The 57671-nt window shown below is 45.2% G+C and carries 52 protein-coding genes (1 of these 52 running past the window's edge); 46 read left to right on the top strand and 6 right to left on the bottom strand.

The window, feature by feature from the left end:
- The 14 genes from NFR62_RS09375 to NFR62_RS09310 all read left to right on the top strand — a co-directional run.
- A protein-coding gene (locus NFR62_RS09375; RefSeq protein ID WP_251617765.1) for a shikimate kinase crosses the window boundary here: on the top strand, positions 1 to 479 show its 3' portion. Its footprint begins 91 nt before the window's first position; 479 of the gene's 570 nt are visible here — the last part of the coding sequence; the start codon falls outside the window, past its left edge; it ends in the stop codon at positions 477 to 479.
- A gap of 29 nt (positions 480 to 508) precedes the next feature.
- Positions 509 to 2008, top strand: a complete 1500-nt coding sequence (locus NFR62_RS09370) for a phosphohexomutase domain-containing protein (RefSeq protein ID WP_251617759.1) — start codon at positions 509 to 511, stop codon at positions 2006 to 2008.
- A gap of 12 nt (positions 2009 to 2020) precedes the next feature.
- Positions 2021 to 3640, top strand: coding sequence for a leucine-rich repeat protein (locus NFR62_RS09365; RefSeq protein WP_251617756.1), 1620 nt, complete (start codon positions 2021 to 2023; stop codon positions 3638 to 3640).
- 95 nt (positions 3641 to 3735) lie between these two features.
- Complete coding sequence (tkt, locus tag NFR62_RS09360; RefSeq protein WP_251617754.1) at positions 3736 to 5760, top strand: transketolase; 2025 nt, start codon at positions 3736 to 3738, stop codon at positions 5758 to 5760.
- A gap of 8 nt (positions 5761 to 5768) precedes the next feature.
- Positions 5769 to 6347, top strand: a complete 579-nt coding sequence (gene yfbR / locus NFR62_RS09355) for a 5'-deoxynucleotidase (protein ID WP_251617752.1) — start codon at positions 5769 to 5771, stop codon at positions 6345 to 6347.
- A 249-nt stretch (positions 6348 to 6596) separates the two neighbouring features.
- Positions 6597 to 8030, top strand: a complete 1434-nt coding sequence (locus NFR62_RS09350; RefSeq protein WP_251617750.1) for an ABC transporter substrate-binding protein — start codon at positions 6597 to 6599, stop codon at positions 8028 to 8030.
- 3 nt (positions 8031 to 8033) lie between these two features.
- Positions 8034 to 8945: a carbohydrate ABC transporter permease gene (locus tag NFR62_RS09345; RefSeq protein WP_251617749.1), complete on the top strand. Its 912-nt coding sequence runs from the start codon at positions 8034 to 8036 to the stop codon at positions 8943 to 8945.
- Positions 8942 to 9793, top strand: a complete 852-nt coding sequence (locus tag NFR62_RS09340) for a carbohydrate ABC transporter permease (RefSeq protein WP_251617747.1) — start codon at positions 8942 to 8944, stop codon at positions 9791 to 9793. Before NFR62_RS09345 ends, NFR62_RS09340 begins: the two co-directional genes overlap by 4 nt.
- 49 nt (positions 9794 to 9842) lie before the next feature.
- Complete coding sequence (locus NFR62_RS09335; protein WP_251617746.1) at positions 9843 to 10673, top strand: hypothetical protein; 831 nt, start codon at positions 9843 to 9845, stop codon at positions 10671 to 10673.
- Between the two features lie 29 nt (positions 10674 to 10702).
- A complete protein-coding gene (locus tag NFR62_RS09330) occupies positions 10703 to 11749 on the top strand; it encodes a hypothetical protein (protein ID WP_251617738.1) in 1047 nt (348 codons plus the stop codon).
- Complete coding sequence (locus tag NFR62_RS09325) at positions 11746 to 12786, top strand: hypothetical protein (RefSeq protein ID WP_251617731.1); 1041 nt, start codon at positions 11746 to 11748, stop codon at positions 12784 to 12786. The genes NFR62_RS09330 and NFR62_RS09325 overlap by 4 nt, the downstream gene beginning before the upstream one ends.
- 26 nt (positions 12787 to 12812) lie before the next feature.
- On the top strand, positions 12813 to 15083 hold the full coding sequence (locus NFR62_RS09320; protein ID WP_251617729.1) for a hypothetical protein: 2271 nt from the start codon (positions 12813 to 12815) through the stop codon (positions 15081 to 15083).
- 125 nt (positions 15084 to 15208) lie between these two features.
- A complete protein-coding gene (locus NFR62_RS09315) occupies positions 15209 to 16492 on the top strand; it encodes a Gfo/Idh/MocA family protein (RefSeq protein ID WP_251617728.1) in 1284 nt (427 codons plus the stop codon).
- A 115-nt stretch (positions 16493 to 16607) separates the two neighbouring features.
- Positions 16608 to 17660 carry a hypothetical protein gene (locus NFR62_RS09310; RefSeq protein WP_251617727.1) on the top strand — a complete coding sequence of 351 codons (1053 nt, stop codon included), beginning with the start codon at positions 16608 to 16610 and terminating at the stop codon, positions 17658 to 17660.
- Between the two features lie 78 nt (positions 17661 to 17738).
- Here the strand turns inward: NFR62_RS09310 and rpsT are convergent, their stop codons facing one another.
- Positions 17739 to 18374 (bottom strand): 30S ribosomal protein S20, encoded by a 636-nt coding sequence (gene rpsT, locus NFR62_RS09305; RefSeq protein WP_251617726.1) that lies wholly within the window; start codon positions 18372 to 18374, stop codon positions 17739 to 17741.
- A 114-nt stretch (positions 18375 to 18488) separates the two neighbouring features.
- Here rpsT and gpr point away from each other — a divergent pair, with 114 nt between their 5' ends.
- The 3 genes from gpr to ku all read left to right on the top strand — a co-directional run bounded on the left by gpr (position 18489) and on the right by ku (position 20845).
- The gene (gene gpr, locus NFR62_RS09300; protein WP_251617725.1) at positions 18489 to 19295 is read left to right on the top strand and encodes a GPR endopeptidase; all 807 of its coding nucleotides are present in this window, start codon (positions 18489 to 18491) and stop codon (positions 19293 to 19295) included.
- 34 nt (positions 19296 to 19329) lie between these two features.
- Complete coding sequence (locus NFR62_RS09295) at positions 19330 to 20031, top strand: glutamate racemase (protein ID WP_251617724.1); 702 nt, start codon at positions 19330 to 19332, stop codon at positions 20029 to 20031.
- A gap of 61 nt (positions 20032 to 20092) precedes the next feature.
- Positions 20093 to 20845: a non-homologous end joining protein Ku gene (gene ku / locus NFR62_RS09290; protein WP_251617723.1), complete on the top strand. Its 753-nt coding sequence runs from the start codon at positions 20093 to 20095 to the stop codon at positions 20843 to 20845.
- A gap of 136 nt (positions 20846 to 20981) precedes the next feature.
- Here the strand turns inward: ku and NFR62_RS09285 are convergent, their stop codons facing one another.
- Both NFR62_RS09285 and NFR62_RS10230 read right to left on the bottom strand, forming a co-directional pair.
- Complete coding sequence (locus NFR62_RS09285; protein WP_251617722.1) at positions 20982 to 21173, bottom strand: helix-turn-helix domain-containing protein; 192 nt, start codon at positions 21171 to 21173, stop codon at positions 20982 to 20984.
- Positions 21174 to 21271: 98 nt separating this feature from the next.
- On the bottom strand, positions 21272 to 21481 hold the full coding sequence (locus NFR62_RS10230) for a helix-turn-helix domain-containing protein (protein ID WP_420851366.1): 210 nt from the start codon (positions 21479 to 21481) through the stop codon (positions 21272 to 21274).
- Between the two features lie 75 nt (positions 21482 to 21556).
- On the opposite strand from NFR62_RS10230, the gene NFR62_RS09280 reads away from it, so the two are divergent.
- The 3 genes from NFR62_RS09280 to NFR62_RS09270 all read left to right on the top strand — a co-directional run bounded on the left by NFR62_RS09280 (position 21557) and on the right by NFR62_RS09270 (position 24094).
- On the top strand, positions 21557 to 21850 hold the full coding sequence (locus NFR62_RS09280; RefSeq protein WP_251617721.1) for a hypothetical protein: 294 nt from the start codon (positions 21557 to 21559) through the stop codon (positions 21848 to 21850).
- An 86-nt stretch (positions 21851 to 21936) separates the two neighbouring features.
- Complete coding sequence (locus NFR62_RS09275) at positions 21937 to 23235, top strand: putative DNA modification/repair radical SAM protein (protein WP_251617720.1); 1299 nt, start codon at positions 21937 to 21939, stop codon at positions 23233 to 23235.
- Between the two features lie 52 nt (positions 23236 to 23287).
- Entirely contained in the window at positions 23288 to 24094 is an 807-nt protein-coding gene (locus NFR62_RS09270) for a TIGR03915 family putative DNA repair protein (RefSeq protein WP_251617719.1), read from the top strand.
- 52 nt (positions 24095 to 24146) lie between these two features.
- Here the strand turns inward: NFR62_RS09270 and NFR62_RS09265 are convergent, their stop codons facing one another.
- Positions 24147 to 25139, bottom strand: a complete 993-nt coding sequence (locus NFR62_RS09265) for a biotin--[acetyl-CoA-carboxylase] ligase (protein ID WP_251617718.1) — start codon at positions 25137 to 25139, stop codon at positions 24147 to 24149.
- Positions 25140 to 25280: 141 nt separating this feature from the next.
- Between NFR62_RS09265 and NFR62_RS09260 the strand changes: the two genes are divergently transcribed.
- The 4 genes from NFR62_RS09260 (at position 25281) to NFR62_RS09245 (ending at position 28830) form a co-directional block, all read left to right on the top strand.
- Complete coding sequence (locus NFR62_RS09260; protein WP_251617716.1) at positions 25281 to 25838, top strand: biotin transporter BioY; 558 nt, start codon at positions 25281 to 25283, stop codon at positions 25836 to 25838.
- Positions 25835 to 26794, top strand: coding sequence for a biotin synthase BioB (gene bioB, locus NFR62_RS09255; RefSeq protein WP_251617714.1), 960 nt, complete (start codon positions 25835 to 25837; stop codon positions 26792 to 26794). The genes NFR62_RS09260 and bioB overlap by 4 nt, the downstream gene beginning before the upstream one ends.
- A 1-nt stretch (position 26795) precedes the next feature.
- A complete protein-coding gene (gene bioD / locus NFR62_RS09250; RefSeq protein ID WP_251617712.1) occupies positions 26796 to 27470 on the top strand; it encodes a dethiobiotin synthase in 675 nt (224 codons plus the stop codon).
- Positions 27471 to 27540: 70 nt separating this feature from the next.
- Positions 27541 to 28830 (top strand): aspartate aminotransferase family protein, encoded by a 1290-nt coding sequence (locus NFR62_RS09245; protein ID WP_251617710.1) that lies wholly within the window; start codon positions 27541 to 27543, stop codon positions 28828 to 28830.
- A gap of 108 nt (positions 28831 to 28938) precedes the next feature.
- On the opposite strand, the gene NFR62_RS09240 is transcribed toward NFR62_RS09245, so the two are convergent.
- Both NFR62_RS09240 and NFR62_RS10225 read right to left on the bottom strand, forming a co-directional pair.
- A complete protein-coding gene (locus NFR62_RS09240) occupies positions 28939 to 29253 on the bottom strand; it encodes a hypothetical protein (protein ID WP_251617708.1) in 315 nt (104 codons plus the stop codon).
- A 166-nt stretch (positions 29254 to 29419) separates the two neighbouring features.
- On the bottom strand, positions 29420 to 29725 hold the full coding sequence (locus NFR62_RS10225) for a helix-turn-helix domain-containing protein (protein WP_420851367.1): 306 nt from the start codon (positions 29723 to 29725) through the stop codon (positions 29420 to 29422).
- 271 nt (positions 29726 to 29996) lie between these two features.
- Here NFR62_RS10225 and NFR62_RS09235 point away from each other — a divergent pair, with 271 nt between their 5' ends.
- The 22 genes from NFR62_RS09235 (at position 29997) to NFR62_RS09130 (ending at position 57594) form a co-directional block, all read left to right on the top strand.
- A complete protein-coding gene (locus NFR62_RS09235) occupies positions 29997 to 31256 on the top strand; it encodes a hypothetical protein (RefSeq protein ID WP_251617706.1) in 1260 nt (419 codons plus the stop codon).
- Positions 31257 to 31260: 4 nt separating this feature from the next.
- On the top strand, positions 31261 to 31782 hold the full coding sequence (locus NFR62_RS09230; RefSeq protein WP_251617704.1) for a hypothetical protein: 522 nt from the start codon (positions 31261 to 31263) through the stop codon (positions 31780 to 31782).
- The gene (tmk, locus tag NFR62_RS09225; protein WP_251617701.1) at positions 31775 to 32419 is read left to right on the top strand and encodes a dTMP kinase; all 645 of its coding nucleotides are present in this window, start codon (positions 31775 to 31777) and stop codon (positions 32417 to 32419) included. The genes NFR62_RS09230 and tmk overlap by 8 nt, the downstream gene beginning before the upstream one ends.
- Positions 32416 to 33474: a nucleotidyltransferase family protein gene (locus tag NFR62_RS09220; protein ID WP_251617699.1), complete on the top strand. Its 1059-nt coding sequence runs from the start codon at positions 32416 to 32418 to the stop codon at positions 33472 to 33474. Before tmk ends, NFR62_RS09220 begins: the two co-directional genes overlap by 4 nt.
- Positions 33475 to 33553: 79 nt before the next feature.
- A complete protein-coding gene (locus NFR62_RS09215) occupies positions 33554 to 34384 on the top strand; it encodes a hypothetical protein (protein ID WP_251617698.1) in 831 nt (276 codons plus the stop codon).
- Positions 34381 to 34611, top strand: coding sequence for an acyl carrier protein (locus tag NFR62_RS09210; protein ID WP_251617696.1), 231 nt, complete (start codon positions 34381 to 34383; stop codon positions 34609 to 34611). Before NFR62_RS09215 ends, NFR62_RS09210 begins: the two co-directional genes overlap by 4 nt.
- Positions 34608 to 35873, top strand: a complete 1266-nt coding sequence (locus NFR62_RS09205) for a class I adenylate-forming enzyme family protein (protein WP_251617694.1) — start codon at positions 34608 to 34610, stop codon at positions 35871 to 35873. Before NFR62_RS09210 ends, NFR62_RS09205 begins: the two co-directional genes overlap by 4 nt.
- On the top strand, positions 35867 to 36109 hold the full coding sequence (locus NFR62_RS09200; protein ID WP_251617692.1) for an acyl carrier protein: 243 nt from the start codon (positions 35867 to 35869) through the stop codon (positions 36107 to 36109). Before NFR62_RS09205 ends, NFR62_RS09200 begins: the two co-directional genes overlap by 7 nt.
- Positions 36082 to 37020: a BtrH N-terminal domain-containing protein gene (locus NFR62_RS09195; protein WP_251617690.1), complete on the top strand. Its 939-nt coding sequence runs from the start codon at positions 36082 to 36084 to the stop codon at positions 37018 to 37020. The genes NFR62_RS09200 and NFR62_RS09195 overlap by 28 nt, the downstream gene beginning before the upstream one ends.
- The gene (locus tag NFR62_RS09190; RefSeq protein ID WP_251617688.1) at positions 37017 to 37544 is read left to right on the top strand and encodes a hypothetical protein; all 528 of its coding nucleotides are present in this window, start codon (positions 37017 to 37019) and stop codon (positions 37542 to 37544) included. The genes NFR62_RS09195 and NFR62_RS09190 overlap by 4 nt, the downstream gene beginning before the upstream one ends.
- Before the next feature lie 15 nt (positions 37545 to 37559).
- Positions 37560 to 38069, top strand: a complete 510-nt coding sequence (locus NFR62_RS09185) for a nitroreductase family protein (RefSeq protein WP_251617686.1) — start codon at positions 37560 to 37562, stop codon at positions 38067 to 38069.
- 137 nt (positions 38070 to 38206) lie between these two features.
- Entirely contained in the window at positions 38207 to 44860 is a 6654-nt protein-coding gene (locus NFR62_RS09180) for an RHS repeat-associated core domain-containing protein (protein ID WP_251617685.1), read from the top strand.
- A gap of 13 nt (positions 44861 to 44873) precedes the next feature.
- A complete protein-coding gene (locus NFR62_RS09175; protein ID WP_251617683.1) occupies positions 44874 to 45653 on the top strand; it encodes a hypothetical protein in 780 nt (259 codons plus the stop codon).
- 135 nt (positions 45654 to 45788) lie between these two features.
- Positions 45789 to 46472, top strand: coding sequence for a hypothetical protein (locus NFR62_RS09170; RefSeq protein WP_251617681.1), 684 nt, complete (start codon positions 45789 to 45791; stop codon positions 46470 to 46472).
- An 11-nt stretch (positions 46473 to 46483) separates the two neighbouring features.
- Positions 46484 to 47002 (top strand): hypothetical protein, encoded by a 519-nt coding sequence (locus NFR62_RS09165; protein WP_251617679.1) that lies wholly within the window; start codon positions 46484 to 46486, stop codon positions 47000 to 47002.
- Positions 47003 to 47449: 447 nt separating this feature from the next.
- A complete protein-coding gene (locus tag NFR62_RS09160; protein ID WP_251617677.1) occupies positions 47450 to 53230 on the top strand; it encodes an RHS repeat domain-containing protein in 5781 nt (1926 codons plus the stop codon).
- Complete coding sequence (locus NFR62_RS09155) at positions 53227 to 53559, top strand: hypothetical protein (protein WP_251617675.1); 333 nt, start codon at positions 53227 to 53229, stop codon at positions 53557 to 53559. Before NFR62_RS09160 ends, NFR62_RS09155 begins: the two co-directional genes overlap by 4 nt.
- 67 nt (positions 53560 to 53626) lie before the next feature.
- Positions 53627 to 54493: an RHS repeat-associated core domain-containing protein gene (locus NFR62_RS09150; protein ID WP_251617673.1), complete on the top strand. Its 867-nt coding sequence runs from the start codon at positions 53627 to 53629 to the stop codon at positions 54491 to 54493.
- 15 nt (positions 54494 to 54508) lie between these two features.
- Complete coding sequence (locus NFR62_RS09145) at positions 54509 to 54967, top strand: hypothetical protein (protein ID WP_251617671.1); 459 nt, start codon at positions 54509 to 54511, stop codon at positions 54965 to 54967.
- A gap of 251 nt (positions 54968 to 55218) precedes the next feature.
- On the top strand, positions 55219 to 56085 hold the full coding sequence (locus NFR62_RS09140) for an RHS repeat-associated core domain-containing protein (protein ID WP_251617670.1): 867 nt from the start codon (positions 55219 to 55221) through the stop codon (positions 56083 to 56085).
- A gap of 8 nt (positions 56086 to 56093) precedes the next feature.
- A complete protein-coding gene (locus tag NFR62_RS09135) occupies positions 56094 to 56540 on the top strand; it encodes a hypothetical protein (protein WP_251617669.1) in 447 nt (148 codons plus the stop codon).
- A gap of 85 nt (positions 56541 to 56625) precedes the next feature.
- The gene (locus tag NFR62_RS09130) at positions 56626 to 57594 is read left to right on the top strand and encodes an RHS repeat-associated core domain-containing protein (RefSeq protein WP_251617668.1); all 969 of its coding nucleotides are present in this window, start codon (positions 56626 to 56628) and stop codon (positions 57592 to 57594) included.
- Positions 57595 to 57671: the final 77 nt, after the last annotated feature.

Genomic DNA, 57671 nt, shown 5'->3' with positions numbered 1-57671 from the left:
TAGACACCGACAAAGAAATAGAAAAGCGCGCGGGGTGTTCGGTGTCGGAAATATTCAGGCGTTTCGGAGAGCCGCATTTCAGAGCTTTGGAACGCGAAATAATGCGCAGAATGTCGCGCATACCGTTTATTGTGCTCGCGTGCGGCGGCGGCGCGGTTACCGACCCCGAAAACGTGAAAATGCTTAAAGAAAACAGTTTCGTCGTTTATTTGTCGGCAACCGCCGAAACAATCGCGTCGCACATAGGAAAGGCGGAAAGCCGACCGCTTCTTGCGGGCGACCCGCAAGAGCGAATTAAAAGACTTTTGTGTGAACGCGAGCGGCTTTACATAGACGTTGCCGACGAAATAATAGACTGCAACGGAGCGGATATGCGCTTTGTGGCAAACGAGGCGGCGGAAAGGCTGATGAATTCCGAAAACGCGAAAGCGGCGGAGTTGAAAAGATTTGTGAAAAGAATGTCGGGTTTGCGGGGATAGCTTTTTAAAAAGTTATAAGGAGAAAGAGTATGGAAATTGATTTGTTAAAGCTCAAAAGCGGAAGCGACGTGCGCGGCGTGGCAAGCGGCACCGAAGAGGAAATAGAACTCACCGACGAAGTTGTGCGCTCCATTACGAACGCTTTCGTCGTGTGGCTAAGCGAAAAAATAGGGAAGCCCGATTTGAAAATAGCGGTTGGGCACGATTCCCGAATATCCGCCGATAGAATTTGCGGCGCGGTTTGCGACGCGCTCAAAACGTCGGGCACAGACATATTGTTGTGCGGGCTTTGCTCCACTCCCGCAATGTTTATGATGACGCGGTTCGACGACACTAAGGCGGACGGCAGTATTATGATTACGGCGAGCCACATGCCGTCCAAAATGAACGGGCTCAAATTTTTTGTGCGTTCCGGCGGATTATCCGGCGACGAAATAAAAGAAATACTTGCGCTCGCAAAAGCGGGCAAAAAGCGTAAGGGCAACGTTTCGCGAAGTTATAAGCGCGATTATATGCAGCTCTACTGCGAACATCTTATAGAGTTCGTTCGCCGCAGCGCGGGAAGCGACTGGCCGCTTACGGGTTTTAAGATTGTTGTAGACGCGGGAAACGGCGCGGGGGGCTTTTATGCCGAGCGGGTGTTAAAACCGCTCGGAGCGTCAACCGCAGGCTCTCAGTTCCTTGAACCAGACGGAAGATTTCCAAATCATATTCCCAACCCCGAAGATAAAGACGCTATGAAAAGCATATCGGAATGCGTGAAGACGTCGGGCGCCGATTTGGGTATTATTTTCGATACCGACGTAGACCGCGCCGCGATAGTGAGTTCGGACGGCACGGAAATAAACCGCAATTTGCTAATCGCGCTTGCCGCCGACATTGTGCTTTCGGAATATCCCGGTTCCGCCGTTGTTACCGACAGCGTAACGAGCGACGGATTGAATAAGTTTATAACCAAACGCGGAGGAGTTCACCACCGTTTTAAGCGCGGCTACCGCAACGTTATAGACGAGGCTATGCGCCTCAACCGCGAAGGACGCAACGCGCCCCTTGCCATAGAAACGAGCGGACACGCTGCCTTTAAAGAAAACTTTTTCCTCGACGACGGCGCGTATCTTGCAACCCGCATAGTTATTAAAATGGCGCAGTTAAAGTCGCGCGGGCTCGAACTGAAAAGTTTAATATCCGACCTCGAACTTCCCAAAGAGGAAAGAGAAGTGCGCGTTAAGTTTACCGTTCAAAACTGGGCGGAATACGGAAAAATGCTTATAGACAAACTTGCCGAATTTTGCGTAGACAAAGAATCGGTGCGCCTTGCCCCCGACAACTACGAGGGAATACGCGCCAACCTCGATTATGCTTCGGGTTGGTTTTTGGTGCGCATGAGCGTGCACGACCCCGTTATGGTTATAAATATGGAGAGCGAGCGTTTTGGCGGAACTTCGCTGTTGGCGCGCTTTCTGCACGCGTTTTTGTCGGCTTTTTCGGGCGTGGATATATCTGAACTTAAAATGATTGCCGACGTTTAAGGGGATAGCGAAATGTCTTCTATGGTTGAAAATCAGTGCGCAAACTGCAAAGCGCCCTTGCGTTTGGAGCTTGCGAACAACGGCGTTATACGTTGCGAATATTGCGGCAGTGAATTTACTTTGCCGAAAGACGACACCGTTTCGGAAGCGGTTTCGGCAATAATTGCGGGAAAGCACGAACTCGACGTTTGCCGCTTTAACGACGCTTACGTTTCGTTCGAGCAGGCGATTAAAGCGGCGCCTTCAGAACCCGAAGCGTATATAGGCGCGGCGTTCGCTTCGCACAAAGTGCAATACATAAAAGACGAAGTGAACAACCGTTTGCAACCTATATGCCACGAAGTGTCGGGAAAAGTGTTTTCGCAAGATAAAAATTATCTTCGCGCTCTTTCTCTCGCAACTGCGGCTCAGCGCGCGCAATACGAAAAGCAGGCGGCGGAAATAGATTATATCGGAAATAGTTTTCGCGTTTTGCACGATTCGGGGCTACGGTACGATTGCTTTATTTGCGTAAAGGTTACCGACGACGATACAAAAGAAAAAACTTCGGACTGTTTGCTTGCCGACGATTTGTATTTTTATCTTAAAGGAAAGGGGTATAAGCCGTTTTTTTCGGAACGCGAAATGGGGAACAGGGCGGGCGCCGATTATGAAGCTCTTATTTTATACGCGTTGTATACGTCGAACTGTATGCTCGTTGTGTGTTCCGACGAAAGCTATTTAAACACCGCTTGGGTTAAAAACGAATACGGCAGATTCTTAAAACTCATCGAGGGCGAAGAAAAGGAGAGCGACGCAATAGCTTTGCTGTTCGACGGCGCCCCTATACAAAAATTGCCTGGTAAAAACGGAAAACTGCAAGGAATAAAGATGTCGGGCGACGCCTATGAAAAAGCTGTTGCGTTTGTGGAAAGACATTCGCCCGAAGCGAAAATGAGAAAGCGCGCGGAAGCCGCTCGGCTCGCCGCCGAAGAGGAAGAGCGCAAGAAAGCGCTCGCAAAACTTGCCGCTTTGGATTCTGCGGCTAAGTATTGCGCCGAGTGCGGCGCAAAAAACGCTCAAACCGCAAAATTCTGCAACGAGTGCGGCGGTAAAGAATTCGCGGAGTCGTTCGACGCTTACCGCGCGATTGTGAAAGAGAGAATTAGCGCGCAAGAGCGCACGGGAGGCGCTCAATACGGAAGCTTATCGGAAGCAATTTCGGACGCGGCTAAAAAAGTGGGAGGCGCGGTTTCCAACGCGGCGCGCGGGGTGGTGAACGAAGTGGGAGCCGCGTTCTTAAACGCGCGCGGTTTCGGAGCGAATAAGTCGCTTGTGCCGCCTTCGCGCTCGGCGGCGATTAGTTTTCCGTCCGAGTTTAAGGTAAGAGGAACTTTGCTCGTTGAATATGCGGGAAACGGCGGCAACGTAACCGTTCCGCGAGGCATAACGGGAATAGACAAAAACGCTTTTAAAAACAGCATGAGTATATTTTCGATTACTTTGCCCGACACCGTCGCATATTTAAGCGCGGAGGCGTTTTTCGGTTGCGGGAATTTAAAAACCGTGACTTTGTCTAAAAAATTGAAAAAGTTTATTAAAGCCGCGTTCGGTAACGAACGCAAGCACGTTAAATTCGTGTTCACGCGGTAAAAAAAGAGGGAAAAGACTTGCCAAAAAAACAGAAAAAATATATAATATAAACGAGAAAATCGCCGCGCTTTGCGGCTTCAAAGGAGAAAAAGTTTATGAACAAGACGACGCAAAATGCAGTCAACGCGGCAAGAGTGCTTGCGGTTGAGGCTATTCAAAAGGCGAACAGCGGGCATCCCGGACTTCCGCTCGGAGCGGCGCCCGCCGCATACGCGCTTTTTGCCCGCCAAATGAACCATTGCCCCAAAAACCCGCAGTTTTTCAACCGCGACAGATTTATTCTGAGCGCGGGGCACGGTTCCGCTTTATTATACAGCATGTTGCATTTGTGCGGCTATAACGTTACGAAAGAAGATTTAATGAGTTTCCGTTCGCTCGGCAGCAAAACGCCCGGTCATCCCGAATACGGAGTTACGCCGGGAGTGGAGACAAGCACGGGTCCGCTCGGGCAGGGCATAGCGAACGCGGTGGGCTTCGCCCTTGCGGAAGACATGCTTGCCGCGCGGTTCAATAAAGACGGGTTAAAACTTGTAGACCATTATACGTTCGCGCTTTGCGGCGACGGCTGCATGGAAGAGGGAATAGAGTACGAAGCGGCGTCGCTTGCGGGAACGTGGGGGCTCGGAAAGCTTATAGTGCTTTACGACAGCAACGATATATCCATTGAGGGCAATATAGGAATAGCGTTCCGCGACGACGTTGCGCGCCGCCACGAGGCTCAGGGGTGGCAGGTTCTCACCGTTCCAAACGGCGAAGACGTTGACGCGATAGACGCGGCTATAACGCTTGCTAAGGCGGATAAAAACCGCCCCAGCTTGATAATAGTGAAAACTACAATCGGCTACGGCTCGCCCAAAGCGGGAAGCGCCGACAGTCATGGAGCGCCGCTCGGCGAAGACAACGTTAAAGCCACCAAAAAAGCGCTCGGCTATTCGGCAAAGCCGTTCGAGGTTCCCTCCGACGTAGCCAAACATTACGCCGAAATTGTGGAAACTTTGAACAAGAGCGAATCGGAATGGAACAAAACGGTTAAAGCGTATAAAGCGGCGTACCCCGACGACTACGAATTGTTCAATCAATTTATTCGCGGCAAATGCCCTTCCGATGAAGATATGGACACTCTTTACGAGCTGTTTTCGAACAAACCCGACGCCACGCGCAACTGTTCGGGAATCGTTCTGAATAAGCTTGCCGAACTTATGCCGAATTTTGTGGGCGGTAGCGCCGACCTTGCGCCGAGCAATAAAACGTATTTGAAAGGATGCGGCGATTACAGTGCCGAAAACCGCACGGGTCGCAATTTGCATTTCGGCATACGCGAGCACGCTATGGCGGCTATCTGCAACGGTTTTGCGCTTCACGGCGGATTCAATGTTTTTTGCGGCACGTTCTTCGTATTCTCCGACTACATGAAAAACGCGATGCGCATGTCGGCTATAATGGATTTGAATATGACATACGTTTTAACGCACGACTCAATAGGCGTGGGGGAAGACGGACCCACTCACCAACCTGTGGAACAGCTTGCGGGACTTCGCGGTATTCCGGGACTTAAAGTGTTCCGTCCTGCCGACGGCAGAGAGACTGCGGCGGCATACATAAGCGCCGTAACAGGCAAAGGACCCACCTGCATAGTTTGCTCGCGTCAGAATTTGACGCCGTTCGAAAGAATTACCGACGCCGACGGCTACGAAGACAACGGTGCGAGCGCTCTTTTCGGCGGTTACATAGCGAGCGACAGCGTTTCCGAAATTCCCGAATTGATTTTGCTTGCAACAGGTAGCGAAGTGGAACTTGCTTTAAAAGCGAAAAAAGCTCTCGGCAACGAGAACGTGCGCGTTGTGAGTATGCCTTGCATGGAGCTGTTCGAAAAGCAGACGCAAAAATACCGCGATTCCGTGCTTCCGCCCAAGTGCCGCGCCCGCGTTGCAATAGAGGCCGCAAGCAGTTTGTCGTGGGGCAAGTATGTGGGGCTTGACGGCGCTTGCGTTTGCATGGATACTTTCGGAGCGAGCGCTCCCGCCGAAAAACTGTTCGAGATATACGGGTTCACTGTGGAAAACGTTGTGTCGGTGGCAAAGAAAACTTTGTCGCGCGCAAAGAAAATAAGCGTAGAGTAACTTTTTAAATGAAAGACAAGTTTTTTTCGCTTATAGCGAGGCTCCGCCATATCGATAGGTGGAGTCTTATGCGCAACACGCGCAAAGAAAACGTTGCGGAGCACAGCTATATAACGGCGGTGGTCGCGCACGCGCTTTGCATTATAGAAAACGAACTTTTCGGCGGCGAACTCAATCCCGAAAAAGCGGCGATTTTTGCTCTGTATCACGATTCTGCCGAAGTTTTTACAGGCGATTTGCCTACTCCCGTAAAATATCACAGCGAAGAAATTCGCGCGGCTTATAAAGCTATAGAAGAAAAAGCGGAGAAAAAACTTCTCGAATTTCTGCCGAACGAGTTGAAAGATGCTTTTGCGAAAACCGTTTCGCCCGAGAAAAGCGAACCCGAATATAAGTTTGTGAAATACGCCGATAAGCTTGCCGCGCTAATAAAGTGCAACGAAGAACTTTCGGCGGGGAACGCCGAGTTCGCGGCGGCTAAAAAGTCTATCGAGAAAACTCTCGAAAGTATACCCGAAAAATCGGTTAAATACTTTTTGCAGAATTTTGCGGATTCGTTCGGATTGAGTCTTGACGAAACCCTTTAAGCACTAATAAACTTATAAACAGAAAACAGGCGGCAAAAGCGTTTAAACGCGCGTTAGCCGCTTGTTTTTTTAACCGATTGTATTGTTTGAAACGAAAGGTAGCAAAGTAACTTAAATATAAAAAAATATTTTTGAAACTTTTTTTCAAAAAGGTATTGACAAACCGCTTGTGTCGTGTTATAATAAATTTGTTGATTGTGAAACTAAGTTTAATAAATACTTTTGCAGACTGAAAGGAGTGAAAATGCAATGAGAATAGTTAAGAAACTAATGATTTGTTTAACTGTTGCGGCCATGCTTGGTTTCGCGTTGGGCGGTTTGGCGGGTTGCGGTTCGTCGGGGAAAATAAAATTGTATTTCGACGGCGGCGGAGGTTCGGGCAACTATAACACAACAAGCAGCTATAACACGCTTGAAAAACTTGCCAAAGAGTGGAACGCCGAAAACGACAAGTTCGAAATCGTAATCAATAAGGCGTCGCTTAACGGCAATCGCGGAAGTATTACGAGTATGCTCAGCGCAGGCACGGCGCCCGACTTATTGATGCAGGTTGGCACTGTTATAAACGACGACGTTGGCAACGGGTGGTATGCCGATTTAACGCCGTATCTTGAAAAGCCAAACCGTTACGAAGACGGGAACGAGGCATGGAAAGACATATACGGCGACGGCGCGATTGCCGCGTCGGCGGCTTCGGACGGCAAGAATTATTACGTTTGCCTCGACCAAGTTGCCGTAGGGCTTTTATACAATATGGATATATTGAATGCGGCGGGAATAACCGAAGTGCCCGAAACTCATTCGGAATTTCTCGCGTGTTTGGCTACGCTTGAAAAAGCCAAAAACAGCGGAACGATTTCCGCCGAAGTTTATATGCACGGCGGACTGTGGCACGAAACATATTTAGGCACATCGGTTTACGGCTCCAAAATTCCCGAATGGGACGCCGATAATTCGGGCACCGTTTCAACATACGAGCTGATAAAAAGCTACAAAGAGGGGAAGTGGTCGCTTTCCGACGAGTATTTCCGCGAGTTTTTATCGCTTTGTTACGGAAAAGCGAAATACTATCCGGAAAACTATTTGAGTTACGATACTTTATATAATTTCGCGCGCGGCAAACTTGCAATAACCGACGCTCTCGGAAATCAAATGCGCACCCTAACCCGCAACGCGCGTTTTAAAACCGAAATAGCGGGCTATCCCGTTCTCGACACGTCGGCCTCCAAATTCGGCGGTTACAAAGGAATACGCGGAAGCGCCGGGCTTTCGAGCGCATATTGGGTAACTAACAGCGCGGTAAACAAAGGTCAGGAAGCCGTTGACGCGTGCGTTGACTTTTTGATGTTTTTAACGGCGTCGGGCAACAATTCCCGCCTTGTAAACGATTTGGGCTACGCGTTGCCGCTTAACGTAGACGACAGCACCGTAGAATTATTCGCGGGGCTTAAAGATTCTTTCAAAGAGGATAAAGAGGAAGACGCCGCAATGTGGAGCGCGTGCTACATTCCCGATAATTTGGGAACCGATTTCAATAACTACTATCAGATTGCTATGGGCGACTTCTATGAAGATACGAAAGGAAACAAGACAGGCGACGCCGACGCGCTTATAAACTATTTGAATTCCCATATCGACAAGTGCGTGGACGACATTGTGAAGAAATACGACTGGACGTTTTAAACTATGTTGCAACCGAATGCAAAAAAATTAAAAAACGCCAAAAATCAATACGCGGCATACGTTTGGCTATTGCTTCCAGTAATCGCCGTTGCGGTGTTTTGCGTGTATCCCGCAATTACGGCTGTTGCCCGCTCGTTCACGGATTGGACGCCTAATAAAAGCGAATGGATTTGGTTCGAAAATTACAAAGAACTTTTTACCGACGTTCTCTTTCGAAAAGCGTTTGGGAACATGCTAATTTTGGTTTTGTGCAGTCTTATAACAAGCAACGTCATGACGTTGTTACTTGCCGAACTTTTGTTCAATTTAAAACTTCGCAAACTCGAAAAGGTTTACCGCTATCTGTTTTTGTTGCCCGCTCTTGTGCCCGGAATGGTGTCGGTTCTTTTATGGAAAAACGTTATTTTATCGGGTTCGGCGGAAGGACTGTTCAACAGCGTGTTTTCGTTATTCGGCGCAAAACCGAGCGGTTGGTATTTCGATAAAGGAAAAGTAATTCTTTCTATGGCGCTTACAAACTTTCCTTGGGTTGGCGGAATTAGTTTTCTTATTTATCTATCCGGCTTGCAGGCTATTCCCGAATCGGTGTACGAGGCGGCGGAGCTCGACGGCGTTTCGGCTTTCGGCAGAGTATTTAAAATTGATTTGCCGCTTCTTGTTGGGCAAATAAAGTATTTTTTGATTATAGGAATTATAAACGGTGTTCAAGTGTACGACCTGCAACTTATTTTGGGGCTAAGCCCCGTAGACCCCGCGAGCACTGTGCCCGGCTACATTTTGTATCATTACACGTTTGCGTCGCCGCGTTACGGCTATGCGGCTTCTATAGGAGTTTTGCTGTTCGTAATAACGCTTACACTGAGCACGATTTCGAATAAGATTTCGGATAAAATGAGGGCGGAGAACGGCGTATGACGGGAATTAGAAACAAAAGAACGCTTATTGCTCAAATAGCGCTTGCGGCTGTGTTGCTTATTCTGTGCTTTTTGGTACTCTTTCCGTTTTGGCTTATGCTTGTTAAAAGCTTTAAGTCGTTTATGCAAGAGGTGGAGAATCCTTTAAGCCTTACATTTCCGCTTAACTTTAAGAATTACGCGGTTGCATGGGAACACATCAGCGGAAGCATTTTCAATTCGTTTTTCGTGAGCATATCCGAAGCGTTGATTACCCTTGTGTTGAGTTCTATAGGCGCCTACGCGTTCGCTCGTTATAAGTTTCGTTTTAAAAACGTTATATACAGCGCGTTTTTGGCGCTTATGATGATTCCCGGCGTGCTCACGCTAACCACGCGTTATGTTATGGTGGCTTCGTCGTTCGCGCTTTACGGCAGCTACTTGGGAGTAATTCTTCCGCAGGCGGCTTCGCTCGTGCCGTTCGGAATACTTCTGTTGCGCGGATTTTTCGACGGCATACCGCGCGATTTATTCGACGCCGCCGATATAGACGGAGCAAACTCGGTTAAGCAATTTGTTAAAATTGCGTTGCCGCTGAGCTTGCCGATTCTTCTTACTCTTGTGCTCATGAATTTTATGACGAGTTGGAACGACTATTTATGGCCTATGATAATGCTCGGAAATCAAACCGACAAATACACAATTCCCGTAATGCTTAATTCGTTTACTCTCGACTATTACAAAACCGAGCTTTACTATGCCGCGCCGCTTGCGGGAAGCGTGATTGTGAGCGTTCCCATTTTGGTGCTGTTCGCTTTCACGTCTAAACAGTTTATTCGCGGCATGACGAGCGGCGCGTTTAAAATGTGAGTGTCGAAAGCGAGCGCGGCGTTAACGATATTTAAAGGAGATAAAATTTATGGAATTGTTGGCAGACGAAGAATTTCGACGAGGTTTTAATCTTAAAGGCTTAAACAGTATACGCGACGGGCACGGCGCAATAAAGTCGTTCCGACTTGGGGAAAGAACTCCGAAATGGTTTTTGTGCCAGTGGAATTCGCGGCATAACCTTATAGACGGCAACTTTACTGTGGAGGACGGAAAATACAATATTTGCGACGAGAGCAAAAGTTTAACGGTTATAAACAACCGCAAACTCGTGTTCGAGCTCGACGCGGGAAAAGAGTATTCTGCGCCGAGAAAAGAAAGCGAAGCGTGGCCTCATTTACTTATAGAGCAGGAAATAACGGCTAACAACGCGGTTAAAGACCTGAAAAAAATAATTTGCCATGCGCGGTTTAAGTTGCTTGAATTTACTAATTTTATGGACGGCGAAAAGGAATATCACGCGGCGCAATTCGTGTGGGTTTTAACGCTTAAAGATTGCAACCCTAAGTCTCCGTCGTTCAATTCGTTTATTTGGGTCGTTTTTTGCCCCTTCGACAGCCGCTACGAGCTTGTGCCTCTTTTTACTCAGCAAGATAAAGCGCTTCCCGACGGCGAGTTCATATATTCGTTTGCGGGTAAAGATTTTATGCCCAAGTCGCTTTGGGACGGGGAAGAAACGGAAGTTAATTTCGACCTTTACCCCCGCATACCGCATATTCTCGAAACGGCGCAAAGCAAAGGATTTATGACGGGTAGCAAGGCGAAGGACCTTGTTGTGTCGAGCACAAACATGGGGTTCGAAATAACGGGCACCTATAAGTGCAGAGTAAGCGTTGAAGACTTGAAGATAATAACCGAATAGTTTTAAGGCGGAAAAAAAGGAGGCAAAATATGAGAAAAATTTTCAAAAAACTGTTACCGTTGTTGCTCGGATTTTTGCTCGCGTTTTCGTTTGCGGGCTGCGGTTCCGATTCGCGCGGCACGGGAACAACGGGGGAAAACGGCGGCGGTTCCGAAAATCCGCCCGAACCCGAAGTTAAAACATACGAAGTGTTTCCCGACGCGAAATTTTCTACCGGCTTCGATATTTTGGGAACGGGGTATACCGACGACGGAAAGATAGACGCCGCCGAGCGCGACAAGCAAAAAAGCATCAAGTTCGGACGTCAAGAACCGGTGTGGCACATAGCTCAATGGTATTCGCGCAACAAGTTGGAAAAAACCGAACCGATTATCACCGAAACGAGCTTTGCTCTTTCCGATAGTAGCAAATCGGTGAAACTCAACCGCGAGACGGGCGAAATTACGCTTGACTTCGACGCGAGCAAAGATTTTTCCGCTCCGCAACACGCCGCAACGCTCGGCTCGTTTTGGCCGCATTTGTTGCTGTCGCCCACGTCGGTGGAGAGCGTAAAAATATCGGACTGCGAAAGCATGGAAGTTCGCATCGATTTCACTCTTAACAAATCTGTGAGCCACGCCAAAGATTTCGGCGTAAGCAGTTTGGAACTGAATTCGCAATTCGCATGGTTCGTATATGTGTCAAACCTAAATCCCGGCGAGGGATACGGCGAGTTTTTGTGGCTCGGGTTTAACCTATACGACCCCAAACGCGTGTATGCGCCGCACAACGCAATGCAAGACAATGCGGGCGGCGTTGCGGGCAACTACATTTACACGTTCGGCGCAGACGAAACGATAGGCAAAGATAAGATTGTGAAAGTAGGCAAGCGAACGGGCTTTACTATGGACCTTAAAGCTGCGGTTAAAACCGCGCTCGACGACGCGCACAAAGCGGGATTTATGACGCACACCACAGTTGATAATGCGTCGATTACGGGTATGAATATAGGATATGAAATGTTCGACGTATGGGAACTTTCCGCAACAATTCACGACATGGGCGTGAGATACACGAAAAAGGAGAATGCGGTATGAAAAAGCTTATTGTTATTTTGCTTGCGGCGGTGCTTGCGTGTTGCGCGTTCGCGTGCGGCAATTCGCTCTCGCCGCCGAATAATTCTGATAAAGAACAACAAATACCCGTAACGCCCAACGACAATCAACCCGACGAAGATGATAAAAAGCCGGACGAGGAAAAACCCGAACCGCCCGCAATCAATGAATTGCAAGCGATTGCCGACGCCGACTTTTCGTATGGGTTCAGGCTTTTGGGCACCGATTCGGCAACGGACGGAACGGGTGCGAAAAGCATTGTAAAGTTCGGGCGGCAGACTCCCGTGTGGAGCATGGCGCAGTGGTACACGCGTTATGACTTCAACTTGGTAAAGCCTGTGATTACCACGCAAAAAATGACGATTGACGACCAAAGCAAGCACATAGAACTCGACAGAACGAACGGCAAACTTACGCTTGCGCTCGACGCTACAAAAGAATACGACGAATCGGCAAGTTCGCGTGTGTTTTGGCCTCATCTTCTTATAGAGCAATCATTTTCGGAAGAAGTGAAATCGCACAAGCTTTCCGAATTCGAAAGCTTGACGGCAAGCGTCGATTTTTCGATTACTAAGGCAAATAAGGGCGCAATAGAAACTAAGCCCGCGAGCGAAACTCTTCCCGCGCAATTCTTGCAATTCTACTACATAAACGATTTTAAAAACGACGCGTTTTTGTGGTTCGGGCTTGCGTTTTTCGACACTCGCTACGAGAAAACGACGCTTGCATATTCGCAAGATTTTGCGGGCGGCAACGCGGGCAACTTTATATACAGCTTGGGCGCCGAAACGCTAATGAATAATGAAAACTTCGTGCTCGGCAAAGAATACGAAATCGAACTCGACATCTTGCCTTATATTTCGCAGGCGCTCGATAAGGCGAAAGAAAGCGGCTTTATGCCGAATACGCACCTGAGCGACTGCATAATAAGCGGCGTAAACATAGGCTGGGAATTACCCGGCGCGTGGGACGTCTCGGCAACACTCGGCAATATTTCCTTACAAGGTATATTGAAATAAAAAAATTTTTCTGGGAGGAAAAGAACATGTGTAAGACAAAAGGTGTGTTCGCAAGATTTGCGGTGTCGGTGCTGTTGGCTTTTGCTATGGCGTCGGCAATGTTCGGGGGGGGGTACGCTTTATTTGCCCGCGCTGAAGAGCAAGCACCCGCCGAAGTAATGACAGACCCCGTTTTTAAACAATTTACAATGAACACAATTTCGGGGAAAGAGGATTCCGTGAAATTAATGAGCGACGATACCGTGCATTTTGTTATGCACCCTACGCCCGGTATCGGCGCGCGTGCTACGGCCGCCGAGTTAGGCGACGGGTATCGTTTCGATGTGAAAGACGGCGTAACCGTAGTTTTGCATGACGTGAACATTACGGACGACGCATATTTCCTTGCGGGAATGCAAACAGACCCTGCGGGAGCGCCCCCTCCCGGTGGCGGCGGCGGTATTCATATGGCAATGACGGTTATGAATTATCCTAATTCCGCTACGCCCGGCTATTATTTCACATGGATATTGGGCAATAACGATACTACCGTTTGGTCGCCTTTGGGGCAGCCGTTTATGGGCGCCGACGTAAACGCATGGCATGCCGATACCGTAACGCTTACATATAGCGACACTTCGTTTTCCATTGTAACGACGGGTGCCACGACAGGAGACATAAGCGAAACGCGAAATAAGGATACGGCAGGTTTTGCAAATCTTTTCAAAGATTTTACCGAAAGCGGCGACGCATATTTAAGTTTTAACGTTTATAATCCCAATGCGGGGCAAGCGACGGGCGAAGTTGAATTTAACCTGATGAGCGTAAACGATAAAGCGCCCGGTGCGGCGTATAAAGAAGCGCTCAACGCTCAGGTTACTGCGTTTACTACGGCGGTGGCAAAGGCGGAAGAAAGCGAGAATCAAAGCGATATAGATGCGGCTGTTGCGCTCAATAAGTTCGGAACCGACGAGGCATACGGAAAACTTTTGACGCAATTCGGTAATGTAGACCAACAACGTGACGTTCGCGCTGCAAGGGATAAGATAGTGGCGCTCAACGGCGACGCCATATTCGCAGAGCTCAAAACTCCTATCGAAGGTTATATTGCGGCGCTCGACGCGGTAACCCCCGATAACGAGGACACGGCGCTTTCGGCGACTGTAACGGCGTACAACGCTATAGATTGGTCTAAGTACGACTTGCTCAACGCGGGCTTTAAAGCGCAAATAGACGAACTTAAAAACACGATGAAAGGGAAAAGCTACTTTAAAAAATCGATAGAAGCGGTTGCGGACGCGCACATAAAAGTTATAGAGACGGCTACGGCTTCGGAATTCAATTCGTCGGCGGGATATGTTTCCGCAAAAGCGGCGCTCGACGGCTGGGACGCTTACAAGGCGGCGAACTTTATAGGCGAACTTACGGAAGCGAAAGTTGCGGCGCTCGACGCGCGCGTGGCTGACGCAAAGACAAAAACGGAAAGCTCGTTCTACCACAATTTCACCTATCGCGGCAACGTTAGCGAAGTGCAAAAGTATGACGAAGGGTTATACCTCAGCGTGCAACCCGACGTATACGACAGAGTGGAGCAGAAACTGCCTACCGACAACGTAGTGCTTGCAAAAGAGAAAATGACGCTCAACGAGAACAGCGAAGTGCGTTTTAACATGATTTACGCGCCCCGTTTGGCTGTTGGCAGCTTCCAAATGCAAATAGGTTTTTATCCCGTTGCAAACGCCACCACATACGAAAGCGACGGCGTGCGCGTGGACTTTTGGACGAGTAACATGAACATGACCGAAATCAAACCCGTGAACGGCAAAACCGAACTTCCGATTTGCGGCGAACGCACTATTCAAATAGAAGATGAAGATTTCTTCGATTTCGAAGCGGACGAACTCGACTATAAACAATCGGCTTATACGGTGAAACTTTGCTCCGACGAAGACGGACTGTATTTGCTCGTGAACGGTTTGCGTCTCGACATAGAGGACGAGGCTATTACGCCCGAGCTCTTTAAAGACGGCGTATATGTGACGTTCTCGGCAAGCGGTAGCGCGGGAATGGCGCCCTATGAATTGCTCGTTACAAAAATAGGCGGCACGAAATATGCCGACGTGCCCGAAACCCCCGACAATCCGAACAATCCCGATAACCCCGATAATCCCGAAAAGCCGAACGAACCCGCTCCCGAGAAAAAGAAAAAATGCGGCGCGGTTGCGGGTGCAAGCGTTTCGGTTGTATCGGCTTTGATTTGCTTGCTCGGCGCTTCGGCTTTTATAGCGGCTCGCAGAGGTAAAAAGAACCGCGCATAAAATAATAACGTGCTCGAATAAAAGGAAGAAGGGCGATTTTCTCCCTTCTTCTTTTTAAGGGACATTGTATATTCGAATACGGTATGCACAGCTTTAAGAACTTGCATTAAAAAGAGGAAAAAGAAATGAAAAAAGTTACTGCCGTTGTTATGGGTTTTGGCGACAGAGGGCAAATTTATGCCGAATACGCACGTCGCGCTCCCGAAAAATTCGAAATCGCGGGGTGCGTGGAACCTAACCCCGTAAGGCTTGAAAAAGCGAAAAAGCTATATAATTTAAAAGACGAAAACTGTTTTCTCCGTCCCGAAGATTTTTACGCGCGCGAAAAATTTTGCGACGCGGTTATAAACGCCACTATGGACGGTTTGCATGTTAAAACGTCGTTGCCGCTATTTAAAGCGGGATACGACGTGCTTTTGGAAAAGCCGATAACAAGCAATCCGCGCGAACTTAGAGAATTGCAACGCGCGGCGCGCGATAGCGGAAGAGTGCTTATGATTTGTCACGTTTTGCGTTATGCGCCGTTTTATCTTAAAATAAAGCGGTTGTTGCTTAGCGGCGAACTCGGAAAGCTCGAACATATTTATTGTTCCGAAAACGTCGGAATCGCGCACATGCTTTCGTCGTATATTCGCGGCAAATGGGGAAGCGAAGCGGAATGCGGTTCGGGAATGCTCATGGCTAAGTGCTGCCACGACCTCGACTTAATAGTGTGGCTTGCGGGCGGCGAAGAGGCGGAAGAGGTTTTCTCTTTCGGAGCGCGTTCTGTTTTTTGCGAACGTAACAAACCTGAGGGCGCGGGAACGCGTTGTCTAACGGATTGCAAAATAGAAAAAGACTGCCCGTATTCGGCAAGAAAACTGTATCTCGACAACAACGAATTTCCTTTCCTTGTGTGGGCGGACGTTCCGAATAAAGACTGGACGCAAGTAAACGATTACGACGAGCGCAAAAAGCTGCTCGAAACCGTGAACCCTCACGGCAAATGCGCTTATGCTTGCCGCGACCTTGTTGACCATCAATCGGTGTTGGTGCATTTTAAGAGCGGCGCAACCGCAACTCTCGATATGACGGGCGGTGCGTCTCGCGCGGGCAGGCGAATACATATAGTGTGTTCGCAAGGCGAAATAGAAGGCTTTTTGGAAGAAAACGAATTCACTGTGCGCCGTTACGACGCCATGAAAGCGTCTTATTCGCAAGAATCGGTGCGCATAACCGAAGACGTATCCGGCGCCCATTCGGGCGGAGACCTTAGGCTTGTTGCCGACTTTGCCGCGCGTGCGGCGGGCGAAACCGCGTCGGTGTCTTGCACGTCGATTGACGATTCCATAGCGGGGCATTTGCTTGTTATAGGCGCGGAAATATCGCGCAAAGAGGGAAGAGCGGTGCGCCTTAAAGAACTTTTATAACGCGCTTGTTTCAAATTTTGCATAAAATTTTAGCGGGAGAAACATTTGTATGCCTTATATGAATTTTGAAACTTTATTTGACAAATATCCCATGTCACGATATAATAGTACAGATATGGAAATTTACGGTAAAAAGCAAATAGACATACGGGAAGACAACAAGAGCGCGGTTATAGACATACTTTTAAAGCGCGAGTCTACAATGCCGCAAATGTCGGAGCAGTTAAAGCTGAGCCACACCGCTCTTGCCAAAGTTATAAACGAATTAAGGCAGAAAAACGTTGTTGTGCTTTCGGAACTGCGCGACTCCGGCGCGGGGCGTCCGCCTAAGCTATACGGAGTGAACGGCGATTGCGCAATCGCGTGTTCTGTTATAGTCATGAAAAAAGCGGTGTATGTGTATTACGTTGATATGCGCGGTTTTCAAGTAAACAAGAGCGAATGCGAAAATAATTTCGCGTCGCTCGGCGATTTGCTCGATTACGCTGCGGCGCAAGTTAAAAATCTTAAAAAACATCCGCGTTTAAACGAAAAGATTTTAAAGAATATTTACGTCGGTATTCCGTCGGCGCCGCTTTGCGGCAAAACTTTTTCGGAAGCGAGCTTGGCTGTGAGCGAGAAATTCGGCGAAGAGTTTCCGTTTGCGCATACGGTTGCGCGCAGAAATATCGACTATGAAATGATTGCGGAGTCGAAATACGGCGTGTTGAACAACGGAATTAAAAACGCCGTGCTTCTTAACCTCGACGATTATGCGTGCGCTTCGTTTATGCTCGGCGGCAACGTTTACTGCGGCGACAACGGAATGCAAGGCTACGAGCCCGAAAATCCGTTTGAGGGGCTTATAAGCGCTTTCGGGGCAGATTACGAAAACATTGCGGAAAGCTACCGCAGAGGCGAACTTAAAGCCGTGAGCGCGGTAGAGAGCTGCGTGGGTGCGCAAATAGAGCGGGTGGGGAACGTTATGCGTTTTCTCGACGTTGGCGAAGCTGTGCTGAGCGGCAAAGTTTGCCTTTTGGGCGACGGCTTTTTGGAATTTTGCAAATCCAAATTAGGCGGCGGCGTGAGAGTGCGTTATTCCGCTATGGGCAAAGACGTTCCTGCGGCGCTTTCGGGCGCGGTTTGGCAAGCCACATATTTTACTTTGCAAGAAGTAATGATGAGATAAAAAGTTTCGTTTTAAAATGCAAGCAAAAAAACACAGTCGAATCCGACTGTGTTTTTTGGTTTATTCGCAATTTTAAAATTATTCCGCTTTTTCTTCGGGTGCCGCAGGAGTTTCTTCGGCGGGCTTTTCCGCTTTCTTGGTTGTTCTCTTTGCTTTGGGCTTTTCTGCGGGAGCTTCGGCGCTTTCTGCCTTTTCTTCGGTTTTGGCGGTTTTCTTGGTTTTCTTTTCCTTAGGTTCTTCGGCTTTTTTGTCGGCGTCTTTCTTTTTGCCTTTTTTAGCTTTTTGCTCGGCTTCGAGCTTAGCTTTTTCGGCTTCTAAACGCGCGGCCTTTCTTTCCGCCGCCTTAGCTTGGTATTCCGCTTTTTGTTGAGCGCGGATTTCCTGAGCCGCTTTCGCTTTTTCCGCAGCTATGGTTTTGTTGTCTTTCTTTATAACAATAACAAGCTTACCGCTCTTAACGTCACTGAGGCGTTTTGCGAGAGCGGATTTTTTATTTGCGGCTTGGTTCTTGTGAATAACGCCTTTAGAAGCGGTTTGGTCTATAACCGACATGGTTTCGGGCAAAAGCTTTTCAGCTCCCTCAATGTCGTTAACGTCGATAGCGTTATTAAACTTTTTGATGGCGTGATTCATACGCGTTTTGTAAGCGCGGTTTTGTTCGTTTTTCTTTGCGATAATAAGTACGCGTTTTTTCGCGGATTTAATGTTTGGCACGGATAATTCTCCTTGATTCTATAATTTTTTTCACTAACTTATTTATTTTATCATAAATTTTTGCTAAATGCAAGTGATTAAAAGCAACATTTTTGGTGCAAACTGTTAATGTTTATGAAAAGAACAGATATGGCTTGCGACTTTTTGCCCGACGATTGCCCTCAGCCCGAATATGTTCATAGTTTTACCGTTACGGTGAACAAAGAACTTTCCGAAAAATTGCGCCGCCCCGAAGGAAAATATTGCACGGTTGAAAGCCGCGCCGTGTTGGAGAGAAACCGCGAGCGCTACCGCGAAATAGCTTGCGAACTCGGCGACGCGCTAAAAAGGCTTTTGCCGAATAAAACGGAAAGCGTGCTTGTTGTGGGGCTTGGTAACCCCAACATGACCGCCGATTCTTTGGGCGCGAAAACGTGCGCGTCTTTAATGGCGGCGCGGCATCTGCCGCAAGAGAATGAGCGGGCTAAAATAGGGGTGCTCACTCCTAACGTGCTCGGCGTTACGGGCATAGAGAGTTTCGACGTTGTTGCGGGAGTGGTGGAGCGCACTTCGCCCGACGCGGTTATAGCGGTAGACAGTTTGGCGTCCGCCGCCGTATCGCGCATAGCGTCGGCATTTCAGGCGACCGACACGGGAATAACTCCCGGCAGCGGGGTAAGCAATCACCGCGCAAGGCTTTGCCGCGAATCGCTCGGCGTGCCGGTAGTGTCGCTCGGCGTGCCTCTCGTTGTGTACGCGTCTACCATTATAGAAGACGCCACAGGCAAAGAGTGCCCCGAAAACGCGATGGACGACGTGGGCAAAATGGTTGTTACGCCCAAAGACATAGACGTGTACGTTTCGGACTGCGCCGACATACTCGCGGCGGCTGTAACCGAAGCTTTTTGCCGCAAAAGTCGCGGAAAGTGCGTTCGCCTATAATTATTTTTAACGCCGCCGCATATAATGGTTGAGTATGAACGATTCGCCTATCGGCATTTTCGACAGCGGAAGCGGCGGACTTACCGTGCTCGACGCTTGCCGCAAATTATTGCCGCATGAAAATTTTGTGTATGTTTCCGATTCGCGCAAAGGCGGTTGGGGAAGTTTGCCCGCAAATCAAATAGCTTTGCGAGCGTGCGCGTGCGTGGATAAGCTTTCGGAATACGGTTGCAAAGCGGTTGTGGCGGCATGCAACACCGCAACCGAATCGAGCATTTGCGCGCTCCGCAACGACTACGAGCTTCCGTTCGTGGGGCTCGAACCCGCGCTCTTACCCGCAGTTAGGGCGTTTCCGAACGGCAAAATTACTGTGATTTGCACCCCCGCAACTTCGCGTCAGCCAAAGTTCAAAGAATTGCTCGATAAGTGCAAAGACGCGCGCGTCGCGGTTAGACCGCAACCTAAGCTTGCGTCAATGATAGAAAACGGTTTGCATTCTCTCGATTCGCTTAGAGGGGAGGCGGAGCGCATAGTTGAGGAAGAAAAGCCGGACGCTCTCGTGCTCGGTTGCACTCATTACGTTTTTATTCGCTACATATTCGAATCGCTTCTCGGAGCCGAGCGGGTGTTCGACGGGAATTTGGGAGCCGCCCGCAGATTGCTTGCGGTTTTAACCGAGCGTGAACTTTTAAGCGCAAGAGAAGAAAGCGGCTCGCTTACGTTCGACGCTATTTGACTGCACATATATTTTTTAACCTGCCTGCGCAAACTAAACGCAAATAAAGGCAGGTTTTTTTATGCTTACAAAAACTTCGATTGCGTTCGGACTTGTGTATATACCCGTAAAACTGTCGGCGGCGGCTCGGCACGACGACGTGGGCTTTAATATGCTCGATAAAAACGGAAGCCGTATTCGCTATAAAAAAGTGAACGACGACGGCGAAGAGGTTGAACACAAAGAAATTGTGCGCGGCTACGAATACGAGAAAGGGAAATACGTTACCTTTACCGACGACGAACTTGACAAAATAAAATCGGAACGCGACAAGCAAATCACAATAACGCAATTTGTTTCCGCTTCCGAAATAGACCCCGTATATTACGAAAAAAGTTATTATCTTTCGCCTATGGGTGGCGAAAAGGCGTATTCGCTCTTTGTGTCCGCTCTTAAAAAACAGAAAAAAGTGGGAATAGCTAAAGCCGTGCCGAGCAATAAAGAAACTCTTGTTGCGGTGCGCGCCGACGGCGACAGAGCAATTTTGAGCACATTGTATTTTCCGTCCGAAATCTTGCCGCCGCCCGCAGTTAATATTCCCGCCGCGAGCAAAGAGGAGCTGAATCTTGCTTGCACGCTTATAGACAGCATGACAAAGCCGTTCAGTCCCGACGAATACCGCGACGAATACCGCGAAAAACTTATGAAAGCGATAGACGCCAAAATTGCGGGCAAAGACGTTACAACGCCCAAAGAACGCAAGGCGGGCAACGTGCTGAATTTGTTAGACGCGTTGCGCGCAAGTCTTGAAGGCGGCGCTTCGGCAGGGGTATAATATACTAAAAACGAGTGCATGTCATTGCGAGGAGCCGTAAGGCGACGCGGCAATCTTTGTTCTATGCATGGGACTGCCACGCTACGCTCGCAGTGACAGTTTTTCCGTGTCATTGCGAGCGTAGAGAAGCAATCTGTTATATATCCGATAAACCTAACAAAAAATCTGTGCTGCAATCCAAATTTTTGGCAAGCAACTTTAAAGTTTGAATGCTCGGAAGAGCTTTTCCCGATTTGTAATCGCTAATAGTTTGCTTAGATACGTTTACGCGCCGAGCCAACTCCGTCTGTTTCATGCCGGAGTTTTTTAAAGCTTCGTTAAATCGCATTGTAAATATGTCTTGCATAAAACTATTTTAAGACAATCGGTAAGTTATTACTTGACAGTACGATATTATCTGACTATAATATATGTAATGCTTGGGTTTTAATACGATTCCAAACCTAAAAGGTAATCGGCGGATACGTCTAAATATTTACATAATAGACGCAGTGTTTGAATACTCGGAAAAGATTTTCCGCTTTTAAAATCGCTGATACATTGCTTTGAAATTTTTACTCGATTAGCTAATTCTACCTGAGTTATCCCCGAAGTTTTTATTGCTTCTCTAAATCTAAGAGTGAAAATATCTTCCATGATTTAATTTTACAAGCGTAGGTAAGTTATTACTTTACTATACGCTAATATCGTACTCAAAGGGAGTTGAGCATAATGGAAAAGCAAAATAAGAACAGTTGTTTAAATTGCAAATATTTTGTGCGACATTATGTGTTGGAAAGTGTATTGCGCTTTAAACCGCTTTATTGCGGACATTGCGTAAAAAGCGATAAATACAAGAAGCAAAAGGGTTTTCCCCAAGATTATGTTTGTGATAGTTGGGCGCATAACGAACATAAGGTGGAAGATAAAATTAAATCGATTAAAGATATATTAAATCACATGAATAATCGTTTAACTGAAATCGAAGAGTATCTTGCAATGCTCGCTAATTTTTCCGACGAATAAAGAAAGAAGAAGGGGGAGTATTTACTTGCAAATATTTCCGTTTTAAAAAAATTGCTATTTTAGTGTTTTTGTGCTAAAATATAGGAATGGCGGACGTGTTCGAAAAACTCAAAATTCTTACCGACGCGGCGAAATACGACGTTGCATGCACGTCGAGCGGGGTAAACAGAGACAGCGACGGAACGGGAATAGGTTCGGCGGCGTCTTGTGGAATATGCCACACTTTTTCGGCTGACGGCAGATGCGTGTCGCTTCTTAAAATTCTTATGAGCAACGTGTGTGCCTACGATTGCGCTTATTGCGTGAACCGAAGCTCCAACGATATTCCGCGAGCTACTTTCACTCCGCGCGAAATTGCCGAACTCACTATCAACTTTTATCGACGTAACTACATAGAGGGGCTTTTTCTTTCGAGCGCGGTTGTGGGCAATCCCACGCGCACAACCGAACTTATGACCGAAGCTTTGCGCATATTGCGCGAAGAATACCGTTTTTTCGGCTACATTCACGCTAAGGCGATTCCGGGCGCCGACACCGACGCGATTTACCGTTTGGGGCTGTATGCCGACAGAATGAGCGTGAACATAGAGCTTCCGAGCGAAAAGAGTTTAAATTTGCTTGCCCCGTCTAAAACTCGCGGCGCAATACTGTCGCCCATGACTTTTATACGCGACGGAATTAAAGAGTCGTCGCACGAAGTTGCAAAGTTTAAGCACGCGCCTAAGTTCGCGCCTGCGGGGCAGAGCACTCAAATGATTGTAGGGGCAAGCGACGAAAGCGACTGTCAAATTCTTCGCCTAACCGAATCGCTTTATAAAAAATTCGGTTTAAAACGTGTGTTCTTTTCGGCTTACGTTCCCGCCGTGAGTTCGTCGTTGCTTCCGAGCACCGACACAAAGCCGCCGCTTTTGCGCGAACACAGGCTGTATCAAGCCGATTGGCTTTTGCGTTATTACGGTTTTACCGCGAACGAATTGCTCGAAGAGGGCGAAAACTTTAATTTGTATCTCGACCCCAAATGTAATTGGGCGCTCGCTCATTTGGAAAGTTTTCCCGTGAACGTAAATAAAGCTCCGTTCGAACTGCTTTTGCGGGTGCCGGGAATAGGAGTGACAAGCGCGAAACGCATTGTGTCGGCGCGCAGAGCACGCGCTCTCGATTTGCAGGCGCTCAAAAAAATGGGCGTTGTGTTAAAGCGTGCCCGTTACTTTATTGAATGCGGCGAAAAAAATTCGGACGTGAAGCTAACCGAAAACGCGATTATTCGCGCGCTTTTGTCCGATGTGAGCTATTCGCGTCTTACGTCGAAACAAATGTCGTTTTTCGACGCTCAGCCCGAAGCGGGCGGCGAGGAAGAACTGAAAAGTCTTTTAGGTCAATTTTAACGCCTAACCTAAAACAACCGTTTTAAAACGATAAATATTATAGCGAAAGATTATGAAATACTTTAACAACAAAACAGCGCCCATATATGTGTACGACGGAAGTTTCGACGGGCTTTTATGCTGTCTGTTTTCCATGTTCGAGCTAAAAGAAATGCCGTCGGAAGTGGTTAAGCGTTACGACGGCTTTTTGCCTTGCCGCAATATAGAGTCCACCGACGAAAAAGTTGCGCGGGTGAAAAAGGGCATATTGCGCAAAATGGGGCGCGAGGCGCTTAAACTCGGCGAACGCGCGTATTTGAGCGAGCTTGCCAAAATAGAAAGAGACGTGCTCGAATATTTTACGTTGGGTTTTTCGGTGGGAGAAAAACTGTATAGAATGCTTTACGAAAATTGCGTTGCAAGGGTGAACGGCGCGGCAAAATACACAATGAACGAACGGCATCGCATTTTGCAATTTTTGCGCTTTTCCGACAGCGACGGATTGCTTACCGCCGTTATAACTTCTAAGGCCAACGTGTTGCCGCTTATAGCGGGGCACTTCGAGGCTCGATTTCCGCAAGAAAGTTTTTTGATTTACGACAGCAGCCGCTATGTGGCGCTTGTCTGTTCGGGAGGGAAAAGAGCTTTCGTTCCGTTGGAAGAATATTATCAACCGCCTCCGAACGCGGAGGAGCTCAAATACCGCGAGTTGTTCAAAATGTTTTACGACACAATAGAAATAAAAGAGAGACATAACGAACGGTGTCGCATGAATCACATGCCCAAAAGATTTTGGAAGAACATGACGGAGTTTGCCGACGCGAACAGCGCGAGCGCTCGCACCGCTCTCGAAAAGTTGAAAAACAACTCTGAAAAATAAAGGTTAAAATAAGCCCGCTCGCGCAATATGACGCGAACGGGCTTTAATAAAATCAATCAACGTAGCCGTATAGTCCCCTAACCGAAACTTCGCCGCTCGACACCGTTTTTTCCGTTCCGTCGCTAAACTTAACCACAAGTCCGAAATTATCGTCTATTTCTTTTGCGTAACAAACAGTTTCTTCTTTGCCCGAAATTCGCACCGTTTTTCCCACCGTTACGCAGTCGTTTTTATATGCGGCAAGATACGCGGTTTTTTCGTTAGGCCAAAGCTTTCCGAGTTTGTCGAGTTCTGTTATTATTTGCGCGGCAAGTTCGGCGCGCGAATGTTGTTTGCCGGTTTCGGCATATACGGAAGTCGCAATACTTCGGAGTTCTTCGGGAAAGTCCGTTTCGATTTCGTTCACGTTTATTCCCGCGCCCACGATAACGTATTGAATATGTCCGTTCTCGCTTTCTATTGTCATTTCGGTAAGTATTCCGCAAATTTTTCGGTTGCCGAGCAAAAGGTCGTTCACCCATTTAACCGACGGACGAACGCCGCATGTTTTTTCCACAGCGTTGCAAATTGCCACAGCCACCCACGCCGTTAGGGTGGAGGCGGACTCGGGCGGCACCGATTCGGGGCGAAACAACGCCGAAATATAAACGCCTTTTCCTTTGGGGGAAACAAACTGCCTGCCGTAGCGTCCGCGTCCTGCGGTTTGCGATTCGGCAATCACTATTTGCCCGGCGGGCGCGCCCGCAAGCGCCATTTCGCGCAAGCGGTTGTTTGTTGAGTCTACGCTCTCTAAGCACAGAATATTTTCAACCCGTTCGGGGGGAAGCAACGTGAGCAACTCTCCGCAGTTTATTGAGTTTGGCGAGTATGAAAGAATATAGCCTTTGTTTGTTGAAGAAGAAATTTCGTAGCCGTCTTGCCTAAGCGCTTTAACTGCCGCGTTTATAGCCGTTCTCGTAACGCCGAGCGCTTCTCCGAGCGCTTCGCCCGAAACGTAGTCGGCTTGTTTTTTTAAGAACGCGAGCACCGCGTCTTTTGTTTTCATAAAATTTTTATCTCCGCAAATTCGATTGCCACATTATAACACAAAAAAAACAAATTGTAAAGCGTTCTCAAATTTCGGTTGACAACGGTTCGGGCGCTGTGATATAGTATTGTAAACTACAAATTTTGCGAGGTTTACAATTTGAAAACAAAAGATTTGGCGCTTGTCGCGCTTTTTACGGCGCTTACGGCTGCGGGCGCGTTTATTCGTATTCCCATTCCCGTTATGCCGTTCACGTTGCAATTTTTGTTCACCACTTTGGCGGGGTTGTTGCTTGGCGGCAAGTTGGGAGCTATAAGCGTGTTGTGCTATCTTATTTTGGCACTTATAGGTTTGCCGATATTCACGGGCGGCGGGGGAGTTTTTTATGTGTTGCAACCCACATTCGGCTATTTGGTGGGATTTTTGGTGGGAACGTTCTTTACGGGAGTTGTTGCGCGCAAGGTTGAATCGCCGTCTTTTTTGCGGTTGCTTGCGGCGTGCTTTTTGGGGCTTTTAATTGTGTATGTTTTGGGAATTGCGTACTACTGGGTGATTTGCACTTTTTACACTCAAACGGGCATAGGAATAAAAGCGTTGTTTTTGTATTGTTTCGTGCTTGCCGTTCCCGGCGATATATTCCTTTGTTTTTTGTCGGCAATCGTGGCAAAGCGGCTTATTCCCGTGCTCTGTAAACGCAAAAGCGGGGTGAACTTATGAGCGTTACGGAGCTGAAAAACAAAGTTTTGTTCGGCAAAGCGATTACTGTGGAGGAAGCGGAATCGCTTGTGTTCGCGCCGCTCGAAGAGTTGTGCAAAGCCGCCGACGAAATTCGAAGCCGTTATTGCGGCAACGGATTCGACCTGTGTTCCATTGTGAACGGCAAAAGCGGAAAGTGCGGCGAAGACTGCAAATTTTGCGCGCAGTCCGCGCATTACTCCGCTTGCGTGGAAAGTTATCCGCTTATGAGTTCCGATGCGTTGTTGCGCGCGGCTGAACAAAACGCGAAAGCGGGGGCGCTGAGGTTTTCTATTGTTACGTCGGGCAAAAAACTGTGCCCCGAAGAAATAGAAAGTTTGTGCGAAAGCGTGCGAGCCGTGCGCGAAAAGGTGGGAATAGCGGTTTGCGTGTCGGTGGGGCTGGTAAGCAAAAAAGCTTATTCGGATTTGCGTTCTGCGGGCGCGAGCCGCGCGCATTGCAATCTTGAAACTTCGGAGCGCTATTTTCCCAAGATTTGTTCAACCCACACTTATGCGGATAAACTTTTTGTGCTCGAAGCGGCGAGAAGCGCGGGGTTGGAGATTTGCAGCGGCGGAATAATGGGGCTCGGAGAAAGTTGGAGCGATAGAATTGCGCTTGCTTTCGCACTGCGCGAGTTAAAAGTTAAATCGGTTCCCGTCAATTTTTTAAATCCTATTGCGGGCACTCCGTTTGAGCACAACGTTTTGCTTTCGGACGACGAAAAGAGAAGAGCGGTAGCTGTTTTCCGTTTTGTGATTCCCGACGCGGCAATAAGGCTTGCGGGCGGCAGAGGGCTTATAGCCGATAAGGGCGAGGGGTGTTTTAAGTCGGGCGCAAACGCGTCTATTACGGGCGACATGCTGACTACGGCGGGCATAAGCGTGAAAACCGACATAGAGCTTTTGAATAAGTTGGGATACGAGGTTAGAATTTGAAATGAGCAAAGGGTTGTTTGTGGTGGGAACGGGCACCGACGTGGGAAAAACGTATATAACCGCGTTGCTCGTTAAAGCTTTAAAGCGGAACGGAAAAAGCGCGGCGTATTATAAGGCGGCAATGAGCGGAAACTCGCGCGACAACACGGGAAAACTTATTGCGGGCGACGCGCAATACGTTAAGAATATTTCGGGTATCAACCAACCCGAATGTGAAATGTGCCCGTATTTGTATGAAAAAGCGTATTCGCCGCATCTTGCCGCGAAAATAGAAAAAAATCCCGTTTCGCTTGCCCGCGTAACCGAAAGGTTCGAGGAGCTTAAAAGCCGTTACGAATACATAACGGTAGAGGGAAGCGGCGGCATAGTGTGTCCGCTTCGTTACGACGGGGAAGAATTGTATTTAACCGACGTAATTCGAGTGTTGAAGCTTTCTTGCGTTCTCGTTGCCGATGCGGGGCTTGGGGCGATTAACTCCGTTGTTTTAACGGCGGATTATATGCGCGCTCGCGGCTTTAAGCTTAACGGGATTATTATGAATAGATTTATTAAGGGCGACCCGATTTGCGAGGATAACGCCGTTATGTGCGAAAAACTTACGGGCGTTAAGGTTGTAGCGCGGATTCGCAACGGCGCTTGCGAGTTTCCCGTAAGTCCCGAATTTTTATATGAATAGCTAATGCGAACAGTCCGTTATTGTAGGGCTATAAGCACGCATAAATTGAAAAAACGAATGGAGAAGAAATATGATTTGGTATCCTTACGCGCAAATGAAAACAATGACTCCGCCGCTGAAAGTGAACGGCGCCGACGGAGTGTATTTGCATACCGACGGCGGAAAACTTATAGATTCGGTTTCTTCGTGGTGGAGCGTGATTCACGGCTATAATCACCCCGTGCTGAACGCGGCAATCGAAGAGCAACTGCATAAGTTCGCGCACGTCATGCTCGGCGGGCTCACTCACGAACCCGCCGAAAGGCTTTCCGAAAAGCTTGCTTCGTGGCTTCCGAAAGATTTGGACTACTGCTTTTTTTCCGATTCGGGAAGCGTCGCGGTTGAGGTTGCGCTCAAAATGGCTTTACAGTTTAACGTTAATCGCGGAACCGACAGGAGCAAAATTTTAGCTCTCAAAAACGCGCATCACGGTGGTATGTCTAACGCTATCGAAGATTCCGCATTGCATCTTAACGCTAATTGCGCAAACGGCAGGAACAAAATTTTGGCTTTGAAAAACGCGTATCACGGCGACACGTTCAAAACTATGGAAGCGGGGGACGACAGCGACTATCATTTCGCTTTTCCGCAAAAAAACGGAGTTATTCATATTCCCACTCAAACGGACGCGCTCGAAAAAGTTTTCCGCGAGCACGGCGAAGAATTTTATTGTATGCTCGTCGAGCCGCTTTTGCAGGGCGCGGGCGGCATGAAAATGTACGGCGTGGAGTTTTTGAAGCGCGCGAGAGAGCTGTGCGACGAATACGACGTTCTTTTGATATTCGACGAAGTGGCTACGGGATTCGGGCGCACGGGAAACCGTTTTGTTGCGGATTTGGTTTGCCCCGACATTCTCGTGCTCGGAAAAGCGCTTACGGGCGGCTATATAGGACACGCCGTCACCGTTGCCAACCGCAAGGTTTTTAACGGATTTTACGGCGACGACGAGCGCTTGGCGCTGATGCACGGACCTACCTTTATGGGGAACGCGCTTGCATGCAGTGTTGCTCTCGCGTCTATCGAGTTGTTCGAGAGCGGAAATTATATCGAAAAAATCAAGCGTATAGAGAATGTTTGCAAGAAAGAACTCGCCGACTTAAAAGACCCTCGAATACGCGAAGTGCGCGTGCTTGGCGGTTGCGCTTGCATAGAAGTTTACGAACCCGAAACGCTTTGCGGCTTTAAAGAATTTGCAGCCCGCAGGGGCGTTTTCAGCCGTCCGTTCGGAACTTGTATGTACGCTATGGTGCCTTATATTATAACCGAAGAGCAACTGCAAACGGTGCTCGGCGTAATGAAACAATGGTTTTTCCGCAAGTAGCTTTGTCTGAAAATTTGATACGGGATATGAAAGCCGAGAGTTTTTCTCGGCTTTTCTTGCCGTTCTTTTTCGAAAATAATTGAAAATTTTTTTTGGTGCCAAAAAAATTTAATGAGAAAACTGATATAAGAAGGAGCCGAAAATCTTTAAATAGCGTTGCTTATATCTGTAAAATGTTCTGCGACTAATGCCTATTGTGGCGCAATTATGTACGGTAATTTTTTGTTCAACCATGCAGACTTTGAAAATTTCCGCGTTATTAGTTGCGTTAACTTTGTCTTCCGTATCGAGAAAATTCAGAGTTTTGTTTATGGCAGCTTGAATTGCCGTTTTGCTCAATGTCCAATCGTCTTGTTCCGCGTTTGCGGAATAGAAGTTGAGGACAGACATCAGGAATTTTTCGTTAACGTAATCTTTCATCATATTCTCCTTATATATGTTTATTTTGGGATAACGAAGAAGGGAAGAGGATGAAAGCGATAGCGAAAGTTAACGAACATAGTTGCGGAAATATGTAAAATTCCGAAGCAATATTGTAGGCTTCGGAATTTTACATATAGTTAAAGTGCATTAAATTATAGCGAGTGTATTATGCCTGCTTTTTCGTGTGTCTGTCGTCAATAAGCGTACGGGCATAATTGAGTAATTTTGCTTTTTCTATTTTTGAGAAGTCTTTTATTAGTTTAAAAATTTCTTTATCGGTAGCATCGGATAAAGTGACTGTTGCGTCGTCGGATAATAGGTCGATTATATTTATATCCAGTGCATAGCTTATAGACTCTAAAAGATAAGAACTCGGAGACGTTTTCCTATCGCGCCATTTATAAAGGGCTTCGCTGCTGCAACCCGCTTTTTTGGCGACAGCATATAAAGACATTCCTTTTTGGATGCGAATTTTATCGAACCTTGCGTAAATATCTGATGATTGCAGAAACTCGTAAATAGTAAGTTACCTCGATTTATATCTTACATAATTATACTATACAAACATTGTCGGATACTACAAAAGTAGTTGCATAGTTGGACGATAAAACGCAAATTAGTGTAAAAAATGGCACAGTGTGTCGAGATTTGGCACACTGTGCCAACATGTTTTCGGCGAATTGAAGTATATGGGCATATTATGATATATTTTTTTTGCAATCAATAAGCGGAGGGAAAATAACATGGCGCGTAACGATATAGAGGCGCAAATAAACAATAGTTTAAACAGAGAAGTAAAACTGCACGGTAAAATAGAGCTCAACGTGAACAAGAGCGGAAGTTTTACGGTGGGGAAACTGTGCGTTAAAGGAATAATAGGGGTAACGCGACCGAACGTGGTAATAGACGGGAGCGATGCGGAAATCGACGTGCAAATAAGCGATTGCACAACAAGCGACTGGAGTTTGTTTTTTGTGCATCCGCAGGCAAGGAACGTTACTTTTCGCAACTTAGACATAAAAATAAATATAAAAAATCCGGCGCACAGCGGCAGAACGTTTTCGGCTATATACAACACGTCTTACGGACTACATGTAGAGAACTGTAATATAGAGATAGCGTCGGATAAGCAGTTGAATCTTGTAGGCGTTTTCAATAACGGTAACTTAGATACCCACATGGACACCCGCGCCGACGCTTTTACTATGGCGAACAGTTCTGTGCGAGTGCAATGTATAGCGGAAGAATACGAAAAAGAATGCGCTGCATACGGAATATACAATCGCTGGGCGAACAGCATATCCGTTATGAACAACTTTATATACGCGGTGAATAAAGGGAACGGCGAGCGGCAAAAGGCTGTTGGGATATATACCGACGGTCGGTTCGGAAGATTTATAGGCAACAATATAAAGGCGAACGGAACGCACAATAAAGGCTTTGAAATTGAGCAGGCAAGCGCGTTCGGATTTTTTAATGAGGGGTTGTACTCTGTTATAACTTCCAACAATATAATCGCGGAGTGGGCGGGCAAATGCGTAGGACTCGAAAATAAAGGGGACTACGCCGTAATCGAAAACAATAAGATTTTGGCTACTCACACGATTTGCGGCAGAAGCGTGCGCAACTTTGCAAATAAATGCAATATATCCGGCAACGTTTTAACGTCAACGAGCAGAAACGCTCGGCTTATTGAGCAGCATGCGGGCGGCTGCGTAATAAGTAGAAATATTATGGAAGTTCTTATGGCGCCGAGCGAGTGTCAAAGCGGTTGCGGAATTTACGCTACGGGCGAGAACTGCAAGGAGAATATAATAACCGAAAACGTAATGTATTGCGTGCTCGATTGCGGCATATTTGCCGATAAAACGGCGGGAAAGATTATGAATAACACGGTTGTTTCTTACTCGGAAACCGTAGCGCAGACATGGAGCGACGACACGCGCATGGCGAACAGGTTGGACGAGCGGCATATCCGCAGCGTTCACCCCGTAGAGGAGTAAACGCATGGAAGAGAAAATATTGCAAACGATAGCACAGTACGGACTTGAAACGGTGTGTATCGCATTATGCGTCAATCTGCTTACGGCGGTAATAAAACTGCCCGTTAAAAAACTTGCAAAACGAGCAAAAAACGGCGCGAATATAACAAGATTTATAGTTTTCTTGCCGCTATTGTTGGGCTTTGCGCTTAGCATACTTTACGTTACCTTTATAGCGCAAGAAAAAACATTCGGCAAAGAGTTTGTAACACTGTGGCTGTCGTCAAGCAGTTTGAGCCTAACTTTTTACGCGGTGTTCGAAAAGCTTGTTCCGCCCAAAAACAAAGAGGAGAGTGCCGCCGAACTAAAAGCAAGCAAAGAGCTGTTGGACGGAATACAGTCCGCTTTGAATAACGGTGCGGACGCAGAAAAAACGGGTGTAGAAAATGACGGGCAGGAGAACAATGAAAATACTGACGAGACGGGTTCGCAGGTTGGCGCGCCGTGTTCGGAAAAGATAATATTGAGAGGGAAGCGCAATGATTAAACTCGGTAAGCAAAAATATGCGGGCAAACTGATTGTTTTCGAGGGAACGGACGGCGCGGGCAAAACTACTATGCTCGAAAAAACGGTTGCATATTTGCGCGAGCGCTACGGCGAAAACAGAATAATAGTGCAAAAGCAACCTACGGATTTGTCGCGCAAAACAAAGCTGTTTCAGAAGATGATGTATTGCTCCCGTCACGACGAAATAAACTACCGCGCGGTGCAACTTCTTACGCTTTCGGACAGAGTGCAACATAATTCCGAAATCATAATTCCCGCGCTGAAAGAGGGGAAAATAGTTGTTTGCGACCGCTACATATATACTTCGGTTGCGAATATGTTCGCGCGCGGATACAGGCATGAAAAATGGTTTTTCGACGCGGCGAAAGAGATAGTTCGACCTGACGTGACCTTTCTTGCTTATGTTCCGCCCGAACTTGCAATCGAGCGAATAAAGGCGCGTCCCGACGAGTGTACCCGCCACTTAAACGAGCCGCTTTTACATAACGTAAGCAAAGAATTTTTGCGGCTGAGTAAGAGCGAAAAGTTTGTTAAATTAGACACATCGCAACCGCCCGAAACGGCGTTCGAGAGCGTGAAAAACGCGCTTACGGCATTAACGGAGGGCAACAGATGAGAGACGAAATAAAGTTTATAGCAGGCGTCTTAACGGGCGGAGAGCCGCATTGCGCCGCCGATTTCGATTGGTATTACATACTCGGCTTTTTAGAGTTGCACAAAATAGCAGGCGTTTTCTACCGCAGAGCCGCAGAAAAAAACATAAAAATTCCTACTGTTGTATTGCGCAAATTGCAAGGAATTTTCAAAGGGCAAGAATACAGAGTGCGGCTGATGCGAAAGTGGATAGAAGACGTTTCTTACGAGCTCGATTGCGCAAAGCTCGACTATATTTTTTTGAAGGGAAGCGTTTTGGCTCATACCGTTTTTTGCGGCGCGCCTGCGTATTCGGACGGCGAAAGAGTTTCTAACGATATAGATATTTTGGTGCGTTCTTCTTGTGTCACCGAAGTAGCGAACGCTTTAAAAAACATGGGATTCAAGCAAGGTTTTTGGGATTGGAAAACGCAAAAATTCAACCCTCTTTCGCGCGCCGAAATCGTGTCGCGGAGAATGAATCGCGGAGAGACTGCGCCGTTTATTGCGCTTACCGAAAACGAGCGCGTGCCGTTTATTGAGGTGGACGTAAACTTTTCGGTGGACTATCTGCCGACGGGCGGAGAGCGGATTGTTGACGCAATGCTGCTTAGCAAGAAACAGTACGGCGGCAAGACAAAAAGAAGACTTTACGGCGCGTCGCCCGAGTGGTTTTTCATACACCTTATTCTGCACCAGTATAAAGAGAGCGTTCTATACTTTATGGCGGAGCGCGGCAAAGAAACGGATTTATATAAGCTTTTAGATATTTACTTGCTAATGAAAAACGGCATAATAGACCTCGAAACGGTGAAAAATATAGCGGTTGTTTACGGACTTACAGGCGAAGTGTGCGCGGTGTTGCAGTCGGTTCAAAAAGTGTTTAACTGCGAAATTCCCGAGTGGGCGAAAGCAGAGCAACGCGAGCCTCGCGTTGTTATGCCCGCCGAAAACCGCGAGTTTGAGTGGACTGCGCCGCTCGAAGAACGGATTTCTTTTTTTAACCGTTTGTCGTTTTTGCGCGAGGTAAACCGGTAATCTTACATAGAAAGCAAACGTCACGTTAAGCGAGTATCTAAGTCGAAAAACTTTTCTTACTGAATATGAGGTAAAGAAGATGAAAAAAGAAGCTCTACCCCAAAACCCTTATCTGTCTTGCGTCGAAGCATATTATCTTGCTTGGTTACATGAGTTTTTCGACGTGCGGAAATTATACGTCGAGAGTTTTGCTGAAATAGAACAAGTCGCAAATGATTTCGCAAACGACGTTAAATACGAAAATTACAACGGTTTTGCGCGCGTGCAGGATACGGGCGAAAAACTCGGCATTATTAAACACAAGATTTTCAACGGGGATTTATGTTGTCATTGCGAGGGACGAAGTCCTGCGGCAATTTCATACGGTATTCAACCCCGCAACTTGACGCTTATAAAAGTGAATGAAAAGTTTTTTCGCGGTAACCTTACGGCGTGGCGTGACGACCATTTTATTGCGGCGACGGAAGTACAAGAGGAAAAGTTGTATTACGTCAATCACTATCCGCTGTCTTGCGGAGAACTGACGCAGGCGCAGCTGTTCGACGTGTACGGCGGAACAATGCTTGCTTACGCATATTGCGATAAGTTTAACGTAGCTTTGTATGACAAAAAAAGAGCCGAAACGCTTATGCGGCTGAAAGAAACGCCACAATCGAATTGCTTTAAAACGCTTTCCGGCGCGGCCCTGCGCGACGCGTTGGGCGTGCTTAAAATAAGCCGCGAAAGAATGCGGCTGTGGCTACTGTCCGAAGGGTACGACCTGCCCGAGCTGAACGAACAAGTTTCGGATTTGCAACGGCTGTATTTTAAACTCGGCGCCGATATTGTGCGCGGAAAGAACAACGCGGACTACGCAAACGTTTTAGAAAACATTATATTAAACGAAAAAGCATGGAGGCAAAAATTATGAGTAAGGCGGAAGAAATTTTAACGAATGTGTTAACGGATTTGGGAGTGGAAAGCGCAAATCGTGCCGATAGAATAAAAGAAGATTGCGGCTTAGACAGCTTGTCGCTCGTGTCGGTGATAGTTCGCCTCGAAGAAGCGCTTGGCAAAGAGTTTGACGATTCGGACTTAGACCCTGCCGAACTCATTACAGTCGGCGATTTAATTGCCCTCACGGAGAAATATTTATGACGCTGTGGGAGTATTTAAAAGGACGAATGCTCGAACATTCTCGGCGCGTCGCGTTAGAGGACGGAACAACTTACGGCGAGCTTGTAGACTATATAGAAGAGCGTGCGAAAAAGCATACGGAGCGCAATAGGCTTGTATGCGTTTCGGGCAAGAGTAAGACAGCTCATGCAATCGAGATATTAAGCGTTTTGGCGTCGGAGAATGTTGCAGTGCCTGTGGACGATTGCTACGGAGTAGAGCGAAAACAGGAAGTGGAAACTACGATTGCGCAAGATAAAAAACAATATCCCGAACTTGCGTTTATTATGTTTACGAGCGGCACGGGCGGCAAACCCAAAGGCGTAATGCTGTCGCATGAGAATATAATACAAAATTTAAAGATGCTCGAAACTTATTTTGCTCTGTTGCCCGACGACAAAATTCTTATTGCCCGTCCGCTCATGCATATTGCGGTAATCGTGGGCGAGCTTTTATACGGGTTAATTAGGGGAGCAACTATACAGTTTTACGAAAAGCCGTTTTTGCCGCAAAAGCTGAAAAGGGAAATGGAAGAAAAAAATACGACTGTCGTGTGCGGTACTCCAACGTTATTCCGCAATTTATTGCGCGTGAGCGCGTGCGGGTTCCCGCTGAAAAAATGCGTAATAAGCGGCGAGCGACTGTTTCCCGCGTTGGCGTCGGCTCTATCCGCCGCAAATCCTCAAACCGAGTTCTATAACGTGTACGGACTAACCGAACATAGCCCTCGCGTGAGCGCGCTGTTGCCTAAGGATTTTGCGCGAAAGGCGGGGAGCGTAGGCAAACTTCTTGCGGGAGTCCAAACAAAAATAGAGAACGGGGAACTGCTCGTTAAATCGCCGTGCGTTATGGTGGGTTATTATACCGACGCCGCCCGAACAAACGCCAAAATAAAAAACGGGTGGCTTTATACCGGCGACGTGGCGCACACCGACCGCAACGGCTATTTATACATAGACGGGCGCAAAGACAACATGATAATTCGCAGCGGCTTAAACGTTTACCCCGAAGAGATAGAAGAAGTTGCAAGTGCGTGCGCGGGCGTAGAAAACTGCGTCGCTTACGGCGAGGAAGACGATATAGAGGGAAACAAAATAGTTCTCAAGTATTGCGGAGAAGTTTCCGAGCAAACGTTGCGCAAATTTTTGTCGGGAAAGCTCGCCCCGCACCTTATGCCGCGCGCAATAAAAAATGTGAACGCGCTTCCGGCAACGCCGAGCGGCAAAAAGGTGCGCAAATGCTGAACGAACTAATTTCCCGCATAAGCGAGCTTACGGGCGCGGAAAACGTTAGCGAATCCGACGAATTCCGCAGCGTTGGCATAGACAGTTTAACTTACGTTCAGCTCGTTGTGGAAACCGAACAAAAGTATAATATTGAGTTTTCGGACGACGACCTTCTTATTGACAACGTTAAAACAATAGCGGAATTTGTCCGCATAACGGAGGAAAAATGCAAAAGAAGAAACTGCGGGGAATAACCCCGTTTAACGACTGCTGGTTCAGAACGTGCTACTATCATCAGCTTATTGCCGCTCTTAGTTACTTCGGTGTTCCGGCGGAGCAAGTTATATTAAACAGCGAATTTAAAGTGCTTTCGGCAAACGGTTGGAACGACTTTGCCTATGAGGAAAAGAATATAATTTCCGACGATGATTTTGCCGAGTGGACGGGAGTAAAACTGCACCGCCATAATGCTGAATACGTTATAGACGCGGCAATAAAAGGCATAGACGCCAACCGTCCCATTATAGTCGGGCAAGACAATTTCTGTTTGCCGCAAAGGAAAGCGATGTACCGCAAGCAACATTGCGCTCATTTTATACTTGTTTACGGCTATAACAGGAAAGAGCGCACATTTACCGTTTGCGAGCACGAATATATAAACAGCTACGATTTCTGTGAAAAGACGATGCCGTTCGAGGTGCTCGAAGAAGCGTATAACGGATTTCGCAACGAGTTTAAAGATTTTAAGTGGTCGGTTATGGAATTCGGAAAGCTCGATTCGCCTTTGCCGTTTTTGCAAAAAGCTCGAATCTCCGAAAAAATATTCGAAACGTATCGGGCGCGCGACTATTCGAGTTATATGGCGCCGTATCGCCTTATGGAAAAAACAAGTTCCGAAAACGCGGAAGACGCATGGAAAACATATAACGTGTTTGCTCAACTTTTCCGCACGCTCGAAACTCAGTGCAAAACTTTTTTCGGCAACGCCGAGCTCTGCGAAAAACTGAACGGACTATGGCGCCGCGCACAATTCGTGTCGGCGGTTGCATGCAAAGCGGTCGTGTGCAAAGATTTAAAGTATTTAACGCCCGACGTTTTGCAAGTTAAAATAGGCGAGATGGAAATTTTAATGCAAGAGGTTGCCGAGCTTGCGAGGTGTTTATGAAATATGTTGATATATCGCGGTATTGTAACAAAGCTTGGATTATTTGCGGCGGGTGCATACCCGAAGGCGTGGAGGGTTGGAGACTTAACGAAAACCTTTTGCAAGACGGTAAAATAGGGGAAGGAGACTATTCGTTTTTAATGCCGCAAAGCGCGCCCGACCTTTTGGCATGTTGCGGACAACGCATACCGCTAAGCGGCAAAACCGTTGACATAGCGGGCTTTTGCGTGTACGGCTACTTCAACGAGGAGTTCACATTGCACTATGCCGACGGCACAAGCGAAATGGTTACGCTTGCGTATAAAGACCTTGCGGACGAGCAAGACAGATTTTTGAGCAGCGAGCTTAACGGCGAGTTTGACTTCGGCGTTCGTGTTTTTTCGTTCGATTTCGCGCACGTTAACGGGAAACTGCGAGGAGGGATATACGCGCACAGATTAAAAGCGCCGCGCGGCAAAACGTTTTCGGGCATTACACTACCGAATAATTATTTTATAAATATTTGCGGAATAACAACGCAGTAGATTGGAGGAAAGAAAATGGAACTGTACGAAGCAATAAAAGCACGCGCGTCGGTGCGCGAATACAGCGGCTCGCCTGTGGAAAAAGCCGCAATAAAAAGAATATTGAAAGCGGGCACGCTTGCGCCGAGCGGAAAAAACGGTCAGATTTGGCGGTTTGCGGTTGTGCAAAAAAACAAAAAATTGTTGCGCGAAATAGCCGACTGCACAGTCTACAAAGATTTTGTTCGCGCCGCCGACTGCCTAATATGCGTGTATTTGGATAAAGAAGAAAGCTACCACTATATTAAAGATTGCCAAGCGGTCGGGGCATGTATACAAAACATGCTTTTGGCGGCAACCGAAGAAAAACTCGGTGCGTGTTGGCTCGGCGAAATTTTAAATCGCGCCGCCGACGTAAGGAAACTTCTTAAAGTTGACGACCGCTACGAACTTATGGCGGTTATTGCGCTCGGCAAACCCACTTTTCGCAAAACCCCGCGCACCACGCGCAAACCTCTTAAAGAATGTATGCTACTAAATAAGTAATTTTTCACGACGTTGCAGGGAACAAGAGCGTCGTTGCGAGCGTAAGCGAAGCAATTATTATGCATGGAACGAACAGAGTTTGTTCCTCGTAATGCCGTAAAAAATAGAAACCCTAAGAAAAATAAGGAGAAAAAATCATGGGAACGATTAAAATGAAAGACAAAACTACGCAAGAAATATCCGACCTCGATGCGCAAATTTTGAAAAACGCCGAAATCGCCGAGAAAGAACAGACGAAAAACTTGCGGTGGGACGACCCCGCAGTGCGCGGCGAAGACGAAGAACATACCGACGAATATTCTCGTTTGTATTATCTGAACAACGGAACGGCAAAGAGCGTCATAAGCGCAACGCCCGTTAACTTTTACGACGACGAAGAAAAGGCATGGAAGCAGATAGACAACACGCTTATAGAGCAAGGAGACGTATTTGTAAACAAGGCGGGCGCGTATAAAACCGAAATAACCAAAGCGGACAAGCGTAAGTCGGTAAAGATGACAAAAAAAGATTTGCAGTTGTCTTGGACGTATTTGGGCAAGCAAAGCGCGGTAGCTCCTTGCGCATTGACCTCCGAAGCAGAACCCGTTACGGCTGTCGCCAAAGAAAACACCGTTTTACAGGTTGAAAAAAACGAAACTGCTGATATGCAAAAAACGTTAAGCCGTGCGGTGTATGAGAATATAGAGCATAGCACCGACCTCGAATACTGCTTGCAAGGCAACAATCTTAAAGAAAACATTATAGTAAAGGAAAAGAGAGACGATTACCGCTATATGTTCGCGCTTAATACACAAGGACTTAGTATGCGGCTTTCGGAAGACAGCACGCAAATAGAGCTGTGTTCGGGTGATAAAACCGAATTTACCATACCTGCGCCGTATATGTACGACGCAGCGGGCGCAATGAGCGAAGAAGTGTATTACGAACTCGATTCGAACGCCGACGGCAGCTATACTTTTGCGGTGGTTGCCGACCCCGAGTGGCTCAACGCGGAAGACCGCGCTATGCCCGTTACGATAGACCCGCAGATTGTAACGGGCGGATTGAGCATTATAACCAAACAAGTGGAGTATAGGTATAGATACACGAGTTCGAGCTCGGGTTATTCTTATTCGTCATGGTATAATTCGGGGGAAACCGATATACGGGTGATGAAAAATTCTTCGCAAGAATACCGTACGAAAATAACGATTAACAAGAGCGCGTTGAATATGCTGAAAAATCGCATAGCAAGCGCCAAGCTTACGCTAACGCCTACAAAGTCTTTCAGCGGATACATGAAAGCGGACGGCATTTATAAATATTATAACGGCGGAAATCTCGAAATTAACCTGACTTCGCAACTTAAAAGCGTGAGTACGAGTAATATCGATATATGGATTGAACCGTCTTATTACACTTACGAATATATAGACGGAAGCTTTTCCATGACAAATAATCCGCCGATACTCGAAGTGGAATATTTCACTAATGAAAATACTAATCCGACAATCGAGGAATTTTCGCTTGCCGGCTGTATGTCCGGTGCGTTAAATCTTGGCACGGGTGAGTTGACTGCGGCGTTCGGAGATGCGACTACTGACGGGACGGCTCTATCACTCGGAATATCGCACCATTATAAAAAGAGCGGAAGAACGTCTAACTTCGGCAAAAGTTGGCGATTGAATGTGGAACAAAAACTTGAGAAAAATACGGATTCCGCTCTTGACGCTAATTATATTTACACCGATGCCGCAGGGGAAAAACATGGTTTCAAAGACTTTTATTATTATCTGAATGCGTCCGATAAAAAAGTGTATGTTACGGATAAAGCGTCTATTACCGTAGAACAGGACGGAAGATTAACCTATTCGGGTTATGAAGTTTTTAAAGAACAAAAAACTATGACGGGCTTAAAAGCCGTGACTCAAGCGGAAGGATTTAAGAATATCGATTTAATCGAGCAACGGCAAGAAGAACAAATCAAATTAGAAGAATCAATCGAAACTTATAAAAATAATCTTAAAGATTTAGTTGTTGTTAATATATCGGACGGAACGATTGCGCGTTCGTTTTCATCCTATTTTTCAGGCGATAAATTAACGAAAGCAAAATTCGATACTTTTATGAATATTACGAGCTCGCAAATGGTAATGCCTAAGAGCGAAGCTATCAATTTAAAAAGTATGCGATTGCAATATGCTGTCGGCGGATTGCAAGATGAGTCGATGGTGTATCAAAATACCGCTTTAACTCGGCAAATAGAAGCTTTGGGGTATCAGGCAAGCGCTCTCGGAATGCAGTATAATTTATTGGGATTGCAAGATGCATCAATGGGATACCAAGATACATCCAGCCAAATCGAGATTGACCAACTTCAACATTATATCAATAACTCGGCTAACCATACAACGGAATGCGGTTGTGATGTGGGAGAGAACGGCTTTTGGAACAGAAGAAAATCGAATCAGACCAATTTAAAAAATAACCTGGCAAGCCAGAGGAAATATATAGGCGCGCAAAAAGATAATACTTCGGCACAAAAAGATAATCTTGAAAAACAAGTTGAAAACACAAAAGACCAACAAACCAATCTTGGCAAACAACGTGCAAACACGAATAGTCAGCGCGGTGTTTTGTTAGAGCAAATTAATTACTTAATAAGTAAACGAGAACTTTATATCAAACAGATTAAACATGTTTTTAAAGAATATATCAATGCCGAGCATCAATTATCGGAATTATATAAGCAAGTGCCCGTTAGCTATTTAATAGACCCTGACAATATTGTGCGGGCATTCAATAAATACGGCAATCTTGTTGCGGTATACGATACGTTCGGAAATAATATTATTATCGATTATGATGCAAAGGATAGGATTTCCGCGATTTACGAAGGAGAAGATAAAAAAATATCTTTCAGATATAACTATTACGGACAACTTACGTCCATAACGGATGCGCGCGGGCGTAAAACAAAATATACCTACAGCAGTACTGCATTATCCACCGCAAATCTTACGTCCGTTACATATTCGGACGGAAGAAAAATTGCTTTCGAATATGATTCGTTAATCGGCAATATTGTATCGGTAGAATCTTCGGATAAGTTAAAAACAGTTTTAACGTATAAAGCGGGAAAACCCGTGTCGATAATAGATTATTCGCTTACCGATAGTATTTCAAAAGGAAAGCACGGCGAAAAAACCCTTATCGAATTGGAGCGCACCACTGTTGAATATCAACTGTATAAAACGGAAATTACGGATGCAAAGGGGATAAAGGGCTGTTATGTGTTTAACGCCGATGGAAATGTTTCTATGCATTATACCGAACATAACGGCATAATTACGGATTCTTACACGCACGATTATGTTGCTTCCACATGCACGTTTAACGTAAAACCCAAAAAGGATGAACACAACTATTTGTCGGGAATAAGTGCGCAGACTAAGTCCGCATCATATCTTTTGAAAGCGATACAGGGGAGTGAACTTGATTCCAAGATTACGGACTATATGTTCGGCGCATATGCTACGGCGAATTCGCTTAAAACGGGAATGCGAATGCAAACGGAATTTTATCGGCAAAATATGAGCACCGACATTGCCGCTAAATTTGAAATTCGAGCGAACGTAATATATACTTCCACGACCAAACAATTTATAGCCTCCTATGACTATTCTAATAAAAACAAACAGTATGCGGCTTTGCCTGTGACGTTACCCAAAGATTCCGACGGAAATGCTGTTTTACCCGTTAGGATTGAATTATATGTGGATTATTCTTCCAACAACGGTTCTGCCGTTTTTGACACGTTTACGTTCCAAGAAGCAGGGTGGAGTTATAGTTTGCTCGACCAGTATGAAAACCCGACTTTAACGGAGTCAAATTGGGATAAGATTAGCGAAACAAAACGTGTAAAAACCGAAACGGAATACTCTTACGACGATAATCAAAAACTTATTAAAGAGAGGACAATAAAACAAATTGCCACTATCGGAGATAGTCTTGAAAAAAAATGTTCCGTTACGGAATATTCATATAATCCGCAGGGATTATTATCGCGCGCAGAGAGCTTTGTGGAAGGCGAAGAAACGGAAAAAGGTATAGATATTACCGAACATTTTTATGACGCAAACGGCAACAAAATAAAAGAAATAAGCTACAATAGCTTAGACAGTACAACTAAATTTTATACCGAGACGGAGGTTTCTCAAAACGGCGTTGTTACGGCGGCTCTCGACGAAACGGGCGAGAACAAAACAATATACGAGCACATTAGCGGCACTAATATTGTTAAAACCGCAATATTGCCCAACGGCGGTAAATTCAGTTACGGACACGGCGAGTATGACGAAGTAACCGGTATTACGCAGAGTACGGCGGACGGCGAGGAAAACTCGATTAAAATGCGGAACGATTTCGGCGAAGTAACGGAAATCACAAGCGGATTGCATACCGTTAATTACGAATACGACCATAAGCGTAGAAAGACAAAAGTAATATTGGATAATAACGATGCTCAGGCAACGAACTATGTATATGACGATGCCACTGCGCAAAACGGATATGTGGCTACTGTTACGGTAAAGAAAAACAATGCCGAATCCGAAACCCGAACCGATAGAAATGGAAATGTATTGTCGCTGAAAGTAAAAGAAGGATCGGACCCGCAAATTCCGTATTTTATCAATAATTTTGCTCCAAACGGATTGCAATCGGATAGTACGGATAACCTTACGGGGAGCACTTTGACCTACACATATGACAACGTAATCAAAGATAGGGTCAACTCGATTGCGCGTACTGCGGGCACAAACGTTGCCGCTATGAACGAAACGAATGTTTTCGATGAGCAGGGTCAGCTCACGAGCAGAGCATTGAGCGGAGCTGTGTCGCATGAGTACGGCTACAAATATAAACCCAACGCCGCAATGGATTTGGAATATATCCGCTTGCCGAACGGACTGAAAGTGTGTCCCCAAACCGACGCTAACAGGCGTGGCAGGGGAAAGATTCTTGAAGATTCGGCGGGCAATAAAGTGTATGGCGAATATATTACATATCTTAAAGTCGGCGATCACGGAACGAATACGATATCCACTATGCGTTACGGTCGCGCTACGGCAAGCGGCTATGCAATTAACGAAAGCTTGCAATATAAATACGATAATTGCGGAAATATCGCCGAAATATGGGAGAACGGTCTGCTGTCGGTTAAATATACTTACGACAAGCTACAACGCCTTATCCGAGAGGATAATCGCGCTTTGGGTAAAACGTGGCTTTGGACATATGATAATTTCGGTAATATACTGTATAAGCGAGAATGCGCTTATACCGTGAAAGCGGAAGAAGAACTCACTTCGTTTTTAGCGGAAATGCAATATTCGTACGACGGCAACTATCCCGACCGCATGATAGGTTTCGGAGAACAAAGCGTAACTTACGAAAACGGTTTGCCGATATGCTATCGCGGGAAAACATTCGGTTGGAACAGAATAGGACAACTCATGTCGGTGGACGGCGTGGAATACGGCTATGACGGCTACGGGAAACGCACGAAACGCGGTGACGTTGTATTTACATATGATATCGGCGGGCGTCTTGTTAAACAGAGCGACGGTTTTGAGTTTTATTACGACGGCAACGGCTTAAACGGATTTAAGTATAACAATAAGCAATATATCTACCGCAAGAACGCGCAGGGGGATATAGCGGGAATACTTGACTTAGACGGTAATACCATAGTAAAATATACATACGACGCATGGGGAAGATGTGAAGTAGAAGACCGCTCGGGAATAAATCTCGGGGCTCTCAATCCGTTCAGATACCGCAGTTATTATTACGACGCAGAAACGGGGCTGTATTACCTTAAAGCGCGCTACTACGACCCGCAAACAGGTCGATTTATCTCGCAAGACGACGTAAGCTATATAGACAGCGAAAAGCTCGGCGGATTAAACCTATACGCATACTGCTTGAATAATCCCGTAGTAATGAACGACCACGAGGGGAATAAACCGAAGTGGTGGCAGTGGCTTATTAGCGGGTTAATGATAGTAGCGGGCGTAGTGTTATGCGCAACGGGCGTAGGCGCGGCGTTGGGAGTATCGTTGCTTGTGGCGGGCGGTTCGATGATGGCGTCGAACATAATGTCGGCGGCAGGCGTTAACGGCAAAGTAGCGAGCATAATATCGTCGTCGCTGAATATAGTGGCGGGAATAGCGTTGTGCTTTACGCCGTTTGCGGCAATGGGCGCAAGCATGATTGGCTCCGGGATAGGCGGCATAGCCGGCGGATTCATAAGCGAAGCGTTAGGCGGCAGCTTTGAGACGGGCGCAATGATAGGCGCAATAGTCGGCGGCATCATAGGCGGGCAAGTTTATAAAGGCGTGCAAGCGGCGTCTGCGGCAAGAGCTGCAAAAGCTACGGCGTCTGCGGCTGCGGGAAGCAAGAGCACTTCTTCGGCGGCGAGTGCGTCGTCGGCTACATCCGGGACTGCTGCTTCTAAGGGGGCTGCGGGTGAAAAATACATAAGCGAGTTAACGGGATACACTAAAAATACAGAAAAAGTTCTTGGAACGCAAAGAATACCGGATTTTTACGAACAAGGTAGCTATTTAATAGAGTCAAAAAACGTAGCAAGACAAGCATTGACTAGCCAGTTAAGAGATTATATGAATATAGCAAAAAGTGAAGGAGTTGTAATGGAGCTATTTGTTCGGCAAGGGACAAAATTGACTTCGAGTTTGAAACAAGTAGTAAATGCCGGCGAAATAATATTAAAATTCTTTCCGTGGTAAATAAGGAGCAAAAATGGAACAAAGAGAGATAGATTTTATATTACCTCATATAGAGGAAATAGAAATGAAATACAGAAATGACCCTAAAAATGCTTATGATGTGCAAGTTGAGCAAAGCCTGTTTAATGAATTAAATGCATTAGGCTATAATTTTGCTTGGAGTTACCAGTTTACAGGTAATACGTTTACTGCAAAAGACAAGGCTGTAATACCTATAGTGATTAAACACCTTGAAATGTTTAAAAATCATAATAAGAAGCATCATTATATAGGATGTTTGGGAGTAAAGGGTTTTTATGACGCAACAGAATATTTAATAGGAGAATACAATAAATATCTTCCTACTGATAATGAAGATAGTATTCTTTATATGGTATCCCAAACGCTTGCCAGAATAAGAGACAAAAGATATATGGACGTGTATTTGGATTATTTAAGCGAGGAAAAGGTGGTTTGCAGTACTTGGTTTATAGTGGAAATGTTAGGCTTTATGCGTTATGAAAAGGCAATTCCGAGTTTTATCAGATTGCTGGACGGCGAACAACGTATAAAAGATTCTTTTTATGGTTCTACCATAGAATGCGGTAAATACTTAGTATCACAAGCTGCAATAACGGCATTGTCGAGGTTTAGAAAAGCCGAATACAAAAAATATATTGAGAAATTTTTAGAGCCTGAAAAAATTCCTTGGATTCAATTTACCGAAAGCAAAGAGAAAAAAAGCAATTTAAGACGCACCTATACTCAATATAGAAATGTAACGAAAAAAGCCTTGGAAAGAATGATTGAGTAGTTTTAAAATAGTACAAAACCTGAGAATATTGTATTTTACAATATTCTCGGGCTTACTATTCTAAGTCTTACTTAACTTAGACGATAATACCATGTAGCGGGCGTAGTGCTATGCGCAACGGGCGTAGGCGCGGCGTTGGGAGTATCGTTGCTTGTGGCGGGCGGTTCGATGATGGCGTCGAACATAATGTCGGCGGCAGGCGTTAACGGCAAAGTAGCGAGCATAATATCGTCGGCGCTGAATATAGTGGCGGGAATAGCGTTGTGCTTTACGCCGTTTGCGGCAATGGGCGCAAGCATGATTGGCTCCGGGATAGGCGGCATAGCCGGCGGATTCATAAGCGAAGCGTTAGGCGGCAGCTTTGAGACGGGCGCAATGATAGGCGCAATAGTCGGCGGCATCATAGGCGGGCAAGTTTATAAAGGCGTGCAAGCGGCGTCTGCGGCAAGAGCTGCAAAAGCTACGGCGTCTGCGGCTGCGGGAAGCAAGAGCACTTCTTCGGCGGCGAGTGCGTCCAAAAATGTGCCGAATCCGGGCGGAAGACACGGCGGACCGGCGCATAAGGCAAAAATTGATTCCATTAAACAGAATTTGACCAAGAAAGGATGGGATGTTGCAGATAAGGAGTTCCGCACATTAACGCCTAACGGGACGAAACCGTATCGTTACGCCGACGTTTATGCAACAAAAAATGGTCAAGAAATTTTTATAAATGTCGGGAAGGCAACAAAAGCAGGTTTGCCGATAGCAAGAGAGGCAAGGGCAATAGCGGATTTTGCAACAGCGGGTATTAAAATAATTTTTATTCCTTATGCATAATGGAGGCAATAATGATAACTGAATTTTGGCAAACGGAAAAAGACTTTATAGAGTTTTTGAATGTGATTTATGATGCAGGTGCGGAATTGTATTCTTATAGGGGGAATAAATACAACGGACTTCCTTTTAAAGATATTTACACCACCGAGTTTCAAGGATTACGTATCTTTTTCAAGGATGCTGAAGTTCCTATAGAGCATAATGAAAAATATACGTGGATATCTTTGGATGCAGAAAGTATTTCGTATCGTGTGCCTGTGCTCGCTAAGGGTGCGGTATGGAATGGCGGGATATGCCTCAGTAAACGTTATGACAGTAAAACGGACACATATTTGCCGCATAGCGAGGAGTACAAGGCATTATTTAAAAAACTATCGAAGTATATAAAAAAGAACTATACGATATCCAAAGACAAATTTGCTTATGCGGGACCCGACTTTTTGAATGAATGGAAAAACGGGAGATTGTTAGCTTGTAATGGACCAGTAAGACAAACCGCTACTTATAGAGCCGAATTCGAAATTAAATAGGGATAAAAATACAAAATATAAATTATGTGAATGCGGCTTATTAGCGGGTTAATGATAGTAGCGGGCGTAGTGCTATGCGCAACGGGCGTAGGCGCGGCGTTGGGGCATAATAAAAAATATGTTTGAAATGTAATGCACCTATTAAGGTGGGTTCACTTTTTCGGGTGCATTACATATTCGTATACTTAGCAAATCACACACAAAAAGACGAGAGCGGGCGTTTGGTGCCGCTTATTGAAACAATTAAATTCGGGAGATGCGGAAAAAGCGTGAAAAACGTGCAACGGTTTCACTCAATTTTTCCGTACGCTCAAATGTTGTAAAAAACGTTTTCGGGCGTTACGCTACCGAACGTAAGCGAAGCAAACCCCTACACGGAACGAACGGAGTCTGTTCTTCGTAATGCCGTAAAAAATAAAAACACTAAAAAAATAAGGAGAAAAAATCATGGGAACGATTAAAATGAAAGACAAAACGGCGGAAGCCGTGAGCAACCTCGACGCGCAAATTCTGAAAAACATCGAAATTGCCGAAAAAGAACAGGCGAAAAACGCAAAATGGGAAGAGCCTACACTTGCGGGCGCGCTGTACGAAGAAAAGAGTATGCGCGGCGAAAACACCAAACTGTGGCGAATGAACGACGGCACAATGCGTCAGATTATATCGCCCAACGCAATTCACTACCGCGACGCAAGCGGCGAGTTGCAAGAAATCGACAACCGCTTACATGAGTGTGATAATGAATTTTGTAATATATGCGGTGAACGCAAATTGACGTTTGCGAAAGACGCGTCTAATAGTGACCTATTAAAAATTCAAAAAGGCAAAACGCAACTTTCATGGGGCTTGTGTAAAGAGCCTAAGTTAGGGTTGTCTATATTACGCTCTGAAGCTTGTGCTATCCCACAGAGTGCTATTGCTGCGGTGAATAATGCCAATGGGAATGTGATATATGGAAATGTAGAAGACGGAGTGGATATAGCGTACGAACTCGCAGGTTCAAATGTAAAAGAAAACATTATAGTAAAAGAAAAGCGTGCCGAATATCGTTTTGATTTTAAATTGCAAACACAGGGCTTAACGGTGGCTTTATCTGAAGATAATCGTAGAATAGAATTGCTTACAACACATGAGCGCGCCGACGGAGTGGTAGAACGTAATGTTGAATACACAATTCCCGAGCCGTTTATGTATGATGCAAACGGCGAAAGAAATAACGAGGTCTTTTATGAAATAGAAGAATCGGCGGACGGGCAATATATTTTTTCCGTAATAGCCGAGTCCGAATGGATTAACGCCGACGAACGTTCAATGCCTGTTACAATAGACCCGCAAATTATAACCAACCAAACATATTTGTTTGCGGCAAAAGTTTTACGCACATCTTGTAGTTCCAGTAAAGTAGATGAATTAACATCGGGATTTATACAAGCTAATAATACCGACGTTTATTATACCGATAAAACAAAACTAACAATTAACAAAAAGAATTTCCCTTTGATAGGACAGACAATTTCTAAAGTCGTAATGACTTTAATACCGTATCGCGTATCGTGTAGCGGCTATATAAAAATCAATAATAAATCATATTATTGTTCTCCCGGAAAGGCGATTGAATGCGATATAACCGAGTCGTTTAATAATGCAAAACAAGAAACATTCCCATTAACTATAGAGCCGAGCGGGCGTGTTAATGTTTCGTTTTATATGTCTGATGTTTATGCGCCTACTTTTTCGCTTGAATATGTTGACGAATATGTGCGCCCTTGTAATCGTCAGTTTGATTTGGTAAAAAATGCCGTTGGAATTTTCAATGTTCCGACGGGAGAAATGGTTGCGGAAATAAACGGTACATCTACATCCGGATTGAGTTTGGATTATGGAATCTCATGTATTTATAAAAAAAGCAATGATAATTTTAATTGCGGTAAGGATTTTAGACTCAATTTAGAAGAAAGACTTACAAGAATAGGATATGAGGAACTTGACGCAAATTTCATATATACGGACTCGTATGGCACTAAATACGAATTTAAAGAGTATTTTTACTATATAGACGATGAAAATCAGAGAATCGAAGTGGAGAGAAAAAATGTTGAAGTAGCTCTTGACGGGACTCTTTCCGACGGGAAGCATACTGTATATAAAGAAGAACGTTCGGCTACCGGATTAAAAGCAACAACTCGGTTGGAAAATATAAAAAACGTTAATTGGTTAGAGCAACGGCAAAGTGAAATTAAACAGTTGGAAGAACAAGTAAACTCATATGCCGGTGCTATGGAATCGTATGGTATTATAAATAAAAATACAGGACAATTAGTGCGTTGCCTACGGTATTGGTATGATAATAATGACTTATTCGAAAATTTTATAAATTTATTGGATGAGAATTATCAGTATATTTTGTTGCCTGAAAATGAAATTTTGTCATATATATCTGCGTGGACAAACGTGTACAAATCGACATCTACCATACCGTATGAATATAAAATTGCCTTGTACAATCAGTTGACGACATACGAATCCAAAAAATATTCTTATATGGAACAAGTTACAAATTATCGCAAGGAGTATGTCAATAAAAAAGCGGAACTCGATTTGCGTAAGCGAATGACGCCTATAAATTACTTGAGCGACGGTACTATCGTTAAGGGCTTTAATGAACAGGGAGAACTTGTTGCTATTTGCGACAACTATGATAACGCTATTATGATTCAGCGTAAAAATAATAGAATCGAGCGCTTATATGATAATAACAATAAGACCGTAGAATTTCAATATGGATTGAAAGGGTTACTTAAAGCAATAACCGACAGTCGAGGAAAAACAACCGAATTTCTATATGATGAATCGAAGCAACTGCAAAGTATCGTATACGCAAACGGAGATAAACTGGAATTTAGTTATATTAATTCATATATTTCCGAACTTCGCGCGCTACCTGCGGGACAAAAAGCAAAAATAAGTTTTGCGGGAAGTCAATTGAAAAAAATCGAATATTACAGCTCTGTAGACATAATACAACATAACAATTTGGTTTTAGGTGGCGACAAAAAACTTAACGAGGTTGCGATTACATATAATTCAAAAGGTACGGTAATAACACAAGACAACGATTTGAAGTCACGAAGCACATATGCTTTTAACGATAAAGGCAACCTTACGGAATATTATTTGGAAGAAGACGGAAAGGTTACAAAGGCAGAACGCTATGATTATGTAAAATTCCAACACGATAATACATTCTGCGCGGAAAAAGATTCGTTGCTTAAAAGTATAAATGACGTGAAATTTAACGACGGTGTTAAAACGTTAATTTCTCTTAATGCATTCAATAATCCGATATTGAAAGAAGTAGGATGGCAAAAACTGAGCGATAATAGTAAACAGCAAGTTGTAACAGTTTATCGCTATGACAATAATCAGAATGTTATAGAAGAACAAGCCGAGATACATACAAAGATAGATAATGACGATACAAAGAAAACTGCTATTACAAGGTATCGTTATAATACGCAAGGAAGTATTGTATATACCGAAAGCTATATAGTCGGCGAGGAAGTTACAACGGGCAAAACGATTGAAGAAGTGATTTATGATGGAAACGGTAATGTACTAAAATCATTTAAGTATAATAGCCTTGACAGTTCTTCGAAATTCTACTCCGAGAGCGAGTATGCCGAAAACGGAAAAGTAACCGCCGAGTTCGACGAGTCGGGCGAGAACAAAACCAAGCTCGAATATGTGGACGGCACGAGCGTTGTGCGCACACAAACTTTGCCCAACGGCAGTAAGTTCTCTTACGGACATGATGAGAACGATACCATCACCGCAATAACTCAAAGCACCGAAGAGGGAGAAGAGAACAGCACGCAAATTGCGTTTACTTGCGGCAAAGTAACTGAACTTCGGAGCGGAAACAACGTCGTCAATTACGAATATGATTATAAGGGAAGAAAAACCGCTATCGACCTTAACGGAACTAAGGATTATGTTCAGTATAAATATGAGGATATTAAAACAAACGGCATAAAAACTGGCGAAAAAATAACCGCTACTATGGCGAACGGGGATATAATAGAGTCCGAGCAGGATTCGCACGGCAATATGCTTAACGCTACGTATAAAACATACAACAGCAAAACAAAAACGCATGATTCTACGCCGCTAACCGTAGCAACTTACGATGCGAAAAACCATGTTAAAACTCTTGCGGATAAAGTATTCGGCGTGACGTACGGTTGGAATTACGATACTTTGGATAGGTTAAAAGAGTATACCGGCGGCAGAGTGAAAGAAAAGTATACATACAATACCGACGGCAATGCGGAAACCAAAACCGTAACAGTAGACGAGCAAAGCAAGCTATATACATACAATTACAAAGACAATGCCGCTAAGGATTTGGAAAGCGTAAGTGTAGAGGGAATAACCGTATACCCTAAGTCTGACTATCTCGGCAGAAATACGGGCAAGGAGATAAAAGTAAACGGCACAGCTATTGCAAGCGAGACTATAGCATACCGCAAAGTTGGCGACCACGCCACGAATATGCCGAGCGCCATGCGATTCGGTAATCATGTTGTAGCGGCGGACGATAAAACGCAATTCGTGCAACTCGACAATCTCAAATACAAGTACGATAACTGCGGCAATATTTCCGAAGTGTGGGAGAACGGAACGCTTGCGGCAAAATATACTTACGACAAGCTCAATCGCTTAACCCGCGAGGACAACAAACAACTCAAAAAGACTACGCTGTTTACCTACGATAACAACGGGAATATACTGAGTAATAGAGAGTTTGCGTTCACGTTAAAAGACACGGAAAAACTTGAAGAACTGCTAGAAACGCAATGCTTGCAATACGCTTACGACGGCGACAGGTTAATGGCGCTAAATTCCGAAAATTTTGTGTACGATATTCTCGGCAACCCCACGACTTATCGCAACATAAATTGCGAATGGACGCGCGGCAGACAGTTAAGTAAATACGGCAACATTATGTTCGAGTACGACGGACAGGGCAGAAGAACCAAGAAAGTAGGTAATACTACAGTAACGTATACCTATGACAGTAACGGCAATCTCGTGTTGCAGGACTATCCGCAAAAGAGCATTAAGTTAAAGTTTCTTTACGATAACAGCGGACTGTGCGCCATACAAAACGGTACGGAAACGTTCTACTACCGCAAGGACGCGCAAGGCGACGTTATAGCTTTGCTTGACAGCGACGGTCTTGTTGTGGTAAAATATGAGTACGACGCATGGGGAAGCTGTAAAGTTTTCGACGCGCAAGGCAACGACATAACATACAAGGAGAACGATGAAACAAGAGCAGTATACAAAAACGAGTTAGGAAACCTGAACCCGTTCCGCTACAGGGGATATTACTACGACGTAGAGACAGGCTTGTACTTCTTGAAAACGCGTTACTACGACCCCGAAATAGGACGCTTCATAACGATAGACGACCTGCAATACCTCGACCCCGAAACCATTAACGGCTTGAACCTCTATGCTTATTGTGGCAATAATCCTATTATGGCTGTCGACCCTGAGGGAACTTGGAGTTGGAAAAAGTTCTGGAAAGGAGTCGCGGCTGTGGCTATAATTGTTGTTGTCGCGGCGGCGATAGCTGTTACGGCGGGAGCGGCAGCTGTGGCGATAGCGGGTGCGCTTGGAGCGACGGCTATTATGGCAGGAGCAATAGGCGCGGCTGTGGCTACAACGGCATTTATTTGCGGCGGTATTGTAGGAAGTATAGAAACAGCAAGCCAGGTAATGAACAAAGGATTAGAAAATATTAACTTGCTTTCGATAGGAATTGCCACAATGGGGGCCTCGTTAGACGGAGCGATGATTGCGGGGGCGGCATTTGCGGGACCTGTAGGAAAGGCTATTCTGGGAGTGTCCAGAACGATTACGGCGGGGCTAAGAAGTTTGGCTTACGGCGCGTCGGAGGGATATGGCGCAAATAGAATTGTTCAAGACATTATTACGAATATGGCTTTAACTGCGGCTGCGAGTGTTATTCCGTTCTTTACAAAAGGAGTGAATACGGGGGTGTTGTTGCCGCAAGGCGCAGTTGCGCAATTTACAGGTATTATCAAATTAGGCACTAATATTTTTAGTAAATTGAAAGGGATAGTTTCTTTAAGCGATTTGTTAAATATGAAGAAAATTTACCCTATAGGACCTGTTGGACCTATAAAAGGACTTATATGAAATGGATAGACTATATATTTGAATGTTTTCATCTAGTTTTTGTTCATGCGGGAGGTGGAACAGATGAAGAATTATATATAAAATCAATGCAAAGATTTGAAAATTCAACCGATTTAGTTGTTGGGATTATAAGTGTGATGGTTGGCACGGCTATATTGATTTGTGCGATAGTGCTAACAAGGCACTTGTGGAAAAAATATCATCCGCCTGAACCGTATAAAGGCTATTATTCGTTGAATGAGAACGTTTGCCCGCATGAAGAAAAATCTTCTTCTGAAAAAAACACTCAAATGTTAGACGAAAATCACCATTCAGAAGATAATTCGTAATAAAATTAACAAAGAAAGCCGTTCGTTTGAGCGGCTTTTTTGTATATTTGACAGCAACGGTATTGTTGTGGTAAAATATGTATACAACGCATGGGGTAGCTGTAAAGTTTTCGACGCGCAAGGCAACGACATAACATACAAGGAGAACGATGAAACAAGAGCAGTATACAAAAACGAGTTAGGAAACCTGAACCCGTTCCGATACAGGGACTACTATTATGACGTTGAGACAGGCTTGTACTTCTTGAAAACGCGTTACTACGACCCCGAAATAGGACGTTTCATAACCATAGACGACCTGCAATACCTCGACCCCGAAACCATTAACGGACTCAACTTATATGCTTATTGCGCTAATAATCCTATTATGGCTGTCGACCCTGAGGGGACGTCTGTTCAGGATTTTCTGACGATATTAGAAAGAATTTTATCTGGGTTTTCTGGAATTTATCAAGATTTTGCGAAAATAGCAAAAAGTTTGAACAAAATACCAAAAGGTATTGGGAAACGAGCTTTTAGACGGTTGCAAAATCAAGCCATTGCGGAATCCAAACAAATGGCAAAAACGTTAGGGAAAGTAGCCTTTGTATTATCAATAGCTACGTTGGCAATAGATATAGGGGCTTCATGGTATAAAAATTATAAGAGTGGTAGCGAACATTGGGTAACGGATTCTATTGTTGATACGCTTTATATAGGGGCAAGATTTGCAATAGGGTATGGCATTACAGCATTATGCAGTCTTATTCCCGTGCCTGTATTGGGTACTGCGTTGGGTATAGGTTTATCCATAGCGGTGGATTATCTAATAACATGGGTTGTAGATAAGACGGGTGTATTAGATACAGTAAAACAATGGGCGGGTCAATTAGGTGCTAAACTTAAAAGTGCTGGGAATCAAATTAAAAATTGGTGGAATGAACTATGGGCGTAGTGTAAGGAGAGTTTTATGAATGAACAAAAATTCAGAGCAAAAGAACAAGAACTAATAGATTATGAAAATAAGGTATATGTCCAAGTTTTAGATTTTTTGAAACCATATAATGAAGAATTGAGAAAGCAAGGAGTTGAAATTGCTTGTTTTAAAGAATATATGTACCCTGATGAAGAAACAGAAGCGGAGCAAATGCCTGATTGCCGATATCCAATTCAAAGAGAGAAGCGTTATGTGGGCTTGATATTATTGCTATTTCGATATATAGGCGGAAGAGATGACAATGAAGATGGGAAAGGATATTTTTTGGATTGGGAAGTTACTGAGTACGGAATTTTTTCATATCTTTTCTTTAAAAAAATATGTCAGTTTCGTAAATATGGCATAAAATCACTTTTAAAAAAAATTGATAATGAGGTAAAAAAGATTAAATCGAATGGTTTTCATAAACAGCTTGAAAAGTATACTTGTTAATAAGAGGTGTTTTCAAATTGTTCAAAGAATTTTATTAAAAGTATTCAAATTTGCCAGAAATAGGAATGACTATCAAGTAAAATTCTAATTCAAAAGGGGATGTTTGTTTTTTTGCAAACGTTCCCTTTTACTATATCTATATAAACCTATGCTAACTTTTTCTTATCCGGAATATAAACGCTTTACCTTGAATGAGAATGTAGGTTTTACCGTTAATACTACTGCAATGCACAAGGGGGGATATAACAGCCATGCTTGACACGAGCGGCGCAGTTGTGGTAAAATATGAGTACGACGCATGGGGAAGCTGTAAAGTTTTCGATATGCAAGGCAACGACATAACATACAAGGAGAACGATGAAACAAGAGCAGTATACAAAAACGAGTTAGGAAACCTGAACCCGTTCCGATACAGGGACTACTATTATGACGTTGAGACAGGCTTGTACTTCTTGAAAACGCGTTACTACGACCCCGAAATAGGACGTTTCATAACCATAGACGACCTGCAATACCTCGACCCCGAAACCATTAACGGATTGAACCTTTACGCTTATTGCGGAAATAACCCCGTGATGAACGTGGACCCGACTGGGCAGTTTATAATAACGTTTTTAGTGGCATGCTTTATAGTAGGAGCTGCAGTAGGGGCTGCAATAGGTGGTGTAATAGCATACAATGCGGCGAAGAACAGCGGAGCTACAGGTTGGGAATTGTTCGGGTGGACAATGGCGGGCATATTCGGCGGGGCTGCAATAGGTGGCGCAATAGGTGCATTTGTAGGTTATGCTGCACCGGCGGTAGGCGCATTCTTTGGTGCAGGCGGATTAGCATTAGTAGGTGGTGGCGCCGTAGTAGTGTCGGCTGCCTCCGCAAAGATATTGGCAGTTCTTGGGTTAGCAGGGCTAATATTATTTGCGAAACTTACGGGAAAAGAAAAATCTTCTGATAAACCAAGTTGGGTTAATCGTGATATGGTAGATTTTGATAAAACAGCGCAAGAAAATGCTCGAGATTTATTAGATAAAAAATATGGTAAAGGTAAATGGATAAAAGGGGCAAGCTCCGAGTTCAGTAAAATAGTTAAATGGATTATGCGTACATTATTTAAAAGATAGGTGGGGTTGTGAGAAAATACTTTTATAATTTATATTTTTGTTACAGTATTGATAATTCGCAAGAAAAGGCAGTAAGTAATTTTAATATTGGATATTTTTCTTCTCAATTGGAGGCGAAAAAAGTTATCGAGAAACTAAAAACGCAACCAGGTTTTTGTGACTATTCAATAGATTGTTTTGTTATTCGAAAATGTGCTGTTAATTTTTCAAAAGAAATATGTTCGAAAAAGGAAGTAGTGTTATATGTTCTTACACATGAATATATGACAGATGAATTTGAATCCATTTGGACAGAATTTGGTTTGTTTGAGGATAAAAAAGCGGCAATAGTAGAATTAAGTAAACATAAAAATAAAGAGCCATACAAGAACTATTTAGAAGGATTTGATATATCAAAATGGCGTGTTGACAAAGATATACAGTGGCAAGAGGGTTTTTCTCATGAAGACGATTAGAATTTAAAAAAGCATCTAATAAGCAGCAAAAAAAGCCGTTCGTTTGAGCGGCTTTCTTTGTATATTTGACAGCGACGGTCTTGTTGTGGTAAAATATGAGTACGACGCATGGGGAAGCTGTAAAGTTTTCGACGCGCAAGGCAACGACATAACATACAAGGAGAACGATGAAACAAGAGCAGTATACAAAAACGAGTTAGGAAACCTGAACCCGTTCCGATACAGGGGCTACTATTACGACGTAGAGACAGGCTTGTACTTCTTGAAAACGAGGTATTACGACCCTGAAACGGGTAGGTTTATAAATGCCGACAGCATAGCTTTTTTAAGCGCGGCGTTTATAAACGGAACAAATTTATATGCCTATTGCTGCAATAATCCCGTTATGTTTTATGACCCTATGGGAACGGGAAGGATAAAAAACTTTTTTAAGAAGTTGGGAAAAGTTATTTTAGGTGCTGTATTATATGCTGTTGGAGCATCTTTGGCAGTGAGCACATTGCCGTTGGCGTTAATTCCCGGCGGAGGGTTTATAACCCAAGCGGGCGTGTCGTTGGCGGCATACGGCGGATTCATGGCGGCTTCCGCGTTCGACGATACAATAAATGCGGATATGCAAGCAATAGGTTGGAATCCGTTTAATACAAATGAGATTGCTGTGGTTGAGTCGGAAAAAGTATCGTTTTATAAAGGTGTGCCCGTAATACGGATAAACGGTTTTGAAGGCAGCTCGGGAACGTTTTTAGGAATCTTTTTAAATCGAGATGTTTATGATGGTGAAACATTACAGCATGAATGGGGGCACACCATTCAACAAGGCATAATAGGTCCGTTACGTTTCGGTATTACGATTGCAATAACTTCGCCTTCTAAGCTTGGCGAACGAAAATGGCCGTCAAAAAAATATAGATACCGTGACAGGCCTTGGGAGATAACGGCGGATATATTCGGCGGCTCGTCTAATTTGCATAGCAAAGAAGATATAAGAGCGGGTTGGTGGTATTTAGCTGCGGCGTTATTATTCCCGCTTGCAAGTTATTTGTTTCTGATTTAAAAAGGAGATAAAAATGTTAAAAAGAGTTGTTGCCGTAATGCTTTTATGCTCAATAGCTTTTGGTTGTTTTGCTTGTA

Origin of the sequence: Pumilibacter muris (genome assembly GCF_943193045.1) — a bacterium.
Lineage (GTDB): Bacteria > Bacillota > Clostridia > Christensenellales > Pumilibacteraceae > Pumilibacter > Pumilibacter muris.
This window is presented reverse-complemented; position numbering and strand designations above follow the sequence as displayed.

Bases quoted from the DNA above. Each gene is read 5' to 3' on its own strand.
- NFR62_RS09370 (WP_251617759.1), top strand. From the start codon at position 509: ATGGAAATTGATTTGTTAAAGCTCAAAAGCGGAAGCGACGTGCGCGGC.
- NFR62_RS09365 (WP_251617756.1), top strand. From the start codon at position 2,021: ATGTCTTCTATGGTTGAAAATCAGTGCGCAAACTGCAAAGCGCCCTTG.
- tkt (WP_251617754.1), top strand. From the start codon at position 3,736: ATGAACAAGACGACGCAAAATGCAGTCAACGCGGCAAGAGTGCTTGCG.
- yfbR (WP_251617752.1), top strand. From the start codon at position 5,769: ATGAAAGACAAGTTTTTTTCGCTTATAGCGAGGCTCCGCCATATCGAT.
- NFR62_RS09350 (WP_251617750.1), top strand. From the start codon at position 6,597: ATGAGAATAGTTAAGAAACTAATGATTTGTTTAACTGTTGCGGCCATG.
- NFR62_RS09345 (WP_251617749.1), top strand. From the start codon at position 8,034: ATGTTGCAACCGAATGCAAAAAAATTAAAAAACGCCAAAAATCAATAC.
- NFR62_RS09340 (WP_251617747.1), top strand. From the start codon at position 8,942: ATGACGGGAATTAGAAACAAAAGAACGCTTATTGCTCAAATAGCGCTT.
- NFR62_RS09335 (WP_251617746.1), top strand. From the start codon at position 9,843: ATGGAATTGTTGGCAGACGAAGAATTTCGACGAGGTTTTAATCTTAAA.
- NFR62_RS09330 (WP_251617738.1), top strand. From the start codon at position 10,703: ATGAGAAAAATTTTCAAAAAACTGTTACCGTTGTTGCTCGGATTTTTG.
- NFR62_RS09325 (WP_251617731.1), top strand. From the start codon at position 11,746: ATGAAAAAGCTTATTGTTATTTTGCTTGCGGCGGTGCTTGCGTGTTGC.
- NFR62_RS09320 (WP_251617729.1), top strand. From the start codon at position 12,813: ATGTGTAAGACAAAAGGTGTGTTCGCAAGATTTGCGGTGTCGGTGCTG.
- NFR62_RS09315 (WP_251617728.1), top strand. From the start codon at position 15,209: ATGAAAAAAGTTACTGCCGTTGTTATGGGTTTTGGCGACAGAGGGCAA.
- NFR62_RS09310 (WP_251617727.1), top strand. From the start codon at position 16,608: ATGGAAATTTACGGTAAAAAGCAAATAGACATACGGGAAGACAACAAG.
- gpr (WP_251617725.1), top strand. From the start codon at position 18,489: ATGAAAAGAACAGATATGGCTTGCGACTTTTTGCCCGACGATTGCCCT.
- NFR62_RS09295 (WP_251617724.1), top strand. From the start codon at position 19,330: ATGAACGATTCGCCTATCGGCATTTTCGACAGCGGAAGCGGCGGACTT.
- ku (WP_251617723.1), top strand. From the start codon at position 20,093: ATGCTTACAAAAACTTCGATTGCGTTCGGACTTGTGTATATACCCGTA.
- NFR62_RS09285 (WP_251617722.1), bottom strand. From the start codon at position 21,173: ATGCGATTTAACGAAGCTTTAAAAAACTCCGGCATGAAACAGACGGAG.
- NFR62_RS10230 (WP_420851366.1), bottom strand. From the start codon at position 21,481: ATGGAAGATATTTTCACTCTTAGATTTAGAGAAGCAATAAAAACTTCG.
- NFR62_RS09280 (WP_251617721.1), top strand. From the start codon at position 21,557: ATGGAAAAGCAAAATAAGAACAGTTGTTTAAATTGCAAATATTTTGTG.
- NFR62_RS09275 (WP_251617720.1), top strand. From the start codon at position 21,937: ATGGCGGACGTGTTCGAAAAACTCAAAATTCTTACCGACGCGGCGAAA.
- NFR62_RS09270 (WP_251617719.1), top strand. From the start codon at position 23,288: ATGAAATACTTTAACAACAAAACAGCGCCCATATATGTGTACGACGGA.
- NFR62_RS09265 (WP_251617718.1), bottom strand. From the start codon at position 25,139: ATGAAAACAAAAGACGCGGTGCTCGCGTTCTTAAAAAAACAAGCCGAC.
- bioB (WP_251617714.1), top strand. From the start codon at position 25,835: ATGAGCGTTACGGAGCTGAAAAACAAAGTTTTGTTCGGCAAAGCGATT.
- bioD (WP_251617712.1), top strand. From the start codon at position 26,796: ATGAGCAAAGGGTTGTTTGTGGTGGGAACGGGCACCGACGTGGGAAAA.
- NFR62_RS09245 (WP_251617710.1), top strand. From the start codon at position 27,541: ATGATTTGGTATCCTTACGCGCAAATGAAAACAATGACTCCGCCGCTG.
- NFR62_RS09240 (WP_251617708.1), bottom strand. From the start codon at position 29,253: ATGATGAAAGATTACGTTAACGAAAAATTCCTGATGTCTGTCCTCAAC.
- NFR62_RS09235 (WP_251617706.1), top strand. From the start codon at position 29,997: ATGGCGCGTAACGATATAGAGGCGCAAATAAACAATAGTTTAAACAGA.
- NFR62_RS09230 (WP_251617704.1), top strand. From the start codon at position 31,261: ATGGAAGAGAAAATATTGCAAACGATAGCACAGTACGGACTTGAAACG.
- tmk (WP_251617701.1), top strand. From the start codon at position 31,775: ATGATTAAACTCGGTAAGCAAAAATATGCGGGCAAACTGATTGTTTTC.
- NFR62_RS09220 (WP_251617699.1), top strand. From the start codon at position 32,416: ATGAGAGACGAAATAAAGTTTATAGCAGGCGTCTTAACGGGCGGAGAG.
- NFR62_RS09215 (WP_251617698.1), top strand. From the start codon at position 33,554: ATGAAAAAAGAAGCTCTACCCCAAAACCCTTATCTGTCTTGCGTCGAA.
- NFR62_RS09210 (WP_251617696.1), top strand. From the start codon at position 34,381: ATGAGTAAGGCGGAAGAAATTTTAACGAATGTGTTAACGGATTTGGGA.
- NFR62_RS09205 (WP_251617694.1), top strand. From the start codon at position 34,608: ATGACGCTGTGGGAGTATTTAAAAGGACGAATGCTCGAACATTCTCGG.
- NFR62_RS09200 (WP_251617692.1), top strand. From the start codon at position 35,867: ATGCTGAACGAACTAATTTCCCGCATAAGCGAGCTTACGGGCGCGGAA.
- NFR62_RS09195 (WP_251617690.1), top strand. From the start codon at position 36,082: ATGCAAAAGAAGAAACTGCGGGGAATAACCCCGTTTAACGACTGCTGG.
- NFR62_RS09190 (WP_251617688.1), top strand. From the start codon at position 37,017: ATGAAATATGTTGATATATCGCGGTATTGTAACAAAGCTTGGATTATT.
- NFR62_RS09185 (WP_251617686.1), top strand. From the start codon at position 37,560: ATGGAACTGTACGAAGCAATAAAAGCACGCGCGTCGGTGCGCGAATAC.
- NFR62_RS09180 (WP_251617685.1), top strand. From the start codon at position 38,207: ATGGGAACGATTAAAATGAAAGACAAAACTACGCAAGAAATATCCGAC.
- NFR62_RS09175 (WP_251617683.1), top strand. From the start codon at position 44,874: ATGGAACAAAGAGAGATAGATTTTATATTACCTCATATAGAGGAAATA.
- NFR62_RS09165 (WP_251617679.1), top strand. From the start codon at position 46,484: ATGATAACTGAATTTTGGCAAACGGAAAAAGACTTTATAGAGTTTTTG.
- NFR62_RS09160 (WP_251617677.1), top strand. From the start codon at position 47,450: ATGGGAACGATTAAAATGAAAGACAAAACGGCGGAAGCCGTGAGCAAC.
- NFR62_RS09155 (WP_251617675.1), top strand. From the start codon at position 53,227: ATGAAATGGATAGACTATATATTTGAATGTTTTCATCTAGTTTTTGTT.
- NFR62_RS09145 (WP_251617671.1), top strand. From the start codon at position 54,509: ATGAATGAACAAAAATTCAGAGCAAAAGAACAAGAACTAATAGATTAT.
- NFR62_RS09140 (WP_251617670.1), top strand. From the start codon at position 55,219: ATGCTTGACACGAGCGGCGCAGTTGTGGTAAAATATGAGTACGACGCA.